The organism is Anaerobacillus alkalilacustris, assembly GCF_001866005.1.
Classification (GTDB): Bacteria; Bacillota; Bacilli; order Bacillales; family Anaerobacillaceae; genus Anaerobacillus; species Anaerobacillus alkalilacustris.
Genome location: NZ_MLQR01000050.1, coordinates 1 through 57,671, shown reverse-complemented (window position 1 = coordinate 57,671; position 57,671 = coordinate 1). Strand labels below are relative to the sequence as shown.

The window sequence follows — 57,671 nt, the reverse complement described above, 5'->3', positions numbered from 1 at the left end:
CTACGAATATTAACGGAACGTATAATGTTATTAAAGCAGCAATAATGCAAAATGTTAAAAAGGTTTTATTTACTAGCTCTGATAAAGCAATTGTGCCAACAAATACGTATGGCGCGACAAAACTTATAGCTGAGCGACTAATTTCAGCAACTCAATACAGTAGGAGGTATGGTGAGACACTTTTAGCGCAAGAAAATTTAATTTTAGAGATCTTTAAATGGAAATAATAAAGGAGGTCCAAAGTGGGGTATAGAACAGAACAAGAAAAATTTTGGTCAGAGGAATTTGGTGAGGAATATATTAAGAGAAATAATAACTTAAACAATAATGCTAATAATATAGCATTATTCGCAAAAATTCTTTCTAAAACCGATAGTGTAAAATCTGTTATTGAATTTGGTGCTAATATTGGATTAAATTTACAAGCTATACATTCATTATTACCTTTAGCTGAATATTCAGCATTGGAAATAAATAAAAAAGCAGTTACGGAATTAAAGCAATATAGTTGGATAAAAAATGTATATAGTCAATCAATTCACGATTTTCAAATTGATTACCAAAGAGATTTCACTTTGATAAAAGGGGTATTAATTCATATAAACCCTAGTTATTTGTCAGATGTTTATGAAATATTGTACAAAACGAGTAAAAGATATATTTGTATCGCCGAATATTATAATCCTACTCCAGTTGAAGTAGATTATAGAGGTCACAAAGAAAAATTATTTAAAAGAGATTTCTGTGGTGAATTTCTAAATAAATATAACAATGTAAGACTAGTAGATTATGGTTTTGTTTATCATAAAGATAATTATTTTCCACAGGACGATATAACTTGGTTTTTACTTGAAAAAGAATAAACGCTATTTTTTCTCCTCAACATTAGTTAATGCAGAGAATTGTAGGAGAAAAAAGGATTGGGGAGAACATGAAAGAGACTTATTTAAAACATTATTGGCTGTTATACATGGAGTTTATGGAAGTGTTCAAAAGCTTAACTTATAAAAATATTCCATTACCTTTATTAATTAATTTCTATCAATTTATTGAAGAAACGATAAAAAATGATATGTATCAAGATTCTTTCGGTAAAAATTTAAAATACAATAATTTCAAAAAAGAGGAAATCCAACCATTTTTTGAGAAGTTCTTGCCGAATAACCAAACTTCTAAAGTAGATCCAGAAGGATTAATCGTTTTAAATCATGATTATATACGTTTTCCAGCTGAAACCTTTAAAGAGCATTTTACAACATCTCCTTCAGCAATCTTAACTCGAAAAAAACCGAGAGTTAGTAATGATTTAGGCATTCCCTATCATTCACTTTCTGATTATCAAGACCTAGGTGATGTGCATTTAGAGACTTCAATAGTAAAAAAAGCAGAGACTATTTTTTCAAAACATGTTAATCATATTGTATTTGGAAATCAATTTTTCAAAGAAAAATTTAAGGCACTAATACCCACAATGATAAGACTATTTAATACTATCGAAAAATATTTAGAGATGGTTTCGGTTAAGTGTCTAGTTGTAGGAACAATAGAAGATATTAATAGTCGGATGCTGGTAATTCTTTGTAGAGTGAAAGGAATACCAAGTATTTGTATGCAGCACGGTTTAATCATGGGAGAAGAAGCCTATCTTCCTGTATTTACAACAAAAGTTGCTGTTTATGGATATTATGAAAAAGATTGGTATAAAGAACGAGGAACACCAGAAAGTCAAGTTGAAATCATTGGCCATCCTCGTTTCGATCAAATTTTCACGAGGAAATTTCCCTCAAAAAAAGAATTGGATTCTACGAAAATAAATGTGTTAATAACGACAAATCACATAAATCAGATGATGTGGGTGAAAGTGATAAAATCACTTGCTAAACTTCCGCAATTTAACATTATTGTAAAACCTCATCCTTGGGAGGTTGGAAAAAAGAAGTGTACTGATTATGAAGAACTTAGCTCAACGTATCATTCTGTAAATCTTATCCTATCTAGAAATGTTAATTTATATGACCTCTTTAATAATATCGATTTCGTCATACAAAGCGCTTCAACCGTTGGATTAGAAGCTATATTATTTCAAAAACCTATTTTTATTATTAAAAATCCTATGTATCCATATTTTGATCGAATGGGTAAATTTAATTTGGATGAAACTGAGGTAGTCAAGACAATAATCCAATTTAGTAAAGATAAAGAGATGCAAAAAGAAATGGCAAATTTAAGGCGGAGGTTTATTGACCAATCTTATCCGCAAAAATTATCAGGTATAAAATTAGTGAATTTAATAAAGGAACTAACCAGCTAACAATTTATATTTAACTAATCAAATGAAACGCTTCTTTCAGTCGGCTTAGCCGAAATTACTCGTAGGTGGTTTAGTCCACCTACGAAAAATCTACACGCATTACGTGTAGTCGTTTAGTTTAAAAATATAATTTATCAAACGTCAGTAGAACTAATTCTCCAAAGTTTCCGCACGCATATGTTGAATTTCCATATTTGTCCATGTTCCTTCTATCCATAGTAGGAAATATAATAAGATATTAGATACCAATAATTTTCAATTTTAAGAAAATTATATAAAAAATAGCATTTGTGCATAAAATCACACAGAAAGAAGGGTATACAGTGTCCTTTAAAGATAAAAAAATATTAATTATCGGAGGAACTGGAACAATTGGTCAAAGTTTGCTGAATCATATTCTATTGAAACAGCCAAATGTTGTTCGAATTTTTAGTAGAGATGAATATAAACAATATCAATTACAAAATCAGTATGGGAATAGAAAGGATCTTCGCTTCTTGATCGGAGATGTACGTAATTATGAACGTGTATATAGTGCTATGGAGGACATCGATTACGTTTTCCATGCTGCGGCTATGAAACATGTTCCATCATGTGAATATAATCCATACGAAGCTGTAATGACGAATATTAACGGAACATATAATGTAATTAAAGCTGCAACTATACAAGGTGCACAGAAGGTCATATTTACTAGCTCAGATAAAGCAATTTCGCCAACGAATACGTATGGTGCAACGAAACTTACAGCTGAACGGTTGATATCAGCCGCACAATACAGTAAAGGACTAGGAAGAACAACTTTTACGAGTGTAAGATTTGGAAATGTTTTAGGCTCTAGAGGCTCAGTCATTCCTTTATTTATCAAGCAAATTTTAGAGAATAAACGAGTGACTGTTACGGATTTAAACATGAGTAGATTTATGATGACATTAAGTGAAGCAACCAATTTAACAATTAAAGCTCTTAAACACTCAAAAGGCGGAGAAGTATTTGTGTTAAAGATGCCAGTGATTAGGTTGGGGGACTTAGTAACTGTAGTTATTGAAGAAACATGTAAAAAGTATAACCAGAAAGAGAAAGTAGAAATTGAGGAAATTGGTTTAAGACAGGGAGAAAAAATGTATGAGGAATTAATGACTTATGATGAATCGATAAATGCTTGGGACATGAATGATATGTTTATTATTCCAGGGATGCATGGAAAACAAGAAACCTATGAAAATGCAACAAGAGCAATACATGGAACATATAGTTCTAAAGATCAGAAACCAATATCACTTGAGGAAGTACGTTCACTTTTTAAAAGTGAAAATTTAATTTAAAAGTAGTTTAGTAGAATTTTTATTTACTGCAAATATTTTAAGTGATGAAAGAATAAGTTGTTGTTATTAGGAAACGTGGATTTAAGAATGTAAGGTTTATCAAAGAAAGGGGATGGCTTATTGAATGTTCTCGTAACAGGTGGAGCAGGGTTCATAGGTAGGTGGGTTGTAAAGCAATTAATTGATGATTGTCACAAAGTTTGGGTATTGGATGATCTTTCAAATGGTAGCGAAAAAAATATTCAGGAATTTAAAAGGAATAATTATTTTGCCCAATTTATTAAGGGTGATATTAAAGACGTTGTAATTCTTGAACAGTTATTTTCAACTATTCAGTTTGATCTTTGTTACCACCTTGGTGCAAGTATTAACGTTCAAGACAGTATCGTTGATCCGAAAACGACGTTTGATAATGATACTATTGGAACCTTCAACGTGTTAGAACAATGCAAAAAGCATCATATTAAAATTGTTTTTATGAGCACATGTATGGTCTATGATCAGGCCAAACATTTGAATGGAATTAAAGAAACAGACTTAGTGAAGCCGGCATCACCATATGCAGGATCAAAAATTGCGGCTGAAAATATGGTCTTGTCTTATTATTATGCATATGATCTTCCTGTAGTAGTTATTCGTCCTTTTAATACGTATGGTCCATTTCAAAAAACAGGTGGAGAAGGGGGGGTTGTTGCAATCTTTATCAAACGGAAGTTAGAAGGGAAACCTGTACAAATTTATGGCGATGGAACTCAAACTCGTGACCTCTTATATGTAGAAGATTGTGCTCGCTTTGTTGTTGAAGCTGGATATTCTAAAAAAGTAAATGGAGAAATTATTAATGCAGGATTAGGTAGTGATGTTCCGATTAACGATTTAGCAAAATTGATTTTGAAAGATGATGCTAAAATTCAACACGTTAAACACATACATCCACAAAGTGAAATCCCAAAATTACTATGTAATTATGAGAAGGCTAAAGAACTACTAGAGTGGGAACCAAAAGTTAGTTTAGAAGAGGGGATTAGACGAACAGAAGATTGGATCAAGTCGACAAACCTTATTTAATAAGGGGTGTAAAATGAAAAATACAGAAAAATTAGCTATTCATGGTGGAGAACCCATTAGAGACACTTACCTCCCTTATGGAAAACAATGGATAGATGAAAAAGATATTCAAGCGGTTGTAGATATATTAAAAAGTGATTATTTAACAACTGGACCTACTATTTCGCAGTTTGAAAGAAAAATCGCAAAGTTTGTGGATGCAAAGTATGCAGTAACTTTTGCGAATGGGACAGCTGCATTACATGGAGCATGTTTTGCAGCTTGTATTCAAGAAAACGATGAAGTAATTACTACTCCATTAACGTTTGTTGCAAGTGCTAATTGTATTCTCTACCAAGGTGGAAAGCCAGTATTTGCAGATATCGATCCAAACACATACAACATATCTCCTCAATCAGTCAGAACCCTCATTACAGAAAAAACAAAAGCAATTATTCCCGTTGATTTTACAGGGCAACCTGCAGACCTTGATGAAATTGTTACGATCGCTAAGGAAAACAATCTTGTTGTAATTGAAGATGCTGCACATGCATTAGGAGCAACATATAAAAGTAGTAGGGTTGGATCTATTAGTGACATGACGATGTTTAGTTTTCATCCGGTAAAACATATTACAACCGGAGAAGGTGGGGTTATAACAACCAACAACGAGCATTATTATGAAAAACTTATCCAATTTAAAAGTCATGGGATTACAAGAAACAGTTCTAAGTTAACCGAAAATCAAGGGTCATGGTATTATGAAATGCAATTTCTAGGCTATAACTATCGAATGACAGATATCCAGGCGGCATTAGGCTTAAGCCAATTAAACAGGTTAAAAAGATTTATCGAAGTTAGAAAGGAATATGTAGAAATGTACAACAATGCATTTCAACATATTACCGGAATTACTATTCCTTTTCAAAGTGGAGAAAGGAACTCGAGCTGGCATTTATATATCATCCGTTTAAACCTAGAGCGATTATCGGTAGGACGTAAAGATATTTTTGAAGCAATGATGAAAGAAAACATCGGCGTTAATGTTCATTATATTCCCGTTCATTTTCAACCTTATTATAAAACAATGGGTTATCGAAGAGGGACTTGTCCAAATGCGGAAAAGTTATATGAGGAAATTATCACACTCCCACTTTATCCAGCAATGACTGTTTATGATGTGAAGGATGTTATTCGAGCAGTTCAGAAAGTTTTTAGCTTTTACACTAAGTGAAAATTTCTAGCTATTAAATTTAGGCATTGTTTTAAAAATAATAGACCGTCATACTGATCCATTATTTATTTGGAAATGCCTTATATGAGAAGTTCTTAGGAGTGGTAATTATGGTATACAATATTATTGAAATTGCGAACACACATGGTGGGAGTGTTGAATACATTCACTCGTTATTAGACGAGTACTCACATTATAAAAAAGGGTTTGGAGTTAAATTCCAACCATTTAAATATAATAAAATTGCTACAGAAGACTATGAGTATTATGACATTTATAAGTCAATTTTTATCACTGAGCAAGACTGGAATGTCATCATTAACAAAGCAAATGAAACTAAGGATATATGGTTAGACATTTTTGATGAGTATGGAGTTCAAATACTCAAGAATAACATATCAAACATTACAGGTATAAAGTTACAAGCATCAGTTTTGTTCAATAAACGAGTACTAAATGCGCTATCGTTAATCAATTTAACTAATAAAAAAGTTATTATAAACATATCTGCTTATGATATTACACAAATAAAAGAAAGGATTTCTGAAATTAAGGAACTAATTAGACCAGAAGAAATTCTTATTGAACTAGGCTTTCAAAGCTATCCCACTGAACTCAGTGACAGCGGGTTATCTAAAATAAAGGAACTAAAAGCTAACTTTAAAAACCGTATTGTTTTTGCAGATCATGTTGATGGGCGCAGTGAAGATACAATTTTACTACCTATTATTGCTACATTACTAGGTGCTGACGTTATTGAGAAGCACATTATGCATAGCAGTTTAGAAACAAAGTATGATATGTTTTCAAGTGTGACTGTAGAACAATATGATAGATATACTAAACTACAGAAGAATTATTCTGAATTGTTATCTATGCCGTTTATTACAAATAAAGAAAAGGAATATTTAAAAAATACGATACAAATCCCTACTTTGACAGAAAATGTAAAAAAGGGGAGTTTAATTTCAGGAAGCCAGATATCTTACAAAAGATCAGGTAATACAGGCTTAAATACCAAAGAATTGGAAAAAGCGTTGCAGAACTTTAATATATTAGCTACAGATAAAACTAAAGGAGAGACACTTAAGCTTGAAGACTTTAAAAAAGCAACTATAGCAGTCATTGTTGCTTGTAGGTTAAAGTCAACGAGGCTACCCAGAAAAGCATTATTGCCTATAGGTGATTATTCATCAATAGAGCTATGTTTAAAAAATACTTTGAAATTTGAAAATGTAAATTATACCATATTGGCCACTTCAACTGAAGATGAAGATGCAGTGTTAGAGAATCATAATTACAGGGATGATATAATATTTCATAGAGGTAACCCTGAAGATGTCATTGATAGGTATTTAGAGATAGCTAGAAGTCTTAAAATTGACATAATCATACGTGTGACGGGAGACTGCCCATATGTTTCAAATGATATTTGTCAGTACTTACTTATGTCACACTTTTTAAAGGGTGCTGATTACACATCTGGAGAAGGAGCTGCTGTAGGAACAAGTGTCGAAATAATTAATGTAGACGCATTAGAAAAAGTGAAAAGTTATTTCCAAGAAGCCAATTATTCAGAGTATATGACGTGGTATTTTCAAAATAACCCAGATCATTTTAAGCTGAATAAAGTTGATTTACCGGAAAAATGGTGTAGAAATTATAGATTGACATTAGATTATCAAGAAGATCTAACACTCTTTAATGAGATTGAACGCTACTTAAAAGAAAAAAATATAGAATACTCAATAGATAAGCTCTTCGAGTATTTGGATGATAATCCTCAAATTGCTAATATTAACAGCCACTTAACCCTAAAATATAAAACTGATAAAGAATTGATAAATAAGTTGCATGAAGTAACTAAAATTAAGGACTGTTAACTAAGGGATATGAAAGTAATTATTTTAACTGAAGGTGGTCGTCAAAAAGGGTTAGGGCATATATCTAGATGTAGTTCTTTATATGATGAATTAGAGGCTAGAGGCATTGAAGTTGATTTTATTATATATGGGGATACAAACGATATTGAGATTATTAAGAACAAGAAATTTAAGTTAGCCAATTGGCTATCGACTGACTTTTTAAATTATTATATTAAAGAAAGTGACTATTGTATCGTTGATTCATATTTAGCTACTGAAGATTTATATAAAGTGATTTCGAATCGTGCAAAAAAAAGTTTGTTTATTGATGATAATGCACGGATTAAATACCCAAGGGGTGTAGTTGTTAATCCGTCTCTTAGTAGTAATGTAGTTACGTATCCTAAAAATGATACTAACTGCTATTTACTTGGACATAAGTTTATTATTTTGAGAACACCTTTTATTCAAGTGAAGAGAGAGCCCCAAAAAACTAAAGTTAAAGAAGTTCTAATTACCCTTGGTGGATCAGATATACACAATCTAACGCCTATCATATTAAACAAATTTAGTAGTAGATATCCAAACATCATATTTAATGTAGTAATCGGAAATGCGTTTAAAAATATAGATGAGATTAAAAGATTTAGTTCTAAGAATACAAAACTTTACGAGAATGCTACAGCTGAAGAAATGAAAAGAGTTATGTTAAAATCGGATATTGCTATTACAGCAGCAGGCCAGACAATTTATGAGTTAATGGCTACACAAACACCCTTTATACCAATAAAAGTTGCGGAAAATCAGAGTAATAATGTTTCTGGGTTAAAAGAATTCAATCTAGTTGAAAGGATTCTTGATTATAACGATGCGTTATTAAAAGAAAAGATAGTACTTGGATTTGAGAAAATGATGGATTTCGGCAATAGGAACGAATTGGTTAGTAAATATAATAAAGTTATCGATGGATTAGGTACTAAACGGATTATCGATGCTTTAACTCGGGGCGAGCTTATTGAGGATAACTATTTTTTAAGGGAAATTAGGGAAGAAGATATTCGTGATGTTTTTAATTTATCTAATGAAGATTATGTTAGAAAATGGTCTATTAATACTAAAAAAATTAGTTGGGAAGAACATATTATTTGGTTTGAAAACACTATAAAGTCCGATCAGAATGTTTTTTATGTGGTGACGGATTGTACTAATAATTTTTTAGGCCAACTGAGATATAAGGTAGAGGGTCATTCAGCAACTGTGAGTATAAGCTTGTGTAAGTCAATTATGGGCAAAGGATTAAGTAAACAATTCCTAATTGAGAGTATAAAGCTAATTAGTGATGAACGAAATAAGTTAGATAATATTATAGCCTTTATATCAGACAAGAATATTGCATCAAAAAAACTCTTTGAAAAAGTCGGATTTTTACTATGTGAAAATGATAATGGGATGCTTAAATATACTTATTCATTAAACAAAGGAGTATGATAAATGCGTATTGACAAATTCGATATTTCAAAAAAAGTATTAATAATCGCAGAGATGTCAGCGAACCATGGACACGATATAACGATTGCAAAAGAAACAATAAAAGCAGCGAAAGACGCTGGGGCAGATGCATTCAAATTACAAACATACACTGCGGATACAATAACTATTGATTGTGATAATGAGTACTTTAGATTGGATCAGGGGACAATTTGGGACGGAAGAACCCTATATGATCTTTATAAAGAAGCGCATACTCCTTGGGAGTGGCATAAAGAGTTAATGAATTATGCTAATGAACTTGATTTGATTTGTTTTTCAAGTCCTTTCGATAAAACAGCAGTTGATTTGTTAGAAAGTATAAACGTACCCGCCTATAAGGTAGCGTCATTTGAAATAACGGATATTCCTCTGATTGAATATATAGCATCTAAAGGGAAACCTGTAATTTTTTCTACTGGCATTGCAACTCTTGGTGAGATTGAAGATGCAGTACGAGCATGTAGAAGTGTGGGTAATGAACAGATAATTTTGTTAAAATGCACATCTGCATATCCAGCAAAAATTGAAGATGCAAACCTATTAACAATGAAAAATTTAAAAGAAACATTTAATGTTGAAGTAGGATTATCAGATCATACCTCAGGGGTAACAGTACCAGTTGTATCAGTGGCGTTAGGAGCTAGAGTCATAGAGAAGCACTTCATATTAGATAAATCTATAGGTGGACCAGATGTTAGCTTTTCATTAGACAAAGAAGAATTTAAGTCGCTTGTTGATTCAGTGAGAGATGCAGAAAAAGCTTTAGGTAAAGTAGATTATGGACTCACGGATAAAAAGTTAAAAAGCAGAGAGTTTTCTCGCTCTTTATTTGTTGTAACAGATATTAATGAAGGAGAAGTTTTTAATGAGGAAAACGTTAGATCAATAAGGCCAGGTTATGGTTTGAGTCCTAAATATATTGGCACTATTATTGGGAAAAAAGCCAAATGGGATATTGTTAAAGGAACACCGATTAGTTGGGATTTCATATAAAAAGGATCTATCAGACAAAAATGCTACAACTATTTTCCAACGCTCTCTCTATTTTTATCATTTATTATTAGAAATGTTTCGGGGAGTAGAAATTTAAAAACTGAGCTTTAGAGGCGGCATCTCAATCCTAAGTAGTTTTAATTAATTGTTCCACAAAAGGTTATCTCTCATATTCTAATATGAGAGATGACCTTTTGTGGAACAATTTTCAAAAAAACGCCGGGAATATAAATTACAAAATAGGGAGAGAGCGAATCAATGCCACCAAAAGTGTCAATTATTTTGACTAGCTATAATAGACCAAATTTTGTGGGTAAAGCAATTGAAAGTGTTATAAATCAAACAATGAAAGATTGGGAATTATTTGTTATGGATGATTCATCTAATCACGAAACAGCAAAAATAATTCAGTCATATTTAGGTGATAATCGTATTTATTATATTAATAGCGGTGTAAAAGATGAAGATCGCCACAAAACAACGCGATATGCCACACTCATTAATCAAGCAATTTCGATTACGAAAGGGAAATACTTGTCGTATTTAACAGATGACACGGTCTATTTACCTAATCGTTTACAAGTAATGACAGTATATTTAGATAAGCATCCTTCAATTGATATTGTCTACTCAAGCCAAAAAGTTCAAATTTTAAACGAACAATTAAAAATCGTTTCAGAAAGAAAGAGAAATGCTTCAAGAGTATTAAAGAAAGCAGCAAATGTCGTTGACCATTGTTCAGTGCTGCATACAAGAAGGATAGCTGAGAAAGTATTCAAAAAATATAAGAGCTATTGGGATGATAACCCAGAGTGTTGGCATAATGGTGACGCGGTATTTTGGATGCGATTAAATGAATTTCAACCATTTTACCCGATTCCGCATGTGTTAGATCAGACGGTCAAGGCACCGCAGTGTTTTCAATTACTAAATAGATTTTTACCGAATGAAATTCCAAATGGAACGTTAGTAAAAGGGCTGTCTCCTGAAATATATGTAATTGATCGAAAAATAAGGCGGAAATTGACTTCCGAAATGTTCAAAGCATTAAAATACGATAGATCTAATATTGTCGATGTTACTGACCCTTTGCTCTTTAAATACCCATTAGGGGCAGAGGTTGATCAATCTGCACTTTCAAATCCAGAGTTTTTTCCTAACCAAAGGCTTATAAAGGGTGCGAATACCAATCAAATCTATTATCTTGAAAATAATCAAAAAAGATTAATAGAGCCTAGAACTTTTAAAAGATTTGGATTTAAAGTAGCAGAAATTATTACTGTTAATCCTGATTTACTATCTTTATTTAAAGAGGGGCAACCAATAGAAGCGGTTTTTAATCCAAATTATCTTCTACCAGATAATTTGGTGTTTCAGATAGGTTCAGGATATTATTTAAGTATGGAAAACCAATTACATTTAATTGATATGAATATATTAAGGAGACTTAATTTAACTACTAGTAAAGTAATTCAACTAAGCCAAAATGAAGCTAATGTATTAAACCAAGGCGCCCCAATAAATTGGGGATTTCAAAAGTGAAAAATAGAACGAATTTATTTGTCCTTTTTGTTCTATTTTTTGTCTAGCTAAGAGAAGCATTTCAGATAGGCTACTGTCCTGAAATTACTTTTTGCAACTTCCCATTTTACAATATTTAATAAGGGGGGAGCTTATGAATCGAAATAGCCGAGTTAAGCTTTTCGTCTCGTTCAATTGTGCAATGATCAATAATTGAAGAAACTTATAAGCGGTTAGTTTCTTCACGAACTTATCGAGATCAATAACATTAATTAGTTTGGAAAGAGTTTGTTCATCAATAGCTTTTAGTAGTTCATTAATTGTAGATTTTATGGTATTCTTGTCCATGGGTAACTCCTTATATTTTGGGATTTGGACAGAACTACCAAACCTAATTATAAGGTTTTTTTTTGCCTTTAAACAAGTTTTTTCATAAAAATGCTTGACAATTAGAAAATATTTTTATGCAAAGCTAATGAAATAATAAATAGAAAACACCTATTTTCTTAGCATAACGACACTAGTCCACTTCAAAACTAAAAACCTAGCATACAATAATATTGATAAAAAATAAAATGTAGTAAAGAAAAGTTTCAGCATCTTACTAGTATACTATCGTTTAAATTATTTAGATAAGTGAAGTTGCAAAAAAACGAGCCACATCAACCTAAATCTAGTTACGGATGGTTAAATGTAACTAGATTTAGTATCCTAGTGGCACGGATTATGAATGATGAATTTCATTAAGTTATAAACATAAATGAGGGTAATAAAAGTAACTATTCACTTCATACCTACATATCTTGTAATAATTACGTATGTGAGAAAGGCGAAATCATTATTGGAAGTTATGTTGAAGGAGCAGAAAAATAATGAAATTTTTAAATTTTACAACGAAGGACAATACAGTTTCTCATTTATCGTCGCTCCGAAATTTGAAAGTACTTTTTGTGAAATCTGGCGGGGGTAGAAACGGTCCGTTTAAAGATATAGATAAGTATGTGATTAGAACTATAGATGATTTGGTGAAAGAACTTTATGTAGTGAGTCCAAATGGTGATATACAATATTTGGTTAAAAAACATCAACCAGATTTAATCCTTGTATTATTAGGTAGATATCTTTCTAAGGAAAAAGTAAAAAGTTTTACTAATTTAGGGGTCACAACAGCATTATGGACAGGGGATGATCCATATATTATTGATATAATGAGCGAAACTGCTCGTGCTTTTGATTATGTATTTACGAACGAATTAAATTGTGTTCCATATTATCAAAGTATAGGGTGTAGAAATGTATCATACCTTCCGTTAGGAGTTTACGAGAAAGTTTTTGAGCCTAAGAGCGGGTCAATCCCTAAATTGTATCAAAGTGACATTTGTTTCGTAGGGAATGCATTTTCAAGCAGAATTGAGCTATTTGATGAAATTGTTCCGTATTTAAGCAATAAAAACACTAAAATAGTCGGAAACTTTTGGAGAAAGATGAAAAATTACTCACTAATTAAAGGCAGTGTTCGTCATACCTGGATTTCCCCTATAGAGGCAGCAACCTATTATAATGGTGCAAAAATAGTTCTAAATATTCATAGATCAGCAGATGACAAGAAGTTTAACTTAAACGAATCCAATATTGAAGCAGCTTCTATTAATCCTAGGACATTTGAAATCGCCGCCTGTCAAGCGTTTCAATTAACCGATATTCGAAAAGACTTAACAAACTTTTATATCCCGGAAAAAGAAATAGAAATCTTTTCTACACCAAATGAACTTATAGAGAAAATTAACTATTATTTAGAACATGATCAAGAAAGAAAAGAGATTGCGAGAAATGGTTATACAAAAACGTACATGAAACATAGATATCATGTACGACTTATTCAGTTATTGATGTATGTAATGGAAAATAAAGTTTAGAGGGGAGTTTAATGTGTGAAGCAGTCCAATAATGTAAGTGATAGATTGAAAAAAAATAAATTATTTATCGTAATGGCTCTACATCGTTCAGGCTCAAGTGCAACAGCTGGAATTATGCATCACTTAGGGATTAATATGGGTGATGAATTAATTAGAGCGAGAGATTTCAATCCAAAAGGACTCTTTGAGAATGTTCATTTTATGAGACTCAATCATCAAATACTACGAAAAGCAGGAGGTTCTTGGCATAAACCACCAACAAAAGAGGCGATAAAATCTGTTAGTTTTAATCCCCGAACGATACGATTTTTTTTTAAAGAACAAGTGAAACCGGTATGGGGGTTAAAAGATCCTCGACTATTAATCACGTATGAATATTTGCAACCTTATTTTCAAGAAATCTCATCCGATATTACGTATGTGTTTGTTCATCGACCATATCAATCTTCAGTAAAGTCGCTCGCACATCGAGATCGTATTTCTCAAAGTAAAGCTGATAAAATTCTGTCGCGTTATTATGAAAACTTTAAGCTATTTAGGGGGGGATTCGGAATACCTGAAAATGATATCATTGATGTCTATTTTGAAGATTTAGTGAAGGACCCTAATCCCTTCGTTTATCAACTAAACGAAAAAATTGGTCAACATCCAACACATCGAATCGAAAATGTACAATCATTTATTGATAAGAAGTTAAAAAAATTTTAATGTAAAAATTTTATTGAAAGGAAAATTACATTGCGAATAGCTGTTGTAACAAGACCTAGAGATCCAATCAGTTTGCGAATTTATCAGCAAAATGTTACTAGTGAACTTGAAAAGGTAGGAGTTACATTAGTTCGTGTTTCCGAAAATGGGTCTATTCCTAATCGTTGTGATTTAATTTGGGATCCTGGATTAGGAATGCGTAGAATTCCTGACGTATTGAGAACAGCTGATATCCCTGTTGTTGTAACTGTTCATGGGGTTAGAGTCTTTTCAATACCAGAGAAGGAATTACACTCACGCGAAAGAAGGATGAAACAATTATTAATTGATGATTGGAAAAGCTTTAAAGAAAAGGTAGATGCTATTGTTACTGTGTCAAAATATGGTGCAGAAGAAGTATGTTCAGCATTTGATATTACGCCCGATAAAGTATGTCCGATATATCATGGTGTAAATCAACAAATCTTTCATCCGAATGGTGAAAAACCAATTCAAAAAACACCTTATTTTCTTCACGTTGCTCAATATCAGCCACTAAAAAATTCTCCCAGACTATTTGTTGCATACTCAAAACTACCTGTTTCTAAGCGTCCAAACTTAATGGCTATATTACCTGGATTTTCAGAAGATATTACTAGATGGAAAATTCCAGGGCTTCATATCATTACGAAAGAAATATTGCCACTCGAATTAGCGAAATGGTATCGTGGAGCCCTTGGTTTTATGTTTCCTTCTATTCGTGAAACATTTGGTCTTCCAATTCTTGAAGCAATGGCATGTGGCTGCCCTGTTCTGACAAGTAATCAAACAGGATGTGCAGAAATAAGTGGTGATGCAGCGCTTAAAGTAAATCCTAAGTCGATTTCAGAAATGCAAAAAGAGATGAAAAGATTAATAGAAGAAACCCAACTACGTGAACAATTAGCAACAAAAGGGATCAATCATGCAGCAAGATTTTCTTGGAAGAAAAGTGGTGAAGAACATTTGAAACTATTTAAAAAGGTGATAATTAATAGTTCCAAATATATGTGAGATAAAAATAATATGGGGATGATTTAGATGGAAAATAATGAATTTCCAGGCTCCAGCAATTATTGGGAAGATAGATATAAAAGTGGAGGGACATCGGGTCCGGGTTCTTATGGGAAGTTAGCAGTATTTAAAGCAGAAGTGATAAATACAATAATAAGAGAATTTAAAATTAATCATGTGATTGAATTTGGTTGTGGGGACGGTAATCAGTTAAAGCTATGTAAATATTCTAATTACATTGGGTTAGACGTATCTAAATATACGATTAAAAAATGTGAAGAGATGTTTGCAAATGACAGTAGGAAACAATTTTGTTTATATGATCCTTTATGTTTTGATACTAATCAAAAATTATCTAAAGCCGATTTAACTATTTCTTTAGATGTCATTTATCATTTAATAGAAGATGAGATTTATCATAAATATATGACAGACTTATTTAATACTTCAAAAAAATATGTATTAATTTATTCTTCTAATTATAATACAAAACAAAACAACCATGTCAGGCACAGGGAGTTTACGAAATGGATTGATAGTAATCAAAAAGATTTCAAACTGGTTAAGAAGATAAAAAATAAATATCCTTTTGAATTTAAGAAAAGAAAAAAAACATCAAAGTCTGAGTTTTACTTATTTGAGAAATTAAGTAGTAAAACCAACCAATTAATTAATTAAATATAGTAGGTATGGACATAAGAAAAACTTCCCTTATTAACATAAGTTGTTGATAAGGGAAGTTTTTCTATGAAAGGAGTGTTATTTGTGATCTCGATTATCACATGTACGAATCGACAACATTGTTTAAAAAAAGTTTTTCAAAATTATGACCGTCAAAAAGTGAAAAAAAAGGAATTAATCATTGTCTTAAATCGAGATAATATGGATATTAACAAATGGAAAGCAGAAGCGATACATTATTCAAATGTTTCGATTTTTCAACTGCCGGAAACGACAACATTAGGAAGTTGTTTAAACTTTGCTGTTAAAAAGGCAAAATACGAATACGTAGCTAAGTTTGACGATGATGATTATTACGCACCTAATTACATTGAAGATTCCTTATCATTATTCAATAAAACAGGTGCCGATATCATTGGAAAAAGAACAATATATATGTATTTCCCTGACAAGAAACTATTAACCATTCACGTTCCTAATCAAGAAAATAGAAGTAAGCGGTATGTGGCAGGATCTACTTTTGTTATACGAAAAAAAGTGTTTAACAAAGTGCAGTTTCCAGATCAAAAGGTAGGGTCGGATTTATATTTTTTACAACGTTGTGCAGCTATTGGTTTAAAAGTTTATTCAGGTAATCGCTTTAATTATTGTTGTATTCGTAGGGATCCTGTTCACCATACATGGAAAAAGCGACCAGAAAAAATTTTAGAGCGTTGTAAAACCGTAAAAAGAAAAGTAGATGATTTTAGACCATTTATCGTCGGAAATTAGAAAATTCACCCTCTGTACCTATCAGAAATATTTACCATTGCATACGATATTGAAACATACGAACTTTTGGTAATAAAGAGGAAAGAAGGGTTTCGGTTATGCAGAAAAGCGAAGCATTCTATCGTTTAAAAGAAAAATTTCTTACTATGTATGCAAAAGTGGCTGTAATCGGGCTAGGTTATGTCGGACTCCCCTTAGCAATTGAATTAGCCAAAAAAGGTTACCAAGTTTTTGGTATTGATATAGATCAATCAAAAGTAAAAAGGCTAGAAAAATGTGAATCGTACGTATCAGACGTAGCTAGTGAAGATGTATATACAGCAATTTCTGCTCAAAACTTCATTCCAACGACTGATTATTCCATTCTTAAAGAAGTAGATGCGATAAGTATTTGTGTTCCAACTCCCCTAACTAAATATCAACAACCGAATATCGATTATATCCAAGCAGCTGTTACAGAAATTAAAAAATATATGCACAAAGAATTACTGATTATTTTAGAGAGCACAACCTATCCAGGAACTACTGAAGAGTTAATTGAAAAGCAATTAGAATTAGAAGGGTACAAAGTAGGAGTAGATTATTTTCTTTGCTTTTCACCAGAGCGAGTAGATCCTGGAAATCACCAATTTAAAACTAAAAATATTCCAAAAGTAATAGGTGGAACAACCCCGCAGTGTTCGGAACTTGCGATGACTTTATATCAAGATGCGATCAGTACGATGTATCCTGTATCGTCTCCAAAAGTAGCAGAAATGACAAAGCTGCTAGAGAATACGTTTCGCAGTGTAAATATTGCTTTTATTAATGAAATGGCGATGTTATCCGAAAAACTCCATATCAACATATGGGAGGTCATTGAAGCAGCTAGTACAAAGCCTTTCGGATTTATGCCATTTATGCCAGGTCCAGGAATTGGCGGACATTGTATTCCACTTGATCCTATGTATCTAGTATGGAAAGCAAAAGAAAGTAAGTTTTATTGCCGCCATATTGAATTGGCTCAAGAAATCAATATGAAAATGCCCCACTTTGTGATAAGTAAAGTTGTAAATGAACTAAACCATTTTTCAAAATCAGTGAAAGGTTCAAAAATACTACTACTAGGAATGGCATACAAGCCAAATATAGATGATTTACGCGAATCTCCTAGTTTAGAAATCTATGAAATCCTCAAAGAAAAAGGCGCTTCCGTTCAGTTTTATGACCCTCATGCAACGAAGTTTATTGATAAAGCTGGTAATGAAGTGTGCTCAATTGAAGTGAAATATGAAAGACTACAAGAGTACGATTGTATTTTATTACTAACCAATCATGATGTTTTTAACTACCAAGCAATAGCAGAAAATGCAAATATGATTATTGATACGAGGAATGCGTTTAAAAGGGTAAATTGTTCAAATATCGTTACGATTGGCGATTCAAGTATAAAAATATAAAAATTAATAAATAGACAAATCTAAAGTTAAAGAGGTGCTATATGTGGCAAAAAAAATTGTTATTAATATCATGTTTAATAATAGAAACGTACCGAAAGGAAAAACTAAGAAGTGGATTGAGGCTAGAATAAAAATCTTTCAAAATTTCACTTTGAGATCATTAAAAAATCAAACGAGTCAAGATTTTCTTTGTATACTTCGTTTCGATGACCAAACCGGGGGAATTATTAAAAATGCGTTAAATAAATATCCTGAATTACCTGAGAATATCATTTTTTCACCAGATACCGAGGCTAATAAAAAAATAAATAATTATATCGAAGGGTCAGATTACTTCTATCTAGTAAGGTTAGATTCTGATGATATGTATCATAAAACATATATTCAACAACTTCATGATTATAATCCGAAACCAAGTACGGAAGTCTTGATTAATAAAGGAGGTTATATATTCGATATTAACAGAAGTCTTCTAAAAGAAACATTTCGGAAATCACCACCTTTTTATACTTTAATTTACAAAACTGGCGAATATAAAATTGGTCATAGAAAGAAGTTAGTGGGTGGTCATCCAGGAGCGATAAAATTTAAACATGAAATAATAAACAAAAAAAACTATGTAATAACTATTCATGGTCATAATAAATCTTCAAAATTTAGTCATAGGAATTCCAATGAAATTTGGAATAGTCGGGAAAACGTAGATAACTCTTTAAAAGCTAAAATATTAGCTGAGTTTATGTAGCATGAATTTTTATTGGAGGTGCTGTTTTGGAAAATAAACTAAAAATTTTAGTCTTAATTAGAAATTTTGCAAAAAACCACCCAAAGCATAGGCAAAAATACGACATGATTAAAGCGATTGAAGAATTTGCAGATGTTTATTATTGGGGGAGAAATGGTAGTATTTTAGATATTCTGAAAAAAATTAATATTAAACCCGACTTTATTCTCCATTATGAAGATGCCTGGAATAATTTTTTTGCGCCCAAAATTACTAATTTAAATAAAGTCGGTATTCCAAAAGGGGGCTTTGTGATTGATACACATTGGTTTCCTCGTAGGAGAAAAAAATATTTTAATTCAAGTAAATTAGATCTTATATTCTCTGTGACGAAACACCCTTTTTTACAAAAATTCCCTGAGTATAAATCGAAATTTAGGTGGGTACCGTTTTCAATAAATCCAAGTATAGTAAAGGATTGGAAATTAAAAAAAGATATTAAATTTCTTTTAATGGGTCTCGTTCATTATAAAGGTGTGAAGCACCCTCCTAAAGGAAGATATCCTTTTAGAGAAGAGGTTTTAAAGAGGATGACAAGCATGGATGGATTTGTTTTTCATAAACATCCTGGTCATAGAGCAAAACCCTCTCCAAATTTATTAGTAAAGGAATTGTTTTCAAAACAAATTAATCGTTCTGAAATTTTCTTTACTTGTGGTGGAGTTTTTCGTTATCCCGTGATGAAATATTTTGAGGCATTAGGATGTAAGTCATTACTTTTAGCTGAGCCCAATCCAGATATATTAGAACTTGGATTTAAAGACGGGGAAAATTTTGTAGCTTGTTCAAAAGAGAATTTTTACGAAAAAGCATTGTATTATAGTGAAAATAAATCAGAACGAGAAATTATAACTGAAAATGGATACAATTTTGTACAAGAAAATCATACGAACCAAATTCGCGCGAAGGAAATGATAGCCTATATAAAGGAATTCATCGAAAAGAAAGAGGGATGAAAAATAAAAGTCCAATATGACTTACAAAATGGAATATTGAAAATCACTTCTTTACCTAGTAAGTTAGATCAATTATCATATCCTATTCTTATTAATAAATTTTAAAAAATAAAAACAATACAAATGGATATGAAAACAATTCAAATTCATATGCCTAAAGATTGGACACTAAGCTCCATTCATTCAGACTTATTAGCACTAGCTACTATTTCTATTATTTATCCATTTTGTGGTCCAGAAATTCATCTGCCAATAGGAGTGAGTAAGTATTTTGAAAAGCAATTCAATCAATTTACTGGCAAGAATATTCCCCCCGTTAATAATAGTTTATCTCCGAGAAAAGCAAAAGAAAACGCTGTATCAGCATTAACATATAGTGGTGGTGATTCAACAGCAGCAATGCTTTTGTTACCACCAGATACTCATTTGTTTTACTTTGATAGAATTCATCCTAATAATCGTAATAAAAGGAAATCTAAGCTTAATAAAGAACCTGCGTATTATGCCAGTGATTTTTTTGGGAAAGCAAGGTAGAAAAGTTCACAAAATTAAGTCTGATTTGGAATTTGTACGAAGTCCAGCAACTTATACAACGTTTTTAGCTGATTCTGCTGGGGCGATTTTGTTAGCAGACTATTATAATTTTGACAGTTTATCAAATGGACATACCCTTGAAGAAGGTTACGAATCGGATATGAAGGATTTAAATAATGTCGTGAAACTGATTTTATTTCAATTTGGGGGAATCTACTAGAAGCCGTAGATATGCCTTTCAATTTACCGGTAGTTGGCTTAACAGAAGTTTGCACTCTAAAAATTGTGCTGAATTCAAACTACAACCACATCGCTCATCATTGTCACTACGGTAAGGTAAACAAACCATATATGAATTGTTATAAATGCTTTAGAAAAAGTCTGTTAGAAAAAGTAATAAAAGGAAATCCTTTAGAGTATAGCTATCTCGATAGGTTATTTAAAATAAAGGATGTACAAAATGTTATGAAAACCCCTTACATGGCCTTTGGAAATGTTCTAAGCTATATTACGACTAATTATAACGGAAACCACATTCAGATGAAACTATTAAAACAAAAGACGCGTGGGGATATTTTAAATTGTGATTGGATGCATAAATGGTATCCTCACGCTGAAGAATTTATTATTCCAAAATATCAAATGGACATAATCGAAAAAAATAGTAAAATATGTTGGTATGATGAGTGATAGTGATATCAAAAATATGAAAACTGTATTTTCAATATCAACACTATAAAATTAAAAAACATAAGGGTTTTCCAAAGAGAGGAAATCCTTATGTTTTTTAATTTTATCACTTTATTGAATTTCATAATTCATTGTTATCGCCAAACTATATGTAGTTGCGTTAAAACATTCGCAACTACATATAGTTTGTTATGGCTCGATTTAGGTAATTATGAAATTCACTCACTTAGTTATCTTTAGTACTATTTTTTCCTAACGGACTTTTCTTTGGCTGATATTTTAAATAAACGGTTTTACCAGTTATTGCTGATTCATAAATGGCATGAATAATTTCTAGTGATTTTTTACCTTCAACGCCGTCTACTGGCGCGCTCTTATTATTTTTTATTGCATCCACGACATCTCTTAAATAACTAATATGTCCAAACCCATAGACATTTTCTGGATTTTCTTTAATTGAAATGGCACTTTCATCATCAGGATGTTTTTCTTCAAACAACCAGGTTTTCATTTCATTAACAGAAAAACCCCCTATTTCAACACTTCCTTTTTCACCTAAGATAGATATAGAGCCCTCTAAATCTTTGGGTCGTGTTGCTGTAGTAACTTCTATTACACCTAATGCTCCAGAAGCGAATTTTAATATTGCAACTCCAGTATCCTCAACCTCAATATTTAAAAGACGAGTAGCAGTTTTTGCTATGACTTCTATAGGTTCACCAAGTAACCATTGTAATAAATCGATATGATGAGAAGCTTGGTTAGTGATACACCCACCGTCCAAATCCCATGTGCCTCTCCACTCGTCCTGATCATAATAATTTTGATCTCTTTTCCATCGAATTCTAACAGTACCAAGTACAATTTTTCCAAATCGATTATCAGTTATAGTATCTTTAAGTTTTCGAATAGCAGTATTATAGCGATTTTGCATAACAATAAATAGTTTCACATTATTTTCCTGGCATACTTTAATACAACGCTCAGCGTCCTCTAAGTTTAAAGACATTGGTTTTTCACATACAATGTGTTTTTTGTATTTTTTTACAATGTCAATAGTATGTTCAGCATGTAACCCACTTGGAGTTAGTATGCTAACTACGTTAATATCTTCATTTAAAAGCATTTTATCGTAATTTGTATAGTATGGGACTTGAAGTTGGTTACTAACTATTTTTGCTCTATTTTCTAGTATGTCACAAACAGCAACTATTTTCGTGTTTTCTAATTTAGATAAAGCCTCAATATGTTTCTTTGCAATTCTTCCACAGCCTAAAATAGCAAATTTTATCGAATTAGACATATACTTACCCCCAAATAAAATAATCCTATATATCTATTTATATGGATAAAATAAGAAAAGGGTATAATAGATGACTATTTTTATCTGTTTTATATATATTTTGTACCCTTGTACTGTATCTGAAAAATTTAATTAACATAGAATAAAAGGGAGAAGAAAATTCAGATAATTATCATTCTTCAAGTAGTGACCACGAAGCGTACCATATATTAGTGTATTTTCACATGTTTTAAAATACTGTTAAAGGTCGTGTTTGAAAAAAAATTTTTTGACTCAACAACTGCTAAAACTGTTGATATATCAGTACTTATAGAGGGAGGGCATCCTGGTTAAAGAAATAAAGTTTAAGAAAAGGATTATTATTGGTGGTTTACCTAGGGCAGGTTCAACTCTTTTAAGGTGTCTATTAGATTCTTCTAAATATATTGTTTGTGGACATGAAACATATTTTTTTTACAAAGACGCTTTCAGAATTAAAAAAACATCCAGATAAACTGTCAAAACTAATTTCCCAAAGGTATGGTCTCCGATGTATGAAGAGTATTTATTCATTTAAACATCCAAAACACTATTTATTTAAATATGAAGAACTAGTAAATAATCCTGTTGCTACATTAACTAAGCTTTTTAACTTTATTGGTGTTCCTTTTGAAGATAGTATTCTATTAAATTATGATAAACATTCTAATGCACGTGATTTTACTTCAGAGAAACTACTTCCTTATAAACCAATAGAAAAAATTCAGAATACTTGGGTTGAACGCTGGAAGGATCCAATTCATGAGGAAATAGTTGCAAGTTTTAAAAATAAGAGGAAGCGATGTATTGGTTTCGAAATTCCGGATATTCAATAGAGGAATATAATTTTAAGTTAGGAATGAAAGGGGAGAGGGTAGTCTAATGAAGAATAAAGTAAAAATATTAATTCTTATAAAAAAATTCGGGTTGAAATTTCCAAAACATAAACAAAAGTATGAAATGATAAAAGCTTTAGAAGAATTTGCTGATGTTTATTATTGGCATAATGATGGGAGTATAATAGAAATTTTAAAGAAGTTTAAATTTACACCAGATTTTATTTTGCATTATGATTTTGCTTGGAATGGACACTATGCTCCAAAAATAAGTGATTTAGATAAAATTAACATACCTAAAGGTTGTTTTGTTATCGATATTCACTGGAATAAGGAAAAGCGAAGAAATTACTTTATTACAAATAATATTGATTTAATTTTCTCTGTAACTAAGCATCCATTCTTACATGCATTTCCAGAATTTAAGGAGAAACATAGATGGATTCCTTTTTCAATAAACCCTAATGTGATAAAAGATTGGAAGTTAAAAAAAGATATTAAGTTTCTATTGATGGGTTTAGTTCATTATAATAATGTAAAGCATCCGCCAAAAGGGAGATATAGATTTAGAGATGCAGTATATGAAAAGATGAAATCGATAGAAGGTTTTAAATTTAATAAACATCCAGGACATTTAACTTCTAGTACAAAGATGGTTAATGAAAATTTTGCTAAAGAATTAAATCGCTCGGAAATTTTTTTTACTTGTGGAGGAGTATTTCAATATCCTGTTATTAAATTCTTTGAAGCATTAGGGTGTAAAACTCTACTTTTAGCTGAACCTAATCCTGATATATTGGAACTAGGGTTCAAGGATGGAGAAAATTTTGTTGCTTGTAATATATCCAACTTTTATAAGAAGGCTCTATATTACAGTGAGAATAAAATTGAAAGGGAAAGAATTATAAATAATGGATATAACTTTGTTCATACCCACCATACAAATAAAGTACGTGCTAAAAATTTTGTGCAATACATCGAAGAATTTTTAGCTGATAAAAAAAGCACATGAAAAAGTTCATGTGCTTTTTAAAGCTTTGTTAATTTCTAGACAAACCTTTATTATTTTATCTACAGATAACTCTGGCCACATAGGTAAGCTAAGAATAGATTGGCTTGTATGCTCAGCTAAAGGAAAGTCACCTTCGTTATAACCAAGGTATTGATAAGCAGGTTGAAGGTGTAGTGGAATCGGATAATGAATTCCGGTTGATATTCCTTGTTTGCTCAAATATTTAATAACCTTGTCTCTTTTATTTAACTTAATTACGTACAAATGATATACACTTTTATAATTTGGTCTAATTTTCGGTACTATTATTTCTTGTTCATTTTCTAGTATTTTAGTATATTGATGAGCCTTTTCTATTCTCATATTAGTCCATTTATCTAGATGTTTTAATTTTATTCTTAATACTGCTGCTTGAAGGGTATCAAGCCTACTATTGTATCCTTCAATTAAATGCAAATATTTTTCTTTTCTACCATGATTAGAAAGCATTTTGATTTTTCTTGCTAATTCTTTGTTGTTGGTAACAACTGCACCAGCATCTCCAAAAGCACCTAAATTTTTACCGGGGAAAAATGAAAATGTTGCTGCATCGCCGTATTCACCAGGTCCTTTACCATTTATTTTTGCCCCATGTGCTTGTGCCGCATCTTCAATAACTTTAAGATTAAACTGTTTTGCTATTTTTGTGATTTCTTCCATGTTTGCCATTTGACCATATAAATGGACTGGAATAATAGCTTTTACTACTTTATTATTGTTTGTTAAAAAAGAAAGTAACTTTTTAGGGCACATCGTATACGTATCTTCTTCAATATCAACAAACATTGGTTTTGCACCAACAGCACTGATTGCTTCACTAGTAGCAATAAAAGTATTAGGAACAGTAACAACAACATCATTCTTACCTATTCCTAATGCTTTTAAAGTAAGAATTAACGCATCTGTTCCATTTCCGCAACCAACAGCATAATTCACATTACAAAAACTCGCGAATTCTTGTTCAAATTTTGTAACCTCATCACCGTTTATAAAATTAGCATTATTAATGATTTCCTGAATTTTCTTTGAGATCTCTTGATTAATATCTTTATAGCAATCTGTTAAATTCATAAAAGGTATAGTGTTCAACTTTTATCACCTTTTTCTTTATAAATTTCTAATTGGTTTATATTTTTTATGATTTTGGCTGGGTTACCGACTACCACCTTTTCTGAAGCCACATCTTCAACAACAACAGCACCGGCACCAACTATTGAGTTTTTCCCAATCTTTACTCCTGGTAATATGGTGGAATTTGCACCTACTATAGAATTTTCTTCTACAATTGCTCCTTTTAATGTTGATTTTGTTTTTGCGGTATTAGGATATTTAGCGTTTGTAATTACTACATTCGGACCTATCCAACTATTATTTTTTAGGATTGTATATTCAGGAATAAAGGCTTGAGAGTGAATTCTTACGCTATCATTAATTGTTACATGATGTTCAATACATGTCCCTGTACCAATACTAACGTTACTCCCTATTTCTGTATTTTCACGTATGGTTACTTGGTGACCTGAGTGAAAGTTATATCCTATTTTAGTACCAGCATAGATAACTGTATGGGATCGAATGATTGAATGATCGCCTATGGCAGTTTGTAACTCTCCATCTTGTTTGCCATTTGGTGGTAATCCAATAATTACATAATCACCAATCTGAACGTTATTACCAATTTGTACATTCTGATAAATTCTATAGTTATTCATAACTACACCTTCCTTTTTTTTCATTCCCCCTCATCAACACCTCAATCACTTCTCTCCTACTAAACTCGGTCGGGGGAACCTCTCCATTTCTTAACATTTCTCTTACCTTTGTCCCAGATAAGATCAATCGGTCTTCTTTTTTGTGTGGACATGTTTTCGTTGAGGCCATGTTTTCGCATTTCTTACAATAAAAGCTGTGTTCGAAAAAGAGGGGAGTGATGCCTAGTTCATCAATTGTAAATTGATCAAAGATACGTTGGGCATCGTACGTTCCATAATAATCGCCGACTCCAGCGTGGTCGCGGCCAACGATAAAGTGCGTACAGCCATAGTTTTTACGGACAATTGCATGAAAGATGGCTTCTTTTGGTCCGGCATAGCGCATGGCTGCAGGAAAGACGGCTAAACAAACTCGATCTTTAGGGTAATAATTGTTTAAAAGCACCTCGTAGCTTTCCATGCGAACATCAGCGGGTATATCATCGGCTTTCGTTTCCCCCACAAGGGGATTTAAAAATAAGCCATCAACAATTTCTAAAGCTGTTTTTTGAATATATTCGTGAGCTCGATGTACTGGGTTACGAGTTTGAAAGCCGACAATGGTTTTCCACCCTTTTTGTTTAAAGGTGTTTCTCGTTTCTAGTGGGTCAAATGTATATTGTTGAAATTTATGAAGGATAGAGCGGTTTACTAGTGTGATTGGCCCACCTATATACACATCGCCTCGCGAGAATAGTTTTTTTACACCTGGATGGGCGAGGTCTTCTGTTTGGTAAACACGTTTTGTTTCTACAAGTTTGTTAGGTTTGTAGATTTCATTTATTTCTATCATTCCATATACTTTCCCCTTGTAAGTTAGTCTTGCTTTCTCATCAAGCGCTAGTTTTTTTGCGGTCGTTTCATCTGTCGGCAAGGTAATTGGAATGCTCCATATAAAGCCATTAGGAAGCCTCGTTTTGTCAATAACAGACTGATAATCTCTTTGCGATAGAAACCCTGTTAAAGGGCTATAAACGCCTGTGGCGATCAATTGTAAGTCAGATAAAGCTATTTCATCTAATTCAATTTCTTTGTTAATGTGAGAATAGTCATAATTTGGATTGATTCGATTAATGAGTGAACCGCCATGGGGGATACTTATCTGCATTGTCTTCACTCCTTGTCTTTCTAAAATTAATTTATTTCGAGGTGCTTATTAAGAAATGAGAGTATTGTCGTTACGGATTCGTTTACAGTAAGCTTTGAAGTGTCTATCGTTAAATCTGGATTGGTTGGTTGTTCGTAGCGCTGACTGATTCCGGTAAATTGTTTTATGTGACCGGCTCTTGCTTTTTTGTACAATCCTTTTGGGTCGCGTTTTTCACAAACTTCTAATGGGCACTTTACAAATACTTCGAAAAACTCATCATTTCCTAAAAGTTTTCTAGCTTCGTTTCGGTCCTCTGAAAAGGGTGATATCACACTAACAAGTACAACTACACCTGCATCGACAATTAGTTTAGCAACTTCAGCAATTCTTCGAATGTTTTCCCTTCTATCTTCATCTGAGAATCCAAGATTTTTATTTAATCCATGACGAACATTATCGCCATCTAAACAAAATGTTTTCACCTCACGTTTGAATAACTCGATTTCAAGGGCGTTAGCTATAGTAGACTTCCCAGATCCAGATAAGCCCGTGAACCAGATAACAAAGCTTTTGTGATTGTTTGCTTTTTGCCGATCCAGCTTGGTCACGGATTGTTTGTACCACTTAATATTTGAATTGTTTTCCACTATTGTTCACCTTTCTTTCGCTAAGTTCAGCCCCAATATAGAACTGCAATTGTCACTGTAATAATCATGCATAACAGACTTAAGGGGATGCCGACCTTTACATAATCAGTAAAACGATAGCCCCCTGGTCCGTAAACAATTAAGTTTGTTTGGTAACCAATAGGGGTAATAAAGCTACAAGAAGCTGAAATCGCTGTAATCATCGCAAATAATAACGGATCAGCTCCAAGTTCAGTAGCAAGTGAAAAACCAATTGGAAACATTAATGTAGCTGCAGCGATGTTATTAATGATTTCTGTAAGGATAGTAGTCGTTACATAATAGAGAATCGCAATCCCAAATAAGCCTACAATCGTGTGAGTTTGCGAAAAGAAAGTAGCGATTGTTGATGCGAGACCGGCTTTTTCAAAGGCTGCTCCAATCCCAATCGAAGAGCTCATTAAAACAAGCACATTCCAGTTAATTGCTTTTTTGGCATCAGATACACTAACAGACTTCGTCAGAAAAAGAATAATTACTCCGATAAGAGCAGCGTGTAATATAGAGAGTAGCTGGAAGGATGCAAATAAAATGACACCGATAAGAACACTGTTAATGATATATATTTTGTTAGGATAATTGGGTTTTTGATAATCAACTGGTGAAATGAGATAAAAGTCTTCTGATGTTGACCAAGTTTTAATGAAATCCTCACCTGTTAATAATAGAAGTGTATCTCCTGGCCTCACGATAAAGTTACCGATACTAGAAGTAATTTTTTTCTGTTTTCTTTGTACAGCTACAATTGCTGCATTGTATTTAGAGCGAAAATGACTTTCTTTAATTTTTTTATCAATAAGTGGAGAGGAGTCTGAAACAATCACTTCTATTAATAGACTATCTTTCAGCTGATCTGTTACATTGCGACCAACATCCGACAATAACTTTAACCCTTTAGTTTTCGTTAGCGACAGCATACTAGAGGCATTCCCCGAAAAAATAAGTTTGTCTCCAGTTTGTATTACTTCAAAGGTTGATGGTGGAGAAATTTTTTTGTTATGTCGGTGTATTTGAATTAAAAATAGGTAGTGTAGCTCTCTAAGCTTTGCTTTTTGAAGGGTTTTACCAATTAATAATGATTGAGCTGGTACGATACATTCAAAAATATATTGTTTATTTAGTTGGTCAACCGGGTCAGTAATAGTACGGTTCGGAAGAAGATAGTGACCGAAAAAACTAATATAAAAAATACCTGCAATGGTAATCGGGATTCCAAAATAAATAAAATCAAACATAGAAAATCCACTTAACCCTTTTTGTTTTAATAATCCGTCAATGACTAGGTTTGTACTCGTGCCAATGAGGGTGATTGTTCCACCGAGAATAGCTGCATACGATAATGGTATGAGGAACTTAGAAGGGGCAATATATTGTTTCTTCGCCCAACTGCGAATCGTTGGTGTTAGCATCGTAACGATCGGTGTATTGTTCATAAATGCTGAAATAATTGATACGGGAACCATCATTCTAATTAGTGTCGTTGAATTTTTCGTGCATTTTGATAAAAATTTATTTGAAATAATCGTTAGTACCCCACTATTATAGGCGGCTGATCCTATGATGAAAAGTAAGGCTACTGTGTGTACACCGGGGTTTGAAAATCCAATTAACCCCTCTTCAATTGATAAAATGCCAGTAACCATTAATGCCGCTAGAGTAATAAAGACGGTTACTTCCGGGGTATACCATTCTTTGATTAATAAAACAAACATGCTGATTAATAGAATACTTGTCAAGACAGCTTCGCTTATAATGACCAATTTTGTGATCACTCATTTCAACTAAGAATTACAGTTTTTTAAATTCATTACTATTTATGTATGAATGTTATTAGTAAGTGCTACAGAAATGGGCTTAATGATCGCTCTAGTCATAGATTTTTTGTGTCGATTAGTTTATAGCAGTTTCCCTTCTTTATGTTATTTGGAAACCTTTTTGAAAAATTGGTAATGTAAACTCGTATTATTTTATTTCCTTTTTATCCCAATCGAATATATTATTGTGGACATAATCTAGAGATATAGAGGTAAAGGAGATGTTGTATATATGTCAAATTTCAGAAAACGGAATAAAGGATGCTGTTCAGCTTATCCGGTTCACAAACCGGCACAGGAAAAATGCATCTGTCCTCCTGGACCGCGGGGACTTACCGGACCACAGGGACCAGCTGGAGAAACAGGAGCCACCGGACCAGAAGGACCAGAAGGACCAGCAGGAGGAGCATTAGCCTTTGCGGATTTTTATGCATTGATGCCCCCTGATCATGCAGCAACAGTGGGTGTTGGTGAAGACGTAAGCTTTCCACAAGATGGACCTACTAGTTCGACTGATATTACGCGAATTGGTGCCGGTACATTTAACTTGTCTGAAATTGGAACTTATCAGGTCTTGTTTCAGGTGAGTGTGGGCGAAGCGGGCCAACTGATTTTAACTCTCGATGGCACTGATCTAGCCTATACGGTGGTCGGGCGAGCGACCGGTACCTCTCAGATAGTAGGAATGGCTCTTGTGGAAACGGAAAGCATAAATTCAATACTCACTGTACGAAATCCTGCTGGCAATGCCACAGCGCTAACGATAACTCCTCTCGCTGGAGGAACAAGGCCTGTTTCAGCACACCTTGTTATCACACGACTAAAATAGTCTTGGAAACTAGAATGCAATACTGTATACCAAACTATGCGGTGGGCTTGTTTTAGGTGAAATTCATTACTATTTATGTATGAATGCCATAAGTAAGTATTACAGTAAAATGGTTTATTGATAGCCTAAATTAAAAGCAGACTATCGAGGAGATGGTCTGCTCATTTACTATTAGTTTCGTTAACTTGAATGACAGATAAAAGTTTTTCCAAACGCCTGTTAAAGGTGTGATCCTTAAGCGCTTTAATTCTTGCGTTATTTACGATTTCGTTTTGTGCTTTCCCATTTGAGAGATAGTAATCGACTTTTAATAAGAAATCTTTATTGTTATGAAAAGAAATAATTTCTTCTCCTTCTACAAAATGATCAGTTAAATCAGCCTTATTATCGATCAGTTGAAAAGAGCCACTACAAGCTAGCTCAAAGGTTCGATTATTAACACTTTTATTAATAATTAATTGTGAATTTTTATTTTCTTTTAGGTCATAAGGTCGATGGGTGTTAAGGACAATTTTGGATTGGTGATAATACGAAACGATCACTTCAGGTTTTAACCATGTATTTTTGATAAATAAACGGCGATTATTTTTTTGGTGAGATAATTCTTGATCCCATTTAGCTCCAACAACTAGTATTGAATAAGTTGTACGTTCTAACAGTAGGTTAATAAGTTGTACTCGGTCAGGGTACGGGAAGCCGACAAGACAAAGATCATATTTCTTTTGAGGTTCAGTAAGAGGGGGGGAGTATATTTCTGGATTAACGCCAAGAGGTAAATAGTAACAATGCTCATGCCCATTTTTGTGATAAACCTCTAACGCAGCAGTATCAATTGTAAATACATAATCAAAGTTATCGATGAAAGTTAGCGTACGATCGATATAAAAAGGGTCTTCGGTAAGCCAAATAGCAGTTGGAATCGACTGCTTGTTTAAGAAGGTGATCATTTCCTGACGCATTTTCATTCCTACCATCGTTAAGACTAAGTTAGGGCGGTAAATTTGGAGGATTGTTTGTAATTTTTCCACACCTAAAAGAGCGTTAAAAGATTTTACCTCATGATTTAGCGAAGCCAACTCCTTCATAATGGTTTGATCAAAATATTCATAAATTTTTTTAAAACCTGATGGGATATATAATATTTTCATATCGTTCACCTCTTGAAATCGTGTAAAAGAAATTATGTACTGTTAAAAGTTAAAAGAGAGGGAGAGACTCCCTCTCTTAAACTTAATGCTTGGTTGGTGGGAAAATGTCAGGACATTGTGGTGGAACGTTTAGTGGCGGGCATGCAATGTCTATTTCTTGTCGTGGATGACAAAACTCTCCGACAATTTCTAATTTAACCTTTGCCTCCATTTGCACGTTAGCGCAAAGAGTAATCGAAATATCTAGCTGTTGGAAGGTGCTATTAGCACACATAATGCTAGCATCACAATCATGCTCGGTAAAGTCACAAACGAGTTTTGTACCAGGAGGTGCACATAAGGTGAATTTTTCTACTCTTGTAAATTCAATTGGCCTAGAGATACATGACAAAGTTCCCTGTGCGTTACTAACTACTACAATCACAAACCCTTTAATTAATACTTTGACTCTCTGTAATGTGATCGTTTGCCCTGATGGTAACGTAACATTGACGTCTTGGCGGTCACCAATTTCTTCACAAATAATCGTTCCATGTTTTAACGGATCGATAGGAGTTCCTTCAGCATCGGTAAAGAAACATGAAACGACGAGGTTATTATTGGTTCCGTTTAGAAAATCACAAGGGTCTGCCAGTAATCCTGTCATCCCGTTACACTCAAATTCGAGTGCCTCCAAGCCAGAAATTCCAGTAAATTGTAACGGACCAATATCCACTTGCCTAGTCACCCAATCATAAATTTTGTCCACTCTAATGCAAAGTCTTTCTTGTGCACCACCCATTGGTCGATAGTCCATAAAGTAGTCCCCTTTCCTAAAAGATACTACATCATATTCCAATTAGACAAAATGGCATAGATGAATGGATTGATGAATGCGTGGAAAATTAGTTATTGAACTGACCCTTTGGGTACACAAAACAAGAAAAAAGGTTAAAAGTTAATGACAATTTTGTTTAATGATGCTAACCCTTCTTTTTTCTCTTGAAAATAGATAAAAGCTTCGATAATCACAGAACTTCCTTCTTCAGGCTTAATACATCGTAAATCAAAATTGGAAAAATTTAAACTTTCATTAGGTAACAGTTGATTTTTCCCAACGGGTCTCAACCAATGCTCACCCGTTTCTTTAACTTTTTCTTTCCAATTTTTATCCACATATGTCCACTCTTCGGAGAGTGTCGCGTCAATGACGAGATCGCTTTTTTTAATAAAGTTAATTTTACCTCCTAGCGTTGCGGCTTCAGTTGGTTTCGTTCGAATACAAATGAAGGGAGTCGTTAATGGATCAGGACCATTATTTTTAATGATTAAATGTCCTAAAATAAGCACTTCCTTTGTTTCCTCTGTCATATCTGGAAGAATAACAGAATAATTAAATAACGATATGACCTGATGTTCTATGTTTGAATTACTCATGGTGCGCCCTCCTTTTATAAAAAGCCTTAAAAAAATATATGCAAAAAGGGCACTATTTATATATGAAGTTTAAACGTTTATACGCTACAATTATTGTAAGCTATCATAAAATACTATCAAGAGATACGAGAAGAGGGGAAAACTTTCATTCTTTCTTTAGGAATAACATTAGGTATAGCTGCCACTTAACCTAATTATAAAATTGATGACAAATGAGTTACCCCCTCTTTTCGCTCTCTAATTATCACAGCCTGGAAAAATATCAGGGCATTGCGGTGGAAAAGGTTTTGGTGGACATGTGAACGGTATTTCTTGTCGTGGATGGCAGAAATCCGCTGTAATTTCAAGCTTAACGGTTGCTTCCGTTTGTACGTTTTGACACATGTTAATCGAAACATCAATTTGAATAAATTCATTGTTATCACAAATGATGTCGGCGTCACATTCAATTTCACTTATCTCACATTGCAGGATCGTTCCTGATGGAGCGCATAAATAAAATTTTTCTGCAACAGCAAATGGTTGAGGCACAGAAGTTATCGATTTACCACGCGCATTAGAGACACGAACTACAAAATAACCTTTTTTCAATACTTTAACCTTTTGAAGTGTCACTGTATCACCGTTAGGAAAATCGAAATTCACATTTTGGCGCCCACCAATTTGCGGAATTTCAGTACACAAAATAGAATTTGGAGCTAAAGGGGCAACAGGATTACCGTTTTCATCAGTAATAATACAATGAACAGTTAATGCGCCCCCGTTAGCTAATTCAACGCAAGGATTTAGAAAGTCTCCAGGAGTAGGAGAAGGCCCCTCAAAGTCAAGAACAGTTAATCCGTTTTCACCTGAAAAGCTTTGAACAGGTACATCAACTTGTCGCGTCACCCAATCATACACTTTAGGCACTTTAATACAAAGGGTTTCCTGTAACCTTTTCATCTGTTCGTGAAACAATGTAATCACCCTTTCATATTTTTGATGATATCTGCTTTATAGTATGTAGCGCTCTATTTAGTGTGCTAGTCTATTTTATTTTCTTCATAAAAGTTACATTTGAGGTTGGGATATATGAAGAGAAAGAAGGTCCATTGTGACCTTCTTTCTTCAATTAAAAGCTTAACTTATACTTGCTTCAGGTGTTTCAACCATTAGTTCCCAGGGAAAATCTCAGGACATTGTGGTGGGAAACTTAATGGTGGACAATCAAATGGAATTTCTGGACGTGGATGGCAGAAGTCCGCAGTGATTTCAAGCTTTACAGTTGCTTCCATTTGAACGTTTTGGCACATGTTGATTGATACATCGATTTGTCTAAATTCATTATTATTACCACAAATAATGTTGGAATCACATTCAAAGTCTGTAATTTCACATTGTAGAAATGTTCCTTCAGGAGCACATAAATAGAATTTTTCTGCAACAGCAAATGGCTTAGGTTCAGAAGTTAGAGATTTTCCTTGTGCATTCGAGACACGAACAACAAAATGCCCTTTTTTCAATACTTTCACTTTTTGAAGTGTAATAGTCTCACCATCTGGCAAATTAAAACTCACACTTTGGCGCCCACCAATTTGTGGAATTTCAGTACATAAAATTGAATGAGGAGCTAGTGGGTCAACCGGATTACCTTGATCATCAGTAATAATACATTCAACAGTTAAAGCACCTCCACCAGCTAATTCAGCACAAGGGTTAACACCTCCAGGAGTAGGACCATCAAAATTAAGGTCTAGTAAACCCTGTTCCCCTGTAAAACTTTGAACAGGAACATCAACTTGACGAGTGACCCAATCATACACTTTAGGTACTTTAATACAAAGTGTTTCCTGACGACCTTTAATAGACTTCATTTCCAAAACAATCATCCTTTCAATTTTTGATTATGGTATAGCTACCACTGTATCTTATGAACCTACGTAGGATGTGTGTGTATTTTTTTGATTTTTGGGCATGTATCTATAAGCTAAATATTTCTCACCTTAAAATAAAGCAGAAATGTAACAAATAGTTCATTAGCCCATATAGTAGTAGATATGGAATGTAAATTGAGATTTGGAGTATAAATGTAGTAGTACATTATAGGCATTTGTTGGAATTAAATAATTGTCTTAAAGGAGGAAGTAAAATGAGTTCGGAAGCTAGAAGTGAATTAAGTACTATTCAATTAAAGCAAAAGTTAATTCATTTTAAGTCTGAGTTATCTCGTTATCAAATCAATGAACGAAAATATGAAGACCTCGTTAAAAAATTAACTAGAGAGAAAAATGAGCTATATCAAACGATAGAAGAACAAAATGAAAAGCTAAATAAGATAAACGAGGAAAATCGTGAATTAAACCAAGAAAAGGTCGTATTTCATAAGCATTTTGAAAAAGTAGCAAAGGAAAATACAAGCTTGCATCATAACCTGGAAGAAATAGAAACTGAAAAAATTTCACTAGAGTCGAAACTTCAAAATCAAGTTGAAGAAAGTGAACAAAGAGAGTCAAAGCTTAAGCAAGAAATAGATCAGTTGTTATTGAATAAAGATCAAATCCAAGATGAATTGGAGAGGCAAGTACAAAAGTTAAATTTATTAAGTTCGCAAGAGGAAGAAAAATCAAATGAATTAAAAGGCGTAAAGGTTCAAAATAAAGGATTGATACAGGAATTAGATCATACAAAAGAAAAAAACAAACAATTGGAAGTGGAGTTAACTGAAGCAATTAATAGATCGAAAAAGATTGAAATGGAATTAGGAGCAGTAAAAGAAAATGTAGACCAAGACCAATTACATCTTATTAAAGAGGTTGAAAATTTAAGAAATGAAAAAAATGAACTTATAAAGAAATTGGATGAAAAGTTATTACAAACGAAAGATCTTGAAAAAAGTTTACTGAGTCACAATGAGCGAATAAAAGCATTGGCTTTGGACAAAGAAAGAAGTAATAAAGAATTACAAACTATTCAAGAAAAATTAACAAGTTATTCTAAAGATAATAATCAGTTGAAGGAAGAAATCAAGCATTACAAAGATAAATATAATAAAGAGCGTGGCGATTTATTCCAGGAAGTAGCAAAATATAAAAAAATCAATCAAGACTTACAATTAAGTCTTGATGAGAGGGAAGTAGCTATAAATAAATTGATATCTGATCATAAAAACCTAGCTAAAGAGAAAGAAAACTTGGTCGAAGAATTAGAGAATTTACAATCAGAAAAACGACAGTTTGAACAGCAATTAGAAACGTATGAAATCGCCAATCAAGAGCTGGAGCAAGAGATTAGTAAGTTTGTAGAAAAAATTGATGAAGACCAATTTGTGATAATGAAGGAATTAGAGGAAGTGAAAAAAGAAAACATCAAGTTAGAGAAAGATCTTAAACAGGAGAAAGGAAATGGCACTCAATTAGAAGAAAAATACAATAAAGTTTTGGTAGAAACGAAACAACTACAAGAGCAAATCCAAAAACATCTCTCTATTATTGACAAATTGAACAAGACGGAGAGTCAATATAATAAAGAAAAACAAGAATTAACTAACTTATTTAATAAGAAAATTGAGGAGAATTCAGAATTACAGAAAAAACTTAAGTATTTAGAGGAAGAAGTATCATCTAAAGCTACACAAGTAGAAAATGAGTCAAAACAAATGCATGAAAAGCTTCAAAAGCAAATTGATACTTTACAGAAAGAAAAAGTTGAAGTAAAAGGAAGTTACGCAGCTATTCAAAACAAAAATAAAGAACTAGAAAAAGAAATTTATACAATAAATGAGGAATTAAAAAAGGTTCAAAAAAGTTTGGATGAAAAATTAAAAGAAAATAATAATTTTGAAATGTTATTTACAAAGCAACAAAATAAATTACAGTTGTTAGAAGAAGAAATAGAAAACTCAAATCATAAAAAAGAAGAGTTATCTAGTGAGAGAAAAGAATTAATGAAACGGATTAAAGAACTGGATCATTATTATGTAGTTAATGAAAGGAAGAATACTAAAAATGAAACAATCATCAACCAAAAAAATGAAGAATTGAAAGAATTAAAAGAAACTTTAAGTGAAATGAAACAAACGATAAAAAACATGAAAAAAGAAAATTATGAGGTAAATATCTTATTAGAAAAAAATAATTTAGAAAATCAGCATTTGAAAGATCATAAAAAGGAGTATTTACAAGATAAAGAGATCCTATTAACTTTATTAAGAAGTTTCCAAAAAGAGGAGAAAGAGATTAAGAAAATACCAGAATTAAATCAAGTGAAAGTAGATACTCAAAAGCAAAAAGCAGATGTTACTACAGAAAGTTCTTGGTTTTATAGGAATTTAAAAGAGCAAACGAAAGGGAAATCACCTGAAAAATTAAATCAGCCAAATATAAAGTTTAATCCAACGAGTGAATCATTCTTCTCATTGACTAAACAATTTCCTGAAATGATAAATAAAGCGAGTGAAGCGTCAAAAGAAAAGGAAGAATAAACCATGCAGAGAGCCGATACTTTCATTATGAAGAAAGAAGTTTACTTGGAAATGATTAATTGTTGTAGACAGAAATTGCCACTTGAAGGTTGTGGTTTAATTTCAGGTAGAGAAGGGATTGGGGAAACCCTATGGTGTCTTCCTGACTCTTCTATTAGTCAGTCGATGTTTTACATTTCTCGTGATACACTTTTTTCAGTAGTAAAACAAATTGAAAAAAGAAATGAAAAATTAACTGGAGTCTTTCATTCACATCCGACAACTTCGGCTTATCCTTCATCATATGATATCAGAAATAATCCTTACTCACATTTAGCGTATTTAATTGTATCATTCAAAAAGAGTGAACCTGATGTAGGGATCTTTAAAATTATCAATCAAAAGCATGTGTCTCCGTTAAAAATAAAAGTAGTCTAAGGTTGTTTGTGGAATCACTCTTCGTTTGTATGCATAAACTAAAGTAGCAAAACTAAAAAGTTTGGGAGTGAGAGATGTGACAACCCCTAATAGAAAAATTCATTATGGTTCAACGAATATGAATTCAAGAACACCTACCTATATTGCTAGGAAAACACCAGCAACCAAAATAACTAAAGTAATACCTTCTACACCTAGAACGGCATATTCCCAACCTAGATCTGGTTGTAATTGTGGAAATAAAATTCCTAAACGATAAAAGTAAATAATTAAAAAACGTAACAAATATCCCTATCTAGATGAAGATAGGGATATTTGTTTTTGTCAATAAAAGTATATATAAAATCAGGAGAAAAACAAGCGAAAGTCTTAAGTGCTTGACCTATACAATGAACATTTATTTGCATTTAATATAGTATCAAATCGAAAGGAGTGAAAATGAAAAATGAAAAATAAATGTAAGGTCATTTCTTGTAAGCATCAAGTTAAAGGTGCAAAAACATTATCTGAGTGTCCAGCAGAATTTCGTCCTGTTGTTGGTGTTGATGGTCCATTAGTAGCAAAAATCCCGGTGGTTTTAGCAGAGCCAGAAGTTCAAATCAATGTTGAAGCTTTAATTCCACTACCAGAACGAGCACTAGAAATAAAACGAATTTTAAAAGATTTAACGATTACTCAATGTAAGCTAGTTCCTTCAGGTCGTTTTGTAGGTAATGACCGAATTTACAAGTTGTTTCTTGAGGGGTGTGTGAGAAAAAATATTGAATATGCAACAGTAGAAAGTCATCCACGTAATAAGTACCGTATCTCAGGTGATATTAAACACACAACTGTAAATGTTCCATTTGAATGTGTTGTTGAAATTCCGTTAGACCCAGATATTTTAGTATTTAGAGAACCACGCTTTTTCTCAGAAAGAATTGATTTTATTAGTAAAAGTGGATTAAGTAGAGATCCAAGTGAAGTTGTTTTACGAAACAGAGCTGATTTTCAAGAGAAACCATTCTGTGAAATCGTTGATGCTGAAGTTGTTGAACTAGATATCCAAGAAGATGGCGGATACTGGGTACAAGGAGAAAAAACATTTAGAAAATTAAGAGAAAAAATGGTTATTCATGTAGCGTTTAAAATCTTACAAACTCAACAAGTGAATATTCCAGGAAATAACAACGGGTAAATTGAGTATAAAAGGTTAAGAGGTCATTAGATTATAAATCTAAGACCTCTTAATTTTGTTACACAATTAGTTGTTTATACGTAATTCAGGAGTGACCTTTAAAATCTACCTACTAATACGTGCATTTTAATGAAATCGCATCTTAAGATACAAAATCATAAGAAATTGCTTAGCTTCAATGAACTGTATTCGATTTTGGGTGAAAACAGAAAGACCAGTTTATAAGGTGGAGGGGGGAGAACGGAGTTTCTATTCTCTTTAAATGGTGTATCGACTGGTTTACGGTGAGAATTACGTTGTCTTTTTAGTACTTTTACAATATGGTGTTCAATCTGTCTTCCAAGACGTACCCCTTCATTATTATCAGCTGGCAAGTGAATTCTAGCATATAAACGAAAAATAGCGTCTTCTTGCGCATTTCTTTTAGTCTTTAAACTTCTCCTGTGAAAAAGTAACTCAATACAACTTTAGCGCAATCTGACATCGTTGCGTAACATGAAGGGTACCCAGGAAAATGAGGAGATGGAATGACTGTTATTAGGTTTGGGTCAAGTTGACCGGGCCGTGCAATATCCGTAAGATGCCATGTAATGATCATTGTATCATGAATTTGAAAATAATAGCAATCCAAAAAGAGATCAAAGAATATATCTTAGTTCCCTTTACTGGAAATATTGTTAATTTAAAGTGATTAGATCTAAAAGATTGAACATACTTAATAGTAATGCATCAGTTTGTTAAATTAAACTTTAGATAACTTAATCTTCCTTTTTTAATCCCTTTTCAATAATTTTCTTTAATATAAACGTAGGTTTATCCTTTTCGCCCCTTTTCTTAACCCTACACTTATCTTTATCTTTATCCTTATCCTTATCCTTTTTCTTTCTTTTCTCTTTCTCTTTTTCCTTTTCTTTCACTTTTACTTTAACTTTGTGTTTATGTTTATGCTTTATTTTGTGTTTTTCCTTTTTCTTGTCTTTATCTTTGTGTTTATTTTTTCCCATCGAAACTTGTTGGTTTTGAAGTACTTTTAACGTAATCAGCACAACCATTTTTTCTTTAAGTGTACGGAAAGTTCTATCAGCCCCTTTTTTGAAGCAATGATCGTCTAAAATAATATCTAGTTCAATGACTGAAGTATTTATTAATTCGCAAAACGGTTTTTCATTTAGAAATTCGGAGTTGATGTTACCAAATTCTCGTTGGTCGCGACTTAATTTAGTACATGGATCTAAAAACTCTAGCTCGGCTACTGGGTTAGGATCTTGAAAATGAAAAGAAGGTGAAACACCTTTCTCAATTGTTATCTCAGTTATACAACTAAAAGGGACTTTTACAGTTGTATGGCGAATATTACCATGAATTTTATGCCTGTTACCCAAATCTGCTGTAGCATATTCAATATTTTTTCGGACAAACCCGGCTAAAAAGAGTTTAAAAACTGGCTTTTTGTTGCGGTAATAGGATGGCACTATTTCACATTGTGTTAGCTCTACATTTTTTCGGATACGTTTAACTTCGATTGCTGGCTCTTGAAGCTTTACAAAAGATTCAAGATTAATTTCGACTTGAGGCTCTGCAAGTACAACTGGTACCTTTACCGTTAATCCTCGGTGTTTCTCTTTTTGATTTAAGTCACTATTCAAACAACAGCCATCTGTTACACTAACGGAATCTATATTTGTTTGCTTTTTACAATATTTATGACCAAACTTCTTTTGGTCAGGTACTATGCGATGAATGGTTTTTGGAGCAAAATTAGTTAAATCTCTTCCGTCCCATGGGTGTTGCATATCCATATAATAACCTCCTGATTAAACACTTTTTGATTTAATATCTTAACAGTTTCAATATATGATGGATTCACCCATGTGTGTTTGTTTACTTTAAATTATAATAAGATGTATAATCCTAAAAAATCAGAAATTTTTATAGGATAAAGGAAAGTTAGCTATGTTGGCCCTACAACATTTGAACTTGATAATCTAGCTATGAAATATGTAAGGGGGATTAGTCTATTCCAATTAGGGAAAGTCATGACTATTTGTAAACTTTTCTCCAATAATAAAAGCTAAGTAAAGACGATGGAATGATCGGACGTCTAAACTTAGCTTTCATTTGTTTATTAAATTGATACTATCACAATATTTTACCTATTTGTCTTCTTCATCGTCCTCCTCATCCTCTTCATCCTCTTCATCCTCTTCCTCAGCTTCAATCTTAAATTCAACTTCTGAACCGTCAGCGAAGACGACTTCTACATCAGCTTCGATAAATGAATCGTCACCTAATGCAGCTACAACTTTTTCGGAGATTCTTTCTGCATCCATGTCAGAAGAGATTGACAATTTATCCATAAAGTCTGAAGGGAAGACTTTTCCGTCGTTGTTTACTTCTTCATCACCTGCATCTGTTTTTTTGTAGAGTTTTAGCTCTTCTTCCTCAAAGTGTAATTCATATTTTTCCCCATTTTCAAACTCAAGTTCAACCGTTAATTCTTGAATGTCTTTGCTCATTTTTTGTCCTCCTTGAAATGATTTGGTTTGTTATTCCCTTCTTAACATATGCCCTAAACAGTTTTGCGTTTAGGACATTTAGGAAGTATTTTTTGCTTTTTACAAAAAATGTGCCCTTTTCCTATATATGACTGAAATGTTCATTATAGAAGTGAAGAAAATGAGGAATTTTCCCATTTTCGTGATAAATATCCACCCATGTTTTCATCTGTTGAATATAGTAATTATTAGATTAATAACCAGGAGGGATAAAAATGAGTGAGGAACAATTAATTACTCCTTGGGATTTAGATGGAACTCTTGGAGACTTGTATGTCCCATCTTATATTGAGGAAATGGCACAACAAGTAGTTACCCATTATGATATGACGGTTAGTCACATGGAAGTAATTACAACAAAAGCTGATAAGGGCGGCCTTATTTGGAAAATTAATACAGATAAAGGGCCGATGAGTTTGAAAATCTTACACCGCAGACCAACAAGAAGTTTATTTAGTTTAGGCGCACAAGAGTATTTAGTTGTAGAGAAGAACGCAAAAGTACCACCAATTATTAAGACAAAAACGGAAGAAAATTTCGTTGAAATGGGAGGGAAAATTTGGTTTGTTGCTGAATGGATTGAGCCACTAGAACAAGTAACAAAAGACTTAGAAGGAGCAAAATTACTATGTTCTGCAATAGGGGAATTTCACCGTCTTTCGAAAGGATATACACCACCAAAAGGGGCTGAAAATGCTTCAAGATTATATCGCTGGCCAAAAACCTATAAAAAAATTGTTAAGAAGATGGATTGGTTTCGAGATATTGCGAAGGCATATAGTGAAATGCCAGCAAGTTCTTCAATTTTATCAGTAGTTGATATGTTTGAAGAACAGGCTGTTAAAGCATTACAGCTTCTTGAACAATCTGCTTACAATGATCTAGTTGCTAGAGGTAATAAAGAATGGGGGCTAGTTCATCAAGATTACGGTTGGTCAAATGGACAAAAAGGTGCAGATGGCATGTGGATCATTGACTTAGATGGTGTAGCTTATGATTTGCCGATTAGGGATTTACGAAAGTTAATTACAGGTACGATGGATGATTTAGGCTCTTGGGATTATACGTGGGCCAAAGGAATGATTGATGCTTATCACGAAGCGAATCCGATTGAAGATGAACTCTTTGACATTTTGATCATCGATATGTGCTTACCGAACTTATTTTATAAAAACATAAAAGAAATGTTGTATGAACCAACCGTATTTATGGATGGCGAATTAGAAGCATTAGTGAATCGAATCGTTCAAATTGATCAAACAAAATGGACTGTAATTGACCAGCTGAAGGAAGATTGGAAAGGAGGTAAATCTTCATGAAAGTCCTGATTATATGTACTGAAAAGTTACCAGTTCCACCTATACGAGGAGGGGCAATTCAAACGTATATTGCCGGATCTGTCCCAGAACTAAGTAAAAACCATGATATTACAATCTTGGGTATTACTGATCCTTCATTACCAGAAACAGAGACAAAAGATGGAATCCATTATGTACGCGTTCCAGGAAAACTAGTAGAGATCTATCGAGAGGGCGTTATAAACTATATTAAAGATCAATCCTTCGACTTAATCCACATATTTAATCGACCACGTTTAGTTAGCCCTGTGCGTGAAGTGGCACCTCAATCACGGATCGTCTTAAGCATGCATAACGACATGTTTAAACGAGATAAAATTGAGCCAGAAGAAGCGAAAATAGCTATTAGTCAAGTAGATAAAATCATTACAATTAGTAATTATATTGGGCAGGCGATCATTGAGCTTTACCCAGAAGCCGAACCTAAATTACAAACGATATATTCAGGTGTTGATTTGGATCGATTTGTGCCTGCTTATACTGAAAAAGGGAAGAAGATTAAAGAAGTTGTACGACGAGCTCACAATCTTGAAGGAAAGAAAGTTATATTATTTGCAGGTAGACTTTCAGCAAATAAAGGAGCAGATGTCCTCGTTCGAGCCATACCTGAATTAGAAAAGAAGCATCATAATATTGCATTAGTTATTGTAGGAAGTAAATGGTTCAGCACCAATGAAATAACTGACTACGTAGCTTATGTTCGTGCGTTAGCCGATCGATTAAGCGTACCGGTTATTACTACTGGATTTGTGTCTCCTGATGAAATTCAAAATTGGTTTGTAGCATCCGACATTTTTGTCTGTCCTTCTCAATGGCAAGAACCATTAGCCCGTGTTCATTATGAAGCAATGGCTGCTGGATTGCCAATCATAACGACTGCAAGAGGTGGGAATCCGGAAGTGATCGAAGTAAATAAAAATGGATATGTCGTTGAAAATCCAGAGGATCCAAAGGAATTTGCAAACTATATATCACAGTTAATTTCTAGTCCAAACCTTTGTAAAGAATTGGGGCAGTACGGACGAAAGCTTGCGGAAGAAAAGTATAATTGGAACCGTGTTGTCAATAATATTTCCTCTGTTTGGGATGAAATGGAAGAGAAAATAAAAAATAATGCTCCAATTGGATTAGACAATGAAGTGAAAGAAGAAAATGAAGAAATAATCGATTTAGCTACCAAACCAACTGAAGTAAGTGATATACCATTAGAATTTACGCACGGGAAAAACGAAGAGATAGCAGAAAATCTGGAACAAGTAGAAATGAATGATCCAGAAGAAATGGACGAAGCAAAAGAAATGATGGAAGAAACTGAAGGAGTTGATAAGAAAGAGAAAGTAAACGATGAAGTAGTTGAGGAGGTAGAAGAGGTTACTGAAGAATCCGAAGTAGTAGAAGAAATAGTACCGAAGAAGAAGGTTTTTGTTTGTCACGACAATCCACCAGCAAAACCGTGGTTTAAAATAAAAGTGGAGAAAAGTAAAAAAGGTAGAAAAAACAGAAAACGAAAATAAGCTTCATAACAATCTGAGGATGTTAAGTTTCCACAAAGTTGTCCCAACTTAAATAATCGAATAATAAAAAACAAGGTGTAAGGTAATCATGTCTTACACCTTGTTTGAGTCATTAGGATTATTTTTTTCTTCTAAACACGTAAGGTAAACTGTTTCAAGGCGATCTGCAACATGATGGAATTGAAAGTTCGCCTCTACAAAGTTTCTTCCATTTCTAGCTATCCAAGAAGAAAGCTCCTGGTTTTGTAAAAAATAATCAATGGCTTTAACGTATGAATTTACTTTATTAAATTCATCCACTAAATAACCATTAAACTTATGGGAAATGACTTCTGCATTGCCTCCGCGATCTGTTGTAATAACAGGTAAGCAAGCAGCCATCGCTTCATAATGGACTCGAGCTAATGGCTCTTGCCATTGAGAACTACATACGAAAATGTCGCTCATTAAAAATAAGTTTGGAATTTCATGGGCAGGGATAAATTTTGTGAAAAGGACGTTGTTTTCGATTGGTTTAGCTAGACGATATAAATACTGGGTATAACGATTTGGCTCGTTGTCACTAAACCATTTTCCACCTGTAATAATTAATAGTGTTTTTGGATATTTTCTCACAATTTTTTTCATGGCTTTGATTAACAAGTGAGCCCCTTTATTTTTCGTCAGTCTTCCAGAGAAAAAGATGACCTGTTTATCTACAACGCCAAATCTATTTCGATAAATGTTTCTAATTTCTTTCCCTTTTTCGGACCATAATGGTGGATAATCATCTAAATTTACACCTGAGTAGACGACTTTCGTTTTTTGGTTCGCTTCGCCAAAACGAGATACAATCGTTTCTTTAATATAATTACTTATAGTAACAATCTGGTTAACTGTTTCAACAACTTCTTTTCCGAGTTGGGTTGAAATTTTTACCTCTGAGAACATATCATTGTGAAGACCTAAGATGATTTTACTAGTGGGAGATGATTTTTTATAAATGGGGATATATTTTGGGCGATTAAACACATGGATGATGTCAAACTGTTGCTTTTTAAGATTTTCAGCTATCTTTTCTACATATTGATCAAGGGGGTATCGAATATATTCGACACCATCCTTCATCTCATATTTAGGTAATTCAGGGTCGGTAACAGAATAAATTGTTAGTTGGAACTTTTTTTTTAGAAATGGTGTGACTCCATCAATCATCATTTGAATCGCTCCACCCTTTATGGCAGGGGAGGGGAGACTTTCTGTACATATGAAGGCAAGTTTCATTACCCTCCCCCCTGGTACAATCTCTTAAGATCTTCTAGTTCATGTTTCAAGCCTATTTCTAAAGAAATCTTCGGTTTGTAGTGAAGTAGTTTTTCAGCTTTCGTGACGTCTGCCCAAGTATGCATTGGTTCGCCGCGTGGCTTTTCTTTGAACTCTACTTCTACTGTTTCGCCTAAGATGTCTTCTATAATAGAAATAATATCTAATATCGAAGCGCGTTCCTTCCCACCAATGTTAATCGTTTCTCCAATCACATTGTTTGCATGAAGTACTGCTGCTGTGGCCTCAACGCAATCGGATACATACGTAAAGTCACGTGTTTGTTTTCCGTTTCCGTATATTGGAATCGGTTGATTTTGGAGTTTATGCAAAATAAAGCGGTGAAAAGCCATGTCACCACGTTGTCTAGGTCCATATACAGTAAAGTAGCGAAGGATGGTAATCGGGATATTGTCTGTCTTTTGATAAACTTTGCATAAATATTCACCTGTTAATTTGGTCACTCCGTACGGGGATAAGGGAGAAGGGGTTCGGTCTTCAGTCACTTTACCATTTACTTCTCCGTAAATAGATGAAGTAGAGATATAGATTAATTTTTTAATCGGACTGTTCCTACAAGCTTCTAGTAACCTTTGCGTAACATTTATATTATTTATTACATACGGATCAAAGTCTTTCCCCCAACTTGAACGAACACCTGGCATTGCTGCTAGGTGGTAAATAACATCAACATTTATGAGGATTTTTTTCCAGTCGATGGTTAATAAGTTTTCATTGATAAATGTAAACCTTGGATGCTGTAGTAATGTGGTTAGATTTCTTTGTTTAATAGACCTTAAAAGTGGATTGATAAACCCATCAATTCCGATGACTTGATGTTGTTCTTCAGCTAATAGTCTCTCACATAAATGAGAGCCAATAAATCCAGCAGCTCCAGTTACGAGAATGTTCATGGGCGTGCCACCCCAATATACTTAATGTTAAATTTTTTTAAAGCTTGTGGTTCTAAGAAGTTTCTTCCATCAATAACGAGGTTTCCTTTCATTAAATTTTTTACTTTTTTCCAATCGATGTTTTTAAATTCACTCCACTCTGTAGCAATGATAAGGGCTTCTGAACCTATGATGGAATCGTAAATGTTTTTGTGGCATTGGATTGATGGGTTATTTAGTTGTACTATTGGATCATATGCGTGAACATTGGCCTCAGCGGAAACAAGTTTATCTATCAACCGAAGTGATCTTGAGAATCTAGTATCATCAGTTTCTGGTTTAAAGGCTAAACCCCAAACGGTAATTTTTTTGTTATTCAAAGTCGTTAGTTCATTGATTAGTTTTTCAAAGTATAACTCGATTTGTGTATCATTGACTTGTTGAACAGCCATTAAAATCTCTGGGACAATTTTCTTTTTTAGAGCTGCATGCTGCAGTGCTTGGAGATCTTTCGGGAAGCAGGATCCACCATAGCCTAAACCTGCATTAAGAAAGAGTGATCCGATACGTGGATCTGTTCCTAGTCCTAATGAAATGTCTTTAATGTCCACTTGATACGCATCGCAAATCCGAGCTATTTCGTTAATAAATGATATTTTCGTGGCTAAGAAAGCGTTTGAGGCATATTTAATTAATTCTGCCCCTGTTAATGAAGTAATAATAAAAGGTGCATTTACATTATAGTAAAGAGTTTGTAAAATTTTTATCGGTTCGGGTCTTTTGATTCCAATGACAATTTTATCTGGATAGAGCATATCGTGAACAGCTGAACCTTCTCTTAAAAATTCAGGGTTTGATACAATATCAAACAACTGAGGTTGTATGCCTTTTTCAAGCAACATTTGTTCAACCCATTCATTTGTCCCCGGTGGAACAGTGCTTTTTACAATGATTGTTTTATAACTAGTAATATACCTACTTAGATCGTTAATTACCTCCTGGAAAAAGGTCAAATTTGGACTGCCATCCTCGTTAGGGGGCGTTCCAACTGTTATTACGATAACTGAACAGTCATTAACGGATTGTTTAAGGTCATTAGAAAAATGGAGTCTACCCTCAACTTTATTATGATTAACCATCTCTTGTAAACCAGGTTCATAAATTGGGATTTTTCCTTTGGTTAACAAGGAAAGTTTATGTTGGTCTTTATCAATGCAGTAAACGTCATGACCATAATCAGCGAGTACTGTTCCGGTTGTTAGACCTACATACCCAGTTCCTATCACACATACTTTCATCTTAATCCCCTTTCTATTCGAGCGGTTTTACATTCGAACTATACCTTGTTATTTATCAAAACTTTATTAAGTTAAAAAAACGGTTGCTTTGCTATTCAATTACAAGCCAAGTTTTTCTAGGTAAATAAATAGGGCTGTTATATCGTATTAGAATTTATCGAAACCGTGCATGAATCATAAAGGAAAGGAGGAAAAATGGGTTAATCCCTAGGGAATGAACACCTAATTCACTTTTTGTAGTTAGACAAGTTTCGGACATGTTTTAACCGAATAAATATATAGTAGTGACAAGGTTAAGAGGGAAGGTAATTGAAATGAAAAAAATAACAAAAGCAATCATTCCCGCAGCTGGTTATGGTACAAGAAGCTTACCAATAACGAAAGTAATCCCGAAAGAAATGTTTCCAATCGCTGGGAAACCAGCCATTCACTATATAGTTGAAGAAGCGATAAGAGCGGGAATAGAAGAGATTTTAATTGTTGTTTCGCGTAACAAAAATATGATTTTAGATTATTTTGATCGTTCACTTGAACTAGAGGCATTTTTAGAAAAAAAGAATAAGCAACATCTATTAAAGAGAAGTGCTTTGCCCAATATTCATATACAATATGTTCGCCAACCTTACGCAGAAGGATTAGGTGATGCTATTAAGCTTGGAAAGCATTTTGTCGGGTCACAACCTTTTGCGGTTTTACTTCCTGACGATATTTTTGTTTGTCCGAAACAAGGGGCATTAGAACAGTTAGTTGATGCTTATCATACTTATCGCTCTTCCTTAGTTGCTTTGAAAAAAGTAAGGAAAGACCTCTTAGTCAATTACGGGGTCATTAAAGAGAAGCAGCTAGCGGAGAAATTGTATGAAGTTGTTGATATTGTTGAAAAGCCTAAAAGCTCTCCCCCTTCAGACTTGGCAGTTAGTGGTAGATATATTTTTGAACCATCGATTTTTTCTTTTCTAGACACAGTAAGTAGAGGGGCGGGCGGGGAAATACAACTAACCGATGCCATTAAGGCTTTAGTCATGGAAGAGAAATGTTATGGTGTCGAAGTCTACGGTGAACGCTATGACATTGGGTCGGAAAAAGAGTATGTAAAATTGATTAATAGAATGATAGGGAACATATAAAAATTTTGCACACTAAAAACGAGTTTGCATAAGTTAATATAGGTTTCTTTATTAATTATGTTTTAACCTCGAAGGTAAAAAACATCTCTCTGACAAAGAAGAATTATTCGTGTAAGGAGGAATTGAAAGGTGAAAAAGAAACGAACAAAAAAGGTTGAAAAGCAAAAGCAAGAAATAAACCCTGAAGTTACAGAAGAGGTAAAGGAAGAAGCAACACAAATTGTTAAACCGAGAAATCCTTTTGCCGCTTGGGATGATCTAGTATTTACAAGAAGATCACAAGTGAAAGCACAACCAACAGTGGAAGAACAAAAGACTACAGATGAGAAAAAGGACCAACCACCTACAAATGAAAAAAATCAAGGGTGGTCTTGGATATAATTCCGTGCTAAGTTGACTTTAAATACGTTCTAAAAGAAATTAAGCCTAATCTATATTTCCTAAAGAGAGTAAATTTGGTTATCTTGTAGTATCAGAATTTATAAATTTCTAACTTTGAAACTGTCTAGCTTCAGCGCCTACGAGCTCGGTCACTTCAGTCCTTTTCGGAAGCCAAAGAGCGGCTTCTGTCAAAGGCCTTCCAGTGCCTTTCGCTCGTGACCAAGGCGCTTGCGCTTTCCTTGTAGAAACAACCATCAGGCTCGCTATATACCTGATGGTTGTTTCATTAAAAGGCAACGCAACCAAAAACTGTAAGCCTATAGTTTAATCGTATTCATATCTCGTATAAATCGAGATGAGTGAGTTTTTTTTCCTCGTCTTTTTTGAGGAACTGAAAGGTATAATCCATCCATAGCTCGTGTAACAGCGACATACATTAATCGCCGTTCTTCTTCTATTGGTGCCATGTTACCTTCACGAAGCGCTTCTAGTGCATAATCATGTGGTAATGCTCCTTCAACGACACTTAAAACATAGACTGTTTTATATTCTAATCCCTTTGCGCGATGTATTGTCATAAGTTGAATACTATTTTTGTTTCCGGAATGATCTTTTAATTCTTTTGTTTTTGCAATCATATGATCAACATGACTTAGAAAATCACTTATCCGATCGTGGCTATTTGCTGCTACTTTAAGGTCACGTAAATCATCGGACCCTTTATCAATGACATTTCCTTCATTGCCATGCTTTTTAATATAATCACTTAACCCCATTTCTTTTTCGATCCATTCTAGAGCTTCTACCGTTGTAAACTTCCGAAGCTGTTTAAATAGAGGGATCATTTTTTTTAATTTCTTCTGTTGGAAAGGCTGAATATCAGTAAGTTTTGTCATTGCTTCTAACAAAGAACAATCGTTTAAGATTGATAATGCTTTTAAATCTCTTAAACTAGATTGTTTGATAAACATTGCCCCTAATAATTCTTTTATCGCCTCTTGATCATCAGGATTATAGCTAAGCTTTAAGTAAGCCAATGCTTTTCGTACGGTTCTTCTGACGTAGAATGAATCGCCTTCTTGTTCGATATGAAAAGGTAGGGTTGATGCTACAAGTCTCTCGAAGATTGCACGAGAAGATGAGTTTGTCCGATACAAAATGCAAAAATCTCCCGGTTTTGCCCCATTTTCGATTTTTTCTTTAATATCAGTAACAATCATTGTCGCTTCTTCTTCTTCATCATAAGGGAAAAACTGAATTGGTCGATTTTCGCTATCACGTGCTGCAAAAATTGTTTTGTCTCTTCTTTTTTTATTTTGAAATATTACATTTCCTGCACTCGATACAATTGAGTGATGCGAACGGTAGTTACAATTTAGTGTGATTACTTTTGCACCTGGAAAATCATTTTCAAAGTTTAAGATATAAGAAGGGTCACTTCCTCTAAAACTATAGATCGACTGATCGTCGTCACCTACCGCACATAAATTTTTCGATTGTTTACTAAGAAGCGCAATAATTTCATATTGAACTTTATTAATATCCTGAAACTCATCAACCAAAATATAAGAAAAACGTTCTTGGTATTTTCGTAATAAAGTCTCATTTTCAGTTAGTAGTTGAAAGCAACCTAGTAACATATCATCAAAATCAAAGTGAACGTTTTTACGTTTTGTGTCTTCATATCGCTCGTATAAAAATTTTACCTTTTCCTCCCAATCGGTTTCAGGTTTTACATGGGTAGGAAGTATTATACTGTTTTTCCAGAAGCTAATTTGAGAAAGAGCTTGGTCAAAAGGAAATTCCTTTTCATCAATACCTAGTTCTTTAGAAGCTTCTTTAATGATTTGCTCTCGTTGCCAATCCCACTTTAACAGTTTGCTAGGTTGCCATTGAGGGCCTTGATGATGCATTAGCATCTTATAAAAAATGCTGTGAAACGTACCAACTACAAGTGAGGCTAAGTCACTTTTGTTAATTCCTTTGAAGGCAGCCATTCGACTTTTCATCTCTTTAGCGGCTTTTGTTGTAAATGTCACAAGCAGTAAGCGGTTTGAAGGAATCTCTTTTTCCGTCAACATATAGGCGGTTCGAGTCGTCAGCACACGAGTTTTCCCACTACCAGCACCAGCTAATACAAGAAGAGGACCTTCAGTTGTAGAAACAGCTTCCCATTGATTTTGATCTAAAAGATAGTCAGGGTGACTTTTTTCATTTTGTGGCCTACTTTGGAACGGAGGTATACTACGGACGACATAAGGATCTTGCCAACTATCAATACTCGCTTTAGTTGCAGTAGCTACATTACTATTTATTTCTCGTTTACTAGGAAGCATAAAGCTACCAACTGATTTTAGGGGCTCTTCTACTGAATTTTTTTCTAAAGCTGCGATTGTATCAAGACATTGAAACATTTGAGCTGGATGGATGAAATAAGGTTGCTTATGAATACTTACACTTAGTTTTACATTTTGGCGACAACAAGGACAAGTCAGTTCGCCCCTTTGGCTCGATAAATAAAGTTTTTGTAATTGTGATCGATTAATCTTCGTTAAGTTAATGATGCTATCTTGATAAAAAGCTACTTGCATGGAATACCTCCACTAGATTAATGAATTTCAACATTCATAATTCCCTCCACTAAGATACTATAACTAGTTGTGATAAACCGTTCGCAACTAGCTATAGATTTATGCAGATTGGTTTTGGTCATGATGAAACTCACTCAGCTGAAAAACATTTTCTAAACATAAAAAAACTACTAAACAACTATAGCAAAAAAATAAGAAACATGTAAGGGAAGGACGCATATTAATAGAAATAACTCATATAAAAATTTCGATTTTTATTACTACTATGTTCAGGAAATGGGGTATAGAAGAATAAGAATTTGTTTTAAAAAACGAATTCAGAGGTGATAATTATGGGGTATATTCCACCAATCCGTAACGAACAACTATTTCAGTATGGAAACAGAATCCCTTATGATCAGCCAAGTATTAAACCAATTTCAGCAGTTGCAAAGAGTAAGTTTCATGAAGTATTGACTGAACAACAAAAACAGATAAATTATACCATTCTAAAAAATGAGTATAATCGAAGAAAATTTACGAATCGAAAATTGATTTGTGAACTTACGGGAAAAGGGTATATTATTGATGCGAGTGTATAGAGGGAAATCCCTCTATACACCAAAGCTGCTTTCCATTTCTTGAATTTTCTCGGCACTTGTAGTAATTATTTTAGTTATTTCTTTTGCTGCATTAGGTTGTTTCAATTTTTTTGCATTTTCCGTCATAATACTATGGTAATGATCATTAAATACGATACGTTCAAGTAATATTGGAATTTCCTCAACTACTTCAGCTTTTATTGCGGCTCCGTAGTTCATTAAAAACTGACTATTTTGTTCCTCTTGTCCTGGAAGTGGTTGAAAAATAAGGATAGGTGTTTCACAAACTAAGGCCTCAGACATCGTGACTCCACCTGCTTTTGTTAAAATAACATCGCTTGCCTTTAAGTATTCCATAAATAAATTAGTAAAACCTAGGACGCGAATTTGGTGTTTACTCTCATGCCTTTTAACCTTTTGCATCGCACGCTTATTAACTCCAGTAACACAGATAATTTGTAACGGTTCATCAAATGCTTCTAAACCTGATAAAATCTTCGTAAACTTAGCTAATCCAACCCCACCGCCCGCTATTAAGACTGTTTTTTTATTATCATCTAAATGCAGTTTCTTACGTAATCGTTTTTTGGAAATCTGTAGTAAATTTTCTTTTAATGTAGGGATTCCAGTAGGATAAAACAGTTGTTCATCAAGCTTGTACAATTTAGCATAATAGCGTAAATGTTCTGAAGCAATAAAATATCCATGTACCTCTGGGTGTACAGACATTGGATGAACAGCAAAATCAGTGAGTAAAGCAAATAGTTGAACAGGTACTTTCCTTTTTCTAATAACATTAGCGAGTAAGGTTGTTGCTATTGGGTGTGTTGTAATGATCGTATCTGCTTTTTTCTCTTCTAAAGTACGATATAGTTTGTTTGTTAAGAAAGCATTAAATTGTTTTAAAAAAATTGAATTGGGATTTTCCTCAGAATACTGATAAAGCTTTCCCCATAAACTTGGTCGAAAACGAATCAATTTTAAATAACTCTCTAGAACAACTTTGTGGAATAATTTGTTAATGACATCAAACGTATCGATAACCTCAACATCAAATTCTTTTCGTTTTAAATGGTTGTGTAATACATTTGATACTTGATTATGTCCATTTCCAAATGATACTGAAAAAATGATTATTTTCTTTTTATCCATGAGTAAAATCCTTTCTACGAGGATTTAGAGTGGCCTTGTCCATGATTAATTATCCTTATTATTACGGACTTTCAAGAAAATCATGCATGAATTGAGTAGATATTGGAATGATATGATTTACCTAGTGAAATGTAAGCATGAAAAAAGCGAAAAGCTAATGCTTTTCACTTTTTTTCATTGTTACGTGAGGAATTCCAGCATCAAGAAACTCACCAGAAGTAACTTCATAACCAAGTTTTTTATAAAATCCTGTTGCTTGAATTTGCGCATTCAATTTAAAAGCCGTAAACCCTAGTTCCTTCCCTTCTATTTCAATTGCTTCCATAAGCAGCTTTCCGACTCCTTTATCACGGTAGTCCGCTTCAATACAAATTCTTTCTATTTTTCCGAATCCGTCTAACTGTCGGAGACGTCCTGCACCTATAGGCTTTTCTAGGTCATAAACAACAAAATGAGTAGCAGTATCTTCAAATTGATCTATTTCTTCTTCAGCGGGTACCTTTTGTTCATCTACGAAAACTTTCATTCGGACTTCATAAGCATCTTTTAATTGCTCTTCATTTTTTACGATTGTTACATTCATTATTTATTCTTCCTTTCCTAACCAAAACGTTTCGTACACTACCCATATGCCATTTTCTGACTCTGATAAAAGTTGAAAACAATTACATTTCTCTTCATAATTAACCGATTCCATTTTTAATCTTCCTAAAATGTCATGAAACTCATCATCGTCTAACCCTTGGCAGATCTTTATATGAGGGATGAATGGGTGTGTTTTACCAGTAGGTTTGCTTATTTTATTTAATTTTTTTTGAAGGGTAACTAGTTCTTCTATATCTCGGACTCCCATATATATCGAACTGTCCAAAGGTTTAAACGAACTATACTTAAATACTTGTAATGAAAATGGGTTCGTTTCATTGGCGACTTCCCTAAGTTTTACTACCATTTCTTTAATCGCTGTTTCACTTACTTCAGATGATTCACTTAAAGGTAGGTGGGTTGGAAGAATTTCATACTGTGAGTCATACCGTTTTCGTAAATGGTTGGCGATATTCTGCAATGTCATTGAAGGAATAATGGCTATAACGTATTTCAAAGTAAACCCCTCCTAGAGTTGCTTTTATGTAACACGATAGTAATTCAGAAAATTATGATACTACTATATCACGATCTGCTTAGAAAAACGAAACTTTTGGTTTGTTTGTACATAAAATGTAGTAGGAATAAAAGTATGTTAAAATAAGGACTAGGTTTACAGAAACAGATAGAGGAGAGGTAGTATGACTAAGAAAGAATCTGTACATTCTGATATTGTTGAAAAAGCAGCTAGAGATCTGTTAAAAGAACGTGGTGTGAAAATTCAAGATATAGCAAAAATCGTTTATGAAATGCAAGTAAAGTATACACCAGTATTAACGGTAGAGGAATGTATAGAAAGTGTTGATAGAGTACTAGAAAAACGAGAAATACAACATGCTATTTTAGTAGGGATTGAATTAGATAAATTAGCAGAGCAAGGGAAATTGTCTGAGCCATTACAATCGATCGTCTCTTCAGATGAAGGACTATTTGGGGTAGATGAGACCATAGCATTAGGGAGTGTATTTGGCTATGGGAGTATTGCAGTTACAACATTCGGATTTTTAGATAAAGAAAAAACAGGGATTATTAAAGAGTTAGACCAAAAAGGGACTCAAACCAATACATTTTTAGATGACTTAGTGTGTAGTATCGCAGCTAATGCATCGAGTCGTTTAGCCCATCGAATTCGAGATCGCGAAGAAAGACTACGTGATGAAAAAATCCATATTCGGGATCAGGAAGAACGAATAGGATAAATAGCGTATCATATGATGATAAAAAAAGGAAGTGACAAATGATAACGGGTTCCGTTACCTATCGCAAACATTAAAAATGTATTATTAATTGACCGTCAAATTTTATGCTAATTTGACGGTCAATTTTTGTTGATATAAAAGGATTCACTAATAAATTTAACAAAATATGTATCACAAAATGCTATACCAATTGTCCATAGACACCAGCCAGTATATATTTACATTTCTATTTACATTAATTCATACATAAATTTACTAATAAAAAAGTTGTATAAAGCCGCTGAAGGACAAAACCAGGCTGAAACACATGCTAAGTGTCCTTCATAAAGCCGTTGAAAGCCAAAACTAGGCTGAAATGCATGCCGAGTGTCCTTCATAAAGCCGCTGAAGGCCAAAACCAGGCTGAAACACATGCTAAGTGTCCTTCATAAAGCCGCTGAAAGCCAAAACTAGGCTGAAATGCATGCCGAGTGTCCTTCATAAAGCCGCTGAAGGCCAAAACCAGGCTGAAACACATGCTAAGTGTCCTTCATAAAGCCGCTGAAGGCCAAAACTAGGCTGAAATGCATGCCGAGTGTCCTTCATAAAGCCGCTGAAGGCCAAAACCAGGCTGAAACGAGTGCTAAGTGTCCTTCATAAAGCCGCTGAAAGCCAAAACTAGGCTGAAATGCATGCCGAGTGTCCTTCATAAAGCCGCTGAAGGCCAAAACTAGAAACGAATGCTAAGTGTCCTTCATAAAGCTGATGAAGGCCAAAACTATGCTGAAATGCATGCCGAGTGTCCTTCATAAAGTTGCTGAAGGCCAAAACTAGGCTGAAACGCATGCTAAGTGTTCTTCATAAAGCTGATGAAGGCCAAAACTAAGCTGAAACGAGTGCTAAGTGTCCTTCATAAAGTTGCTGAAGGCCAAAACTAGGCTGAAACGCATGCTAAGTGTTCTTCATAAAGCTGATGAAGGCCAAAACTAAGCTGAAACGAGTGCTAAGTGTCCTTCATAAAGTTGCTGAAGGCCAAAACTAGGCTGAAATGCATGCCGAGTGTTCTTCATAAAGTTTCTGAAGGATTTCACTAACTAACGCGGCGATACTTCAATCAGATATCCCAAATAGGCTGTTTTCACAAGGGTTGTTGTGATTGAGTTGCCAGGACTATAGTGGAATGGAGCGGACGGAACTTGACTCCTGTGGGAAAAATAGGAAAAAGTACCTACAACAAAGTATACGAAAACAGCCAAAAAAATCTGGAATGTTCAATCGAATTAATGATTGATCTATTTTTTTATATTAGGTTACAAAAAAACACCGCAAATGCGGTGCAATTAGTTATACGTTTTTGGCTGCACTTTCTTTTGCCATTTATGGTTTTGCGATAGCAAACGGAACCCGTTACAATTTTATGAGCTTTTTTTATATAATCAGAATTTATCACTAGCATTGCATTAATTAAAACTTAATATTTAAAACCTTCAAAATCTTCGTAAATCTTGTTTATTGCAAAGAAAAAGTCCTTTATAATGGATTAGTCAGGTGGTAACCCGTCCAAATCCACTAAAAAAGGACTCTCACTCATGGACAAGATTACACGAAAAACTTCATTTGGACAATGGTTTTCACCAATTAATCTTCAATTATTTGAAGATTAATTGGTGAAAACCATGAAATTAGATTACTGACAATGGTTTTCACCAATTAATCTTCAATTATTTGAAGATTAATTGGTGAAAACCATGAAATTAGATTACT

The 57,671-nt window shown here is 33.5% G+C and carries 55 protein-coding genes and 1 pseudogene (1 of these 56 running past the window's edge); 34 read left to right on the top strand and 22 right to left on the bottom strand.

The features are described from left to right. The 10 genes and pseudogenes from BKP37_RS17880 to BKP37_RS17835 all read left to right on the top strand — a co-directional run. Positions 1–227, top strand: a pseudogene (locus BKP37_RS17880) (polysaccharide biosynthesis protein) (its annotated part extends 37 nt beyond the left edge of the window); the annotation flags it as partial. Between the two features lie 15 nt (positions 228–242). Then, on the top strand, positions 243–863 hold the full coding sequence (locus tag BKP37_RS17875; protein ID WP_071310988.1) for a pseudaminic acid biosynthesis-associated methylase: 621 nt from the start codon (positions 243–245) through the stop codon (positions 861–863). A gap of 68 nt (positions 864–931) precedes the next feature. Further along, complete coding sequence (locus BKP37_RS17870) at positions 932–2,311, top strand: capsular polysaccharide export protein, LipB/KpsS family (RefSeq protein ID WP_071310987.1); 1,380 nt, start codon at positions 932–934, stop codon at positions 2,309–2,311. 323 nt (positions 2,312–2,634) lie between these two features. Continuing rightward, positions 2,635–3,636 (top strand): SDR family NAD(P)-dependent oxidoreductase, encoded by a 1,002-nt coding sequence (locus BKP37_RS17865; RefSeq protein ID WP_071310986.1) that lies wholly within the window; start codon positions 2,635–2,637, stop codon positions 3,634–3,636. Between the two features lie 120 nt (positions 3,637–3,756). Further along, complete coding sequence (locus tag BKP37_RS17860) at positions 3,757–4,704, top strand: dTDP-glucose 4,6-dehydratase (protein WP_071310985.1); 948 nt, start codon at positions 3,757–3,759, stop codon at positions 4,702–4,704. 13 nt (positions 4,705–4,717) lie between these two features. Further along, the gene (gene pseC, locus BKP37_RS17855) at positions 4,718–5,917 is read left to right on the top strand and encodes a UDP-4-amino-4,6-dideoxy-N-acetyl-beta-L-altrosamine transaminase (protein ID WP_071310984.1); all 1,200 of its coding nucleotides are present in this window, start codon (positions 4,718–4,720) and stop codon (positions 5,915–5,917) included. Positions 5,918–6,027: 110 nt separating this feature from the next. Beyond that, entirely contained in the window at positions 6,028–7,800 is a 1,773-nt protein-coding gene (locus BKP37_RS17850; RefSeq protein WP_071310983.1) for a cytidylyltransferase domain-containing protein, read from the top strand. A gap of 9 nt (positions 7,801–7,809) precedes the next feature. Beyond that, positions 7,810–9,270 carry a UDP-2,4-diacetamido-2,4,6-trideoxy-beta-L-altropyranose hydrolase gene (pseG, locus tag BKP37_RS17845; RefSeq protein ID WP_071310982.1) on the top strand — a complete coding sequence of 487 codons (1,461 nt, stop codon included), beginning with the start codon at positions 7,810–7,812 and terminating at the stop codon, positions 9,268–9,270. Between the two features lie 3 nt (positions 9,271–9,273). Then, complete coding sequence (pseI, locus tag BKP37_RS17840; protein ID WP_071310981.1) at positions 9,274–10,305, top strand: pseudaminic acid synthase; 1,032 nt, start codon at positions 9,274–9,276, stop codon at positions 10,303–10,305. Positions 10,306–10,563: 258 nt separating this feature from the next. Continuing rightward, complete coding sequence (locus BKP37_RS17835; protein WP_071310980.1) at positions 10,564–11,847, top strand: glycosyltransferase family A protein; 1,284 nt, start codon at positions 10,564–10,566, stop codon at positions 11,845–11,847. A gap of 84 nt (positions 11,848–11,931) precedes the next feature. Here the strand turns inward: BKP37_RS17835 and BKP37_RS17830 are convergent, their stop codons facing one another. Further along, positions 11,932–12,174, bottom strand: a complete 243-nt coding sequence (locus BKP37_RS17830; protein WP_071310979.1) for a DUF4372 domain-containing protein — start codon at positions 12,172–12,174, stop codon at positions 11,932–11,934. 524 nt (positions 12,175–12,698) lie between these two features. On the opposite strand from BKP37_RS17830, the gene BKP37_RS17825 reads away from it, so the two are divergent. The 11 genes from BKP37_RS17825 (at position 12,699) to BKP37_RS17775 (ending at position 21,337) form a co-directional block, all read left to right on the top strand. Next, positions 12,699–13,742, top strand: coding sequence for a CgeB family protein (locus BKP37_RS17825; RefSeq protein WP_071310978.1), 1,044 nt, complete (start codon positions 12,699–12,701; stop codon positions 13,740–13,742). 15 nt (positions 13,743–13,757) lie between these two features. Further along, complete coding sequence (locus BKP37_RS17820) at positions 13,758–14,450, top strand: hypothetical protein (RefSeq protein ID WP_084034863.1); 693 nt, start codon at positions 13,758–13,760, stop codon at positions 14,448–14,450. 30 nt (positions 14,451–14,480) lie between these two features. Further along, entirely contained in the window at positions 14,481–15,482 is a 1,002-nt protein-coding gene (locus BKP37_RS17815; protein WP_071310977.1) for a glycosyltransferase family 4 protein, read from the top strand. Between the two features lie 27 nt (positions 15,483–15,509). Next, positions 15,510–16,160 (top strand): class I SAM-dependent methyltransferase, encoded by a 651-nt coding sequence (locus BKP37_RS17810; RefSeq protein WP_071310976.1) that lies wholly within the window; start codon positions 15,510–15,512, stop codon positions 16,158–16,160. Between the two features lie 87 nt (positions 16,161–16,247). After that, positions 16,248–16,934, top strand: a complete 687-nt coding sequence (locus tag BKP37_RS17805) for a glycosyltransferase family 2 protein (RefSeq protein WP_169823185.1) — start codon at positions 16,248–16,250, stop codon at positions 16,932–16,934. Between the two features lie 98 nt (positions 16,935–17,032). Beyond that, positions 17,033–18,373: a nucleotide sugar dehydrogenase gene (locus BKP37_RS17800; protein WP_071310974.1), complete on the top strand. Its 1,341-nt coding sequence runs from the start codon at positions 17,033–17,035 to the stop codon at positions 18,371–18,373. A 43-nt stretch (positions 18,374–18,416) separates the two neighbouring features. Continuing rightward, positions 18,417–19,118 carry a glycosyltransferase family A protein gene (locus tag BKP37_RS17795; RefSeq protein WP_071310973.1) on the top strand — a complete coding sequence of 234 codons (702 nt, stop codon included), beginning with the start codon at positions 18,417–18,419 and terminating at the stop codon, positions 19,116–19,118. A 26-nt stretch (positions 19,119–19,144) separates the two neighbouring features. Beyond that, positions 19,145–20,113: a glycosyltransferase family protein gene (locus BKP37_RS17790; RefSeq protein WP_071310972.1), complete on the top strand. Its 969-nt coding sequence runs from the start codon at positions 19,145–19,147 to the stop codon at positions 20,111–20,113. Positions 20,114–20,236: 123 nt separating this feature from the next. Then, positions 20,237–20,647, top strand: a complete 411-nt coding sequence (locus BKP37_RS17785; protein WP_169823184.1) for a hypothetical protein — start codon at positions 20,237–20,239, stop codon at positions 20,645–20,647. Then, a complete protein-coding gene (locus BKP37_RS17780; RefSeq protein ID WP_139193176.1) occupies positions 20,631–20,867 on the top strand; it encodes a hypothetical protein in 237 nt (78 codons plus the stop codon). The genes BKP37_RS17785 and BKP37_RS17780 overlap by 17 nt, the downstream gene beginning before the upstream one ends. An 11-nt stretch (positions 20,868–20,878) precedes the next feature. Next, positions 20,879–21,337, top strand: a complete 459-nt coding sequence (locus BKP37_RS17775; RefSeq protein WP_071310969.1) for a DUF6395 domain-containing protein — start codon at positions 20,879–20,881, stop codon at positions 21,335–21,337. 226 nt (positions 21,338–21,563) lie between these two features. Here the strand turns inward: BKP37_RS17775 and BKP37_RS17770 are convergent, their stop codons facing one another. Then, positions 21,564–22,640 (bottom strand): Gfo/Idh/MocA family protein, encoded by a 1,077-nt coding sequence (locus tag BKP37_RS17770; RefSeq protein ID WP_071310968.1) that lies wholly within the window; start codon positions 22,638–22,640, stop codon positions 21,564–21,566. Between the two features lie 322 nt (positions 22,641–22,962). On the opposite strand from BKP37_RS17770, the gene BKP37_RS21100 reads away from it, so the two are divergent. Genes BKP37_RS21100 through BKP37_RS17760 form a run of 3 tightly spaced genes read left to right on the top strand, consistent with a single transcriptional unit; the run spans position 22,963 to position 24,506 of the window. Continuing rightward, complete coding sequence (locus BKP37_RS21100; protein WP_139193183.1) at positions 22,963–23,133, top strand: sulfotransferase; 171 nt, start codon at positions 22,963–22,965, stop codon at positions 23,131–23,133. Between the two features lie 40 nt (positions 23,134–23,173). Continuing rightward, positions 23,174–23,494 carry a sulfotransferase domain-containing protein gene (locus tag BKP37_RS17765; protein ID WP_169823183.1) on the top strand — a complete coding sequence of 107 codons (321 nt, stop codon included), beginning with the start codon at positions 23,174–23,176 and terminating at the stop codon, positions 23,492–23,494. Positions 23,495–23,540: 46 nt separating this feature from the next. Next, entirely contained in the window at positions 23,541–24,506 is a 966-nt protein-coding gene (locus BKP37_RS17760) for a glycosyltransferase (protein ID WP_071310966.1), read from the top strand. A gap of 6 nt (positions 24,507–24,512) precedes the next feature. Here BKP37_RS17760 and BKP37_RS17755 read toward each other — a convergent pair whose 3' ends face one another. Genes BKP37_RS17755 through BKP37_RS17735 form a run of 5 tightly spaced genes read right to left on the bottom strand, consistent with a single transcriptional unit; the run spans position 24,513 to position 29,832 of the window. Continuing rightward, positions 24,513–25,634, bottom strand: a complete 1,122-nt coding sequence (locus BKP37_RS17755) for a DegT/DnrJ/EryC1/StrS family aminotransferase (protein WP_245712563.1) — start codon at positions 25,632–25,634, stop codon at positions 24,513–24,515. Next, positions 25,631–26,257 carry an acyltransferase gene (locus BKP37_RS17750; RefSeq protein WP_071311195.1) on the bottom strand — a complete coding sequence of 209 codons (627 nt, stop codon included), beginning with the start codon at positions 26,255–26,257 and terminating at the stop codon, positions 25,631–25,633. Before BKP37_RS17750 ends, BKP37_RS17755 begins: the two co-directional genes overlap by 4 nt. Further along, positions 26,250–27,404, bottom strand: a complete 1,155-nt coding sequence (gene sat / locus BKP37_RS17745) for a sulfate adenylyltransferase (protein ID WP_071310965.1) — start codon at positions 27,402–27,404, stop codon at positions 26,250–26,252. The genes BKP37_RS17750 and sat overlap by 8 nt, the downstream gene beginning before the upstream one ends. Before the next feature lie 26 nt (positions 27,405–27,430). Further along, the gene (cysC, locus tag BKP37_RS17740) at positions 27,431–28,033 is read right to left on the bottom strand and encodes an adenylyl-sulfate kinase (RefSeq protein WP_071310964.1); all 603 of its coding nucleotides are present in this window, start codon (positions 28,031–28,033) and stop codon (positions 27,431–27,433) included. A gap of 26 nt (positions 28,034–28,059) precedes the next feature. Beyond that, positions 28,060–29,832 (bottom strand): SLC13 family permease, encoded by a 1,773-nt coding sequence (locus tag BKP37_RS17735; RefSeq protein ID WP_084034861.1) that lies wholly within the window; start codon positions 29,830–29,832, stop codon positions 28,060–28,062. A gap of 286 nt (positions 29,833–30,118) precedes the next feature. Here BKP37_RS17735 and BKP37_RS17730 point away from each other — a divergent pair, with 286 nt between their 5' ends. Further along, positions 30,119–30,715: a collagen-like protein gene (locus tag BKP37_RS17730; protein ID WP_245712562.1), complete on the top strand. Its 597-nt coding sequence runs from the start codon at positions 30,119–30,121 to the stop codon at positions 30,713–30,715. Between the two features lie 161 nt (positions 30,716–30,876). Here BKP37_RS17730 and BKP37_RS17725 read toward each other — a convergent pair whose 3' ends face one another. The 5 genes from BKP37_RS17725 to BKP37_RS17705 form a co-directional block, all read right to left on the bottom strand. Continuing rightward, positions 30,877–31,863: a CgeB family protein gene (locus BKP37_RS17725; RefSeq protein WP_071310963.1), complete on the bottom strand. Its 987-nt coding sequence runs from the start codon at positions 31,861–31,863 to the stop codon at positions 30,877–30,879. Between the two features lie 82 nt (positions 31,864–31,945). Further along, complete coding sequence (locus tag BKP37_RS17720; protein WP_245712561.1) at positions 31,946–32,659, bottom strand: BMQ_0737 family morphogenetic spore coat protein; 714 nt, start codon at positions 32,657–32,659, stop codon at positions 31,946–31,948. A gap of 134 nt (positions 32,660–32,793) precedes the next feature. Beyond that, positions 32,794–33,279, bottom strand: coding sequence for a hypothetical protein (locus BKP37_RS17715; RefSeq protein ID WP_071310962.1), 486 nt, complete (start codon positions 33,277–33,279; stop codon positions 32,794–32,796). A 237-nt stretch (positions 33,280–33,516) separates the two neighbouring features. Further along, entirely contained in the window at positions 33,517–34,236 is a 720-nt protein-coding gene (locus BKP37_RS17710; RefSeq protein ID WP_245712560.1) for a BMQ_0737 family morphogenetic spore coat protein, read from the bottom strand. A 194-nt stretch (positions 34,237–34,430) separates the two neighbouring features. Beyond that, positions 34,431–35,132 (bottom strand): BMQ_0737 family morphogenetic spore coat protein, encoded by a 702-nt coding sequence (locus tag BKP37_RS17705; RefSeq protein ID WP_071311190.1) that lies wholly within the window; start codon positions 35,130–35,132, stop codon positions 34,431–34,433. A 275-nt stretch (positions 35,133–35,407) separates the two neighbouring features. Here BKP37_RS17705 and BKP37_RS17700 point away from each other — a divergent pair, with 275 nt between their 5' ends. Both BKP37_RS17700 and BKP37_RS17695 read left to right on the top strand, forming a co-directional pair. Further along, a complete protein-coding gene (locus BKP37_RS17700) occupies positions 35,408–37,738 on the top strand; it encodes a hypothetical protein (RefSeq protein WP_071310961.1) in 2,331 nt (776 codons plus the stop codon). Between the two features lie 3 nt (positions 37,739–37,741). Further along, the gene (locus tag BKP37_RS17695) at positions 37,742–38,155 is read left to right on the top strand and encodes a M67 family metallopeptidase (protein WP_071310960.1); all 414 of its coding nucleotides are present in this window, start codon (positions 37,742–37,744) and stop codon (positions 38,153–38,155) included. 138 nt (positions 38,156–38,293) lie between these two features. Here the strand turns inward: BKP37_RS17695 and BKP37_RS20240 are convergent, their stop codons facing one another. Then, complete coding sequence (locus BKP37_RS20240) at positions 38,294–38,440, bottom strand: hypothetical protein (protein ID WP_169823182.1); 147 nt, start codon at positions 38,438–38,440, stop codon at positions 38,294–38,296. 160 nt (positions 38,441–38,600) lie between these two features. Between BKP37_RS20240 and BKP37_RS17690 the strand changes: the two genes are divergently transcribed. Beyond that, the gene (locus tag BKP37_RS17690; RefSeq protein WP_071310959.1) at positions 38,601–39,332 is read left to right on the top strand and encodes a CsxC family protein; all 732 of its coding nucleotides are present in this window, start codon (positions 38,601–38,603) and stop codon (positions 39,330–39,332) included. A gap of 758 nt (positions 39,333–40,090) precedes the next feature. Here BKP37_RS17690 and BKP37_RS17685 read toward each other — a convergent pair. After that, the gene (locus BKP37_RS17685; RefSeq protein WP_071310958.1) at positions 40,091–41,131 is read right to left on the bottom strand and encodes a CsxC family protein; all 1,041 of its coding nucleotides are present in this window, start codon (positions 41,129–41,131) and stop codon (positions 40,091–40,093) included. 354 nt (positions 41,132–41,485) lie between these two features. After that, positions 41,486–41,848 (bottom strand): hypothetical protein, encoded by a 363-nt coding sequence (locus tag BKP37_RS20325; RefSeq protein ID WP_071310957.1) that lies wholly within the window; start codon positions 41,846–41,848, stop codon positions 41,486–41,488. Positions 41,849–42,102: 254 nt separating this feature from the next. On the opposite strand from BKP37_RS20325, the gene BKP37_RS17675 reads away from it, so the two are divergent. Both BKP37_RS17675 and BKP37_RS17670 read left to right on the top strand, forming a co-directional pair. After that, positions 42,103–43,206 (top strand): CotS family spore coat protein, encoded by a 1,104-nt coding sequence (locus tag BKP37_RS17675; protein WP_071310956.1) that lies wholly within the window; start codon positions 42,103–42,105, stop codon positions 43,204–43,206. Then, complete coding sequence (locus tag BKP37_RS17670; RefSeq protein WP_071310955.1) at positions 43,203–44,759, top strand: glycosyltransferase family 4 protein; 1,557 nt, start codon at positions 43,203–43,205, stop codon at positions 44,757–44,759. Before BKP37_RS17675 ends, BKP37_RS17670 begins: the two co-directional genes overlap by 4 nt. 93 nt (positions 44,760–44,852) lie before the next feature. Here the strand turns inward: BKP37_RS17670 and BKP37_RS17665 are convergent, their stop codons facing one another. Genes BKP37_RS17665 through BKP37_RS17655 form a run of 3 tightly spaced genes read right to left on the bottom strand, consistent with a single transcriptional unit; the run spans position 44,853 to position 48,252 of the window. Next, complete coding sequence (locus tag BKP37_RS17665) at positions 44,853–46,022, bottom strand: glycosyltransferase family 4 protein (RefSeq protein ID WP_071310954.1); 1,170 nt, start codon at positions 46,020–46,022, stop codon at positions 44,853–44,855. Beyond that, positions 46,022–46,975, bottom strand: a complete 954-nt coding sequence (locus BKP37_RS17660) for an NAD-dependent epimerase/dehydratase family protein (protein WP_071310953.1) — start codon at positions 46,973–46,975, stop codon at positions 46,022–46,024. The genes BKP37_RS17665 and BKP37_RS17660 overlap by 1 nt, the downstream gene beginning before the upstream one ends. Continuing rightward, entirely contained in the window at positions 46,972–48,252 is a 1,281-nt protein-coding gene (locus tag BKP37_RS17655; RefSeq protein WP_071310952.1) for a UDP-glucose dehydrogenase family protein, read from the bottom strand. Before BKP37_RS17655 ends, BKP37_RS17660 begins: the two co-directional genes overlap by 4 nt. A 314-nt stretch (positions 48,253–48,566) precedes the next feature. Between BKP37_RS17655 and BKP37_RS17650 the strand changes: the two genes are divergently transcribed. Then, positions 48,567–49,379 carry a UTP--glucose-1-phosphate uridylyltransferase gene (locus tag BKP37_RS17650; protein WP_071310951.1) on the top strand — a complete coding sequence of 271 codons (813 nt, stop codon included), beginning with the start codon at positions 48,567–48,569 and terminating at the stop codon, positions 49,377–49,379. A gap of 129 nt (positions 49,380–49,508) precedes the next feature. Beyond that, positions 49,509–49,760, top strand: coding sequence for a hypothetical protein (locus BKP37_RS17645; protein WP_071310950.1), 252 nt, complete (start codon positions 49,509–49,511; stop codon positions 49,758–49,760). 317 nt (positions 49,761–50,077) lie between these two features. On the opposite strand, the gene BKP37_RS17640 is transcribed toward BKP37_RS17645, so the two are convergent. Continuing rightward, positions 50,078–52,351 carry a UvrD-helicase domain-containing protein gene (locus BKP37_RS17640; protein WP_071310949.1) on the bottom strand — a complete coding sequence of 758 codons (2,274 nt, stop codon included), beginning with the start codon at positions 52,349–52,351 and terminating at the stop codon, positions 50,078–50,080. A gap of 332 nt (positions 52,352–52,683) precedes the next feature. Between BKP37_RS17640 and BKP37_RS17635 the strand changes: the two genes are divergently transcribed. Then, a complete protein-coding gene (locus BKP37_RS17635) occupies positions 52,684–52,932 on the top strand; it encodes a hypothetical protein (protein ID WP_071310948.1) in 249 nt (82 codons plus the stop codon). A gap of 12 nt (positions 52,933–52,944) precedes the next feature. Here BKP37_RS17635 and BKP37_RS17630 read toward each other — a convergent pair whose 3' ends face one another. From BKP37_RS17630 to BKP37_RS17620, 3 genes are all read right to left on the bottom strand, one after another. After that, positions 52,945–54,084 carry an MGDG synthase family glycosyltransferase gene (locus BKP37_RS17630; RefSeq protein WP_071310947.1) on the bottom strand — a complete coding sequence of 380 codons (1,140 nt, stop codon included), beginning with the start codon at positions 54,082–54,084 and terminating at the stop codon, positions 52,945–52,947. Positions 54,085–54,238: 154 nt separating this feature from the next. Beyond that, a complete protein-coding gene (locus tag BKP37_RS17625) occupies positions 54,239–54,667 on the bottom strand; it encodes a GNAT family N-acetyltransferase (protein WP_071310946.1) in 429 nt (142 codons plus the stop codon). 3 nt (positions 54,668–54,670) lie between these two features. Next, positions 54,671–55,186: a 2'-5' RNA ligase family protein gene (locus BKP37_RS17620; RefSeq protein ID WP_071310945.1), complete on the bottom strand. Its 516-nt coding sequence runs from the start codon at positions 55,184–55,186 to the stop codon at positions 54,671–54,673. A gap of 184 nt (positions 55,187–55,370) precedes the next feature. On the opposite strand from BKP37_RS17620, the gene BKP37_RS17615 reads away from it, so the two are divergent. Continuing rightward, positions 55,371–55,928 (top strand): phosphatidylglycerophosphatase A family protein, encoded by a 558-nt coding sequence (locus BKP37_RS17615; protein ID WP_071310944.1) that lies wholly within the window; start codon positions 55,371–55,373, stop codon positions 55,926–55,928. Positions 55,929–57,671: the final 1,743 nt, after the last annotated feature.

Bases quoted from the DNA above. Each gene is read 5' to 3' on its own strand.
- sat (WP_071310965.1), bottom strand. From the start codon at position 27,404: ATGCAGATAAGTATCCCCCATGGCGGTTCACTCATTAATCGAATCAAT.
- BKP37_RS17660 (WP_071310953.1), bottom strand. From the start codon at position 46,975: ATGAACATTCTCGTAACTGGAGCTGCTGGATTTATTGGCTCTCATTTA.
- BKP37_RS17675 (WP_071310956.1), top strand. From the start codon at position 42,103: ATGAGTGAGGAACAATTAATTACTCCTTGGGATTTAGATGGAACTCTT.
- BKP37_RS17830 (WP_071310979.1), bottom strand. From the start codon at position 12,174: ATGGACAAGAATACCATAAAATCTACAATTAATGAACTACTAAAAGCT.
- BKP37_RS17770 (WP_071310968.1), bottom strand. From the start codon at position 22,640: ATGTCTAATTCGATAAAATTTGCTATTTTAGGCTGTGGAAGAATTGCA.
- BKP37_RS17685 (WP_071310958.1), bottom strand. From the start codon at position 41,131: ATGGATATGCAACACCCATGGGACGGAAGAGATTTAACTAATTTTGCT.
- BKP37_RS17785 (WP_169823184.1), top strand. From the start codon at position 20,237: ATGGATATGAAAACAATTCAAATTCATATGCCTAAAGATTGGACACTA.
- BKP37_RS17690 (WP_071310959.1), top strand. From the start codon at position 38,601: ATGAAAAATAAATGTAAGGTCATTTCTTGTAAGCATCAAGTTAAAGGT.
- BKP37_RS17630 (WP_071310947.1), bottom strand. From the start codon at position 54,084: ATGGATAAAAAGAAAATAATCATTTTTTCAGTATCATTTGGAAATGGA.
- BKP37_RS17775 (WP_071310969.1), top strand. From the start codon at position 20,879: ATGCCTTTCAATTTACCGGTAGTTGGCTTAACAGAAGTTTGCACTCTA.
- BKP37_RS20325 (WP_071310957.1), bottom strand. From the start codon at position 41,848: ATGAGCAAAGACATTCAAGAATTAACGGTTGAACTTGAGTTTGAAAAT.
- pseC (WP_071310984.1), top strand. From the start codon at position 4,718: ATGAAAAATACAGAAAAATTAGCTATTCATGGTGGAGAACCCATTAGA.
- BKP37_RS17640 (WP_071310949.1), bottom strand. From the start codon at position 52,351: ATGCAAGTAGCTTTTTATCAAGATAGCATCATTAACTTAACGAAGATT.
- BKP37_RS17800 (WP_071310974.1), top strand. From the start codon at position 17,033: ATGCAGAAAAGCGAAGCATTCTATCGTTTAAAAGAAAAATTTCTTACT.
- BKP37_RS17670 (WP_071310955.1), top strand. From the start codon at position 43,203: ATGAAAGTCCTGATTATATGTACTGAAAAGTTACCAGTTCCACCTATA.
- pseI (WP_071310981.1), top strand. From the start codon at position 9,274: ATGCGTATTGACAAATTCGATATTTCAAAAAAAGTATTAATAATCGCA.
- BKP37_RS17655 (WP_071310952.1), bottom strand. From the start codon at position 48,252: ATGAAAGTATGTGTGATAGGAACTGGGTATGTAGGTCTAACAACCGGA.
- BKP37_RS17705 (WP_071311190.1), bottom strand. From the start codon at position 35,132: ATGAAGTCTATTAAAGGTCGTCAGGAAACACTTTGTATTAAAGTACCT.
- BKP37_RS17650 (WP_071310951.1), top strand. From the start codon at position 48,567: ATGAAAAAAATAACAAAAGCAATCATTCCCGCAGCTGGTTATGGTACA.
- BKP37_RS17695 (WP_071310960.1), top strand. From the start codon at position 37,742: ATGCAGAGAGCCGATACTTTCATTATGAAGAAAGAAGTTTACTTGGAA.
- BKP37_RS17700 (WP_071310961.1), top strand. From the start codon at position 35,408: ATGAGTTCGGAAGCTAGAAGTGAATTAAGTACTATTCAATTAAAGCAA.
- BKP37_RS17850 (WP_071310983.1), top strand. From the start codon at position 6,028: ATGGTATACAATATTATTGAAATTGCGAACACACATGGTGGGAGTGTT.
- BKP37_RS17725 (WP_071310963.1), bottom strand. From the start codon at position 31,863: ATGAAAATATTATATATCCCATCAGGTTTTAAAAAAATTTATGAATAT.
- BKP37_RS17635 (WP_071310948.1), top strand. From the start codon at position 52,684: ATGGGGTATATTCCACCAATCCGTAACGAACAACTATTTCAGTATGGA.
- BKP37_RS17870 (WP_071310987.1), top strand. From the start codon at position 932: ATGAAAGAGACTTATTTAAAACATTATTGGCTGTTATACATGGAGTTT.
- BKP37_RS17720 (WP_245712561.1), bottom strand. From the start codon at position 32,659: ATGGACTATCGACCAATGGGTGGTGCACAAGAAAGACTTTGCATTAGA.
- BKP37_RS17760 (WP_071310966.1), top strand. From the start codon at position 23,541: ATGAAGAATAAAGTAAAAATATTAATTCTTATAAAAAAATTCGGGTTG.
- BKP37_RS17810 (WP_071310976.1), top strand. From the start codon at position 15,510: ATGGAAAATAATGAATTTCCAGGCTCCAGCAATTATTGGGAAGATAGA.
- BKP37_RS17715 (WP_071310962.1), bottom strand. From the start codon at position 33,279: ATGAGTAATTCAAACATAGAACATCAGGTCATATCGTTATTTAATTAT.
- BKP37_RS17835 (WP_071310980.1), top strand. From the start codon at position 10,564: ATGCCACCAAAAGTGTCAATTATTTTGACTAGCTATAATAGACCAAAT.
- BKP37_RS17750 (WP_071311195.1), bottom strand. From the start codon at position 26,257: ATGAATAACTATAGAATTTATCAGAATGTACAAATTGGTAATAACGTT.
- BKP37_RS17665 (WP_071310954.1), bottom strand. From the start codon at position 46,022: ATGAAACTTGCCTTCATATGTACAGAAAGTCTCCCCTCCCCTGCCATA.
- BKP37_RS17625 (WP_071310946.1), bottom strand. From the start codon at position 54,667: ATGAATGTAACAATCGTAAAAAATGAAGAGCAATTAAAAGATGCTTAT.
- BKP37_RS17825 (WP_071310978.1), top strand. From the start codon at position 12,699: ATGAAATTTTTAAATTTTACAACGAAGGACAATACAGTTTCTCATTTA.
- BKP37_RS17730 (WP_245712562.1), top strand. From the start codon at position 30,119: ATGTCAAATTTCAGAAAACGGAATAAAGGATGCTGTTCAGCTTATCCG.
- BKP37_RS17765 (WP_169823183.1), top strand. From the start codon at position 23,174: ATGAAGAGTATTTATTCATTTAAACATCCAAAACACTATTTATTTAAA.
- BKP37_RS17615 (WP_071310944.1), top strand. From the start codon at position 55,371: ATGACTAAGAAAGAATCTGTACATTCTGATATTGTTGAAAAAGCAGCT.
- pseG (WP_071310982.1), top strand. From the start codon at position 7,810: ATGAAAGTAATTATTTTAACTGAAGGTGGTCGTCAAAAAGGGTTAGGG.